Source organism: Flavobacterium sp. RHBU_3 (genome assembly GCF_046613565.1).
GTDB lineage: Bacteria > Bacteroidota > Bacteroidia > Flavobacteriales > Flavobacteriaceae > Flavobacterium.
In genome coordinates, this window is record NZ_JBKJHC010000019.1 from 1 (window position 1) to 41,171 (window position 41,171).

At 42.6% G+C, this 41,171-nt stretch carries 43 protein-coding genes and 1 riboswitch; of the genes, 23 read left to right on the forward strand and 20 right to left on the reverse strand.

Annotated elements, in window-relative coordinates:
• Nucleotides 1-424: 424 nt before the first annotated feature.
• Nucleotides 425-937: a DUF4833 domain-containing protein gene (locus ACLI1A_RS18775; RefSeq protein WP_411410235.1), complete on the reverse strand. Its 513-nt coding sequence runs from the start codon at nucleotides 935-937 to the stop codon at nucleotides 425-427.
• A gap of 143 nt (nucleotides 938-1,080) precedes the next feature.
• Here ACLI1A_RS18775 and ACLI1A_RS18780 point away from each other — a divergent pair, with 143 nt between their 5' ends.
• The 3 genes from ACLI1A_RS18780 to ACLI1A_RS18790 all read left to right on the forward strand — a co-directional run bounded on the left by ACLI1A_RS18780 (nucleotide 1,081) and on the right by ACLI1A_RS18790 (nucleotide 3,569).
• Nucleotides 1,081-2,586 carry a DUF2254 family protein gene (locus tag ACLI1A_RS18780; protein ID WP_411410236.1) on the forward strand — a complete coding sequence of 502 codons (1,506 nt, stop codon included), beginning with the start codon at nucleotides 1,081-1,083 and terminating at the stop codon, nucleotides 2,584-2,586.
• 62 nt (nucleotides 2,587-2,648) lie between these two features.
• Entirely contained in the window at nucleotides 2,649-2,972 is a 324-nt protein-coding gene (locus tag ACLI1A_RS18785) for a hypothetical protein (RefSeq protein WP_411410237.1), read from the forward strand.
• A 27-nt stretch (nucleotides 2,973-2,999) separates the two neighbouring features.
• On the forward strand, nucleotides 3,000-3,569 hold the full coding sequence (locus ACLI1A_RS18790) for a hypothetical protein (protein ID WP_411410238.1): 570 nt from the start codon (nucleotides 3,000-3,002) through the stop codon (nucleotides 3,567-3,569).
• Between the two features lie 100 nt (nucleotides 3,570-3,669).
• Here the strand turns inward: ACLI1A_RS18790 and ACLI1A_RS18795 are convergent, their stop codons facing one another.
• Complete coding sequence (locus tag ACLI1A_RS18795) at nucleotides 3,670-3,831, reverse strand: hypothetical protein (protein ID WP_411410239.1); 162 nt, start codon at nucleotides 3,829-3,831, stop codon at nucleotides 3,670-3,672.
• 186 nt (nucleotides 3,832-4,017) lie between these two features.
• Here ACLI1A_RS18795 and ACLI1A_RS18800 point away from each other — a divergent pair, with 186 nt between their 5' ends.
• Nucleotides 4,018-4,575, forward strand: a complete 558-nt coding sequence (locus ACLI1A_RS18800; protein WP_411410240.1) for an acetate uptake transporter — start codon at nucleotides 4,018-4,020, stop codon at nucleotides 4,573-4,575.
• 131 nt (nucleotides 4,576-4,706) lie between these two features.
• Here the strand turns inward: ACLI1A_RS18800 and ACLI1A_RS18805 are convergent, their stop codons facing one another.
• Nucleotides 4,707-4,952, reverse strand: coding sequence for a hypothetical protein (locus tag ACLI1A_RS18805; RefSeq protein ID WP_411410241.1), 246 nt, complete (start codon nucleotides 4,950-4,952; stop codon nucleotides 4,707-4,709).
• Nucleotides 4,953-5,382: 430 nt separating this feature from the next.
• Here ACLI1A_RS18805 and ACLI1A_RS18810 point away from each other — a divergent pair, with 430 nt between their 5' ends.
• From ACLI1A_RS18810 to ACLI1A_RS18840, 7 genes are all read left to right on the forward strand, one after another.
• On the forward strand, nucleotides 5,383-5,757 hold the full coding sequence (locus ACLI1A_RS18810; protein ID WP_411410242.1) for a hypothetical protein: 375 nt from the start codon (nucleotides 5,383-5,385) through the stop codon (nucleotides 5,755-5,757).
• A 175-nt stretch (nucleotides 5,758-5,932) separates the two neighbouring features.
• Nucleotides 5,933-8,764, forward strand: coding sequence for an excinuclease ABC subunit UvrA (gene uvrA / locus ACLI1A_RS18815; protein WP_411410243.1), 2,832 nt, complete (start codon nucleotides 5,933-5,935; stop codon nucleotides 8,762-8,764).
• Nucleotides 8,765-8,878: 114 nt separating this feature from the next.
• Nucleotides 8,879-9,604 (forward strand): TIGR00730 family Rossman fold protein, encoded by a 726-nt coding sequence (locus tag ACLI1A_RS18820; RefSeq protein ID WP_411410244.1) that lies wholly within the window; start codon nucleotides 8,879-8,881, stop codon nucleotides 9,602-9,604.
• Between the two features lie 195 nt (nucleotides 9,605-9,799).
• A complete protein-coding gene (locus ACLI1A_RS18825; RefSeq protein ID WP_411410245.1) occupies nucleotides 9,800-12,562 on the forward strand; it encodes an aminopeptidase in 2,763 nt (920 codons plus the stop codon).
• Between the two features lie 210 nt (nucleotides 12,563-12,772).
• On the forward strand, nucleotides 12,773-15,178 hold the full coding sequence (locus tag ACLI1A_RS18830; RefSeq protein WP_411410246.1) for a thiamine pyrophosphate-dependent enzyme: 2,406 nt from the start codon (nucleotides 12,773-12,775) through the stop codon (nucleotides 15,176-15,178).
• A gap of 48 nt (nucleotides 15,179-15,226) precedes the next feature.
• The gene (locus ACLI1A_RS18835) at nucleotides 15,227-15,625 is read left to right on the forward strand and encodes a glyoxalase (RefSeq protein ID WP_411410247.1); all 399 of its coding nucleotides are present in this window, start codon (nucleotides 15,227-15,229) and stop codon (nucleotides 15,623-15,625) included.
• Between the two features lie 144 nt (nucleotides 15,626-15,769).
• Nucleotides 15,770-16,015, forward strand: coding sequence for a hypothetical protein (locus ACLI1A_RS18840; protein ID WP_411410248.1), 246 nt, complete (start codon nucleotides 15,770-15,772; stop codon nucleotides 16,013-16,015).
• A 167-nt stretch (nucleotides 16,016-16,182) separates the two neighbouring features.
• Here ACLI1A_RS18840 and ACLI1A_RS18845 read toward each other — a convergent pair whose 3' ends face one another.
• The 5 genes from ACLI1A_RS18845 to fabG form a co-directional block, all read right to left on the reverse strand.
• Nucleotides 16,183-17,043 (reverse strand): hypothetical protein, encoded by an 861-nt coding sequence (locus tag ACLI1A_RS18845; RefSeq protein WP_411410249.1) that lies wholly within the window; start codon nucleotides 17,041-17,043, stop codon nucleotides 16,183-16,185.
• Nucleotides 17,040-17,525, reverse strand: a complete 486-nt coding sequence (locus ACLI1A_RS18850) for a hypothetical protein (protein ID WP_411410250.1) — start codon at nucleotides 17,523-17,525, stop codon at nucleotides 17,040-17,042. Before ACLI1A_RS18850 ends, ACLI1A_RS18845 begins: the two co-directional genes overlap by 4 nt.
• 129 nt (nucleotides 17,526-17,654) lie before the next feature.
• Nucleotides 17,655-18,083 (reverse strand): META domain-containing protein, encoded by a 429-nt coding sequence (locus tag ACLI1A_RS18855; RefSeq protein WP_411410251.1) that lies wholly within the window; start codon nucleotides 18,081-18,083, stop codon nucleotides 17,655-17,657.
• Between the two features lie 79 nt (nucleotides 18,084-18,162).
• Nucleotides 18,163-20,190 carry a hypothetical protein gene (locus ACLI1A_RS18860; protein ID WP_411410252.1) on the reverse strand — a complete coding sequence of 676 codons (2,028 nt, stop codon included), beginning with the start codon at nucleotides 20,188-20,190 and terminating at the stop codon, nucleotides 18,163-18,165.
• 33 nt (nucleotides 20,191-20,223) lie between these two features.
• Nucleotides 20,224-20,973, reverse strand: coding sequence for a 3-oxoacyl-[acyl-carrier-protein] reductase (gene fabG, locus ACLI1A_RS18865; RefSeq protein ID WP_411410253.1), 750 nt, complete (start codon nucleotides 20,971-20,973; stop codon nucleotides 20,224-20,226).
• A 251-nt stretch (nucleotides 20,974-21,224) separates the two neighbouring features.
• Between fabG and ACLI1A_RS18870 the strand changes: the two genes are divergently transcribed.
• Entirely contained in the window at nucleotides 21,225-21,587 is a 363-nt protein-coding gene (locus ACLI1A_RS18870; protein ID WP_411410254.1) for a VOC family protein, read from the forward strand.
• 4 nt (nucleotides 21,588-21,591) lie between these two features.
• On the opposite strand, the gene ACLI1A_RS18875 is transcribed toward ACLI1A_RS18870, so the two are convergent.
• Entirely contained in the window at nucleotides 21,592-22,284 is a 693-nt protein-coding gene (locus tag ACLI1A_RS18875) for a hypothetical protein (RefSeq protein ID WP_411410255.1), read from the reverse strand.
• A 282-nt stretch (nucleotides 22,285-22,566) separates the two neighbouring features.
• On the opposite strand from ACLI1A_RS18875, the gene ACLI1A_RS18880 reads away from it, so the two are divergent.
• The 4 genes from ACLI1A_RS18880 to ACLI1A_RS18895 all read left to right on the forward strand — a co-directional run bounded on the left by ACLI1A_RS18880 (nucleotide 22,567) and on the right by ACLI1A_RS18895 (nucleotide 24,421).
• Nucleotides 22,567-22,740 carry a hypothetical protein gene (locus ACLI1A_RS18880; RefSeq protein ID WP_411410256.1) on the forward strand — a complete coding sequence of 58 codons (174 nt, stop codon included), beginning with the start codon at nucleotides 22,567-22,569 and terminating at the stop codon, nucleotides 22,738-22,740.
• 349 nt (nucleotides 22,741-23,089) lie between these two features.
• Nucleotides 23,090-23,491 carry a hypothetical protein gene (locus tag ACLI1A_RS18885; RefSeq protein WP_411410257.1) on the forward strand — a complete coding sequence of 134 codons (402 nt, stop codon included), beginning with the start codon at nucleotides 23,090-23,092 and terminating at the stop codon, nucleotides 23,489-23,491.
• 100 nt (nucleotides 23,492-23,591) lie between these two features.
• Nucleotides 23,592-24,071 carry a DUF6146 family protein gene (locus ACLI1A_RS18890; protein WP_411410258.1) on the forward strand — a complete coding sequence of 160 codons (480 nt, stop codon included), beginning with the start codon at nucleotides 23,592-23,594 and terminating at the stop codon, nucleotides 24,069-24,071.
• A 32-nt stretch (nucleotides 24,072-24,103) separates the two neighbouring features.
• Nucleotides 24,104-24,421, forward strand: a complete 318-nt coding sequence (locus ACLI1A_RS18895; protein WP_411410259.1) for a DUF6787 family protein — start codon at nucleotides 24,104-24,106, stop codon at nucleotides 24,419-24,421.
• A gap of 65 nt (nucleotides 24,422-24,486) precedes the next feature.
• On the opposite strand, the gene ACLI1A_RS18900 is transcribed toward ACLI1A_RS18895, so the two are convergent.
• Nucleotides 24,487-24,849, reverse strand: coding sequence for a winged helix-turn-helix transcriptional regulator (locus tag ACLI1A_RS18900; protein WP_411410260.1), 363 nt, complete (start codon nucleotides 24,847-24,849; stop codon nucleotides 24,487-24,489).
• 135 nt (nucleotides 24,850-24,984) lie between these two features.
• On the opposite strand from ACLI1A_RS18900, the gene ACLI1A_RS18905 reads away from it, so the two are divergent.
• Nucleotides 24,985-25,848 carry an SDR family oxidoreductase gene (locus ACLI1A_RS18905; protein WP_411410261.1) on the forward strand — a complete coding sequence of 288 codons (864 nt, stop codon included), beginning with the start codon at nucleotides 24,985-24,987 and terminating at the stop codon, nucleotides 25,846-25,848.
• Between the two features lie 39 nt (nucleotides 25,849-25,887).
• On the opposite strand, the gene ACLI1A_RS18910 is transcribed toward ACLI1A_RS18905, so the two are convergent.
• Nucleotides 25,888-27,156, reverse strand: a complete 1,269-nt coding sequence (locus ACLI1A_RS18910; RefSeq protein WP_411410262.1) for a voltage-gated chloride channel family protein — start codon at nucleotides 27,154-27,156, stop codon at nucleotides 25,888-25,890.
• Nucleotides 27,157-27,197: 41 nt separating this feature from the next.
• Nucleotides 27,198-27,260: riboswitch (Fluoride riboswitch) on the reverse strand.
• 72 nt (nucleotides 27,261-27,332) lie between these two features.
• On the opposite strand from ACLI1A_RS18910, the gene ACLI1A_RS18915 reads away from it, so the two are divergent.
• On the forward strand, nucleotides 27,333-27,827 hold the full coding sequence (locus ACLI1A_RS18915) for a DUF6265 family protein (RefSeq protein ID WP_411410263.1): 495 nt from the start codon (nucleotides 27,333-27,335) through the stop codon (nucleotides 27,825-27,827).
• A 43-nt stretch (nucleotides 27,828-27,870) separates the two neighbouring features.
• Here the strand turns inward: ACLI1A_RS18915 and ACLI1A_RS18920 are convergent, their stop codons facing one another.
• The 3 genes from ACLI1A_RS18920 to ACLI1A_RS18930 are packed head-to-tail and all read right to left on the reverse strand — an operon-like array spanning nucleotide 27,871 to nucleotide 30,862.
• Nucleotides 27,871-28,899, reverse strand: a complete 1,029-nt coding sequence (locus tag ACLI1A_RS18920) for a cytochrome-c peroxidase (protein WP_411410264.1) — start codon at nucleotides 28,897-28,899, stop codon at nucleotides 27,871-27,873.
• The gene (locus ACLI1A_RS18925) at nucleotides 28,896-29,576 is read right to left on the reverse strand and encodes an MbnP family protein (RefSeq protein ID WP_411410265.1); all 681 of its coding nucleotides are present in this window, start codon (nucleotides 29,574-29,576) and stop codon (nucleotides 28,896-28,898) included. The genes ACLI1A_RS18920 and ACLI1A_RS18925 overlap by 4 nt, the downstream gene beginning before the upstream one ends.
• Complete coding sequence (locus ACLI1A_RS18930) at nucleotides 29,576-30,862, reverse strand: YHYH protein (RefSeq protein ID WP_411410266.1); 1,287 nt, start codon at nucleotides 30,860-30,862, stop codon at nucleotides 29,576-29,578. The genes ACLI1A_RS18925 and ACLI1A_RS18930 overlap by 1 nt, the downstream gene beginning before the upstream one ends.
• 100 nt (nucleotides 30,863-30,962) lie before the next feature.
• On the opposite strand from ACLI1A_RS18930, the gene ACLI1A_RS18935 reads away from it, so the two are divergent.
• Both ACLI1A_RS18935 and ACLI1A_RS18940 read left to right on the forward strand, forming a co-directional pair.
• On the forward strand, nucleotides 30,963-31,529 hold the full coding sequence (locus tag ACLI1A_RS18935; RefSeq protein WP_411410267.1) for a pentapeptide repeat-containing protein: 567 nt from the start codon (nucleotides 30,963-30,965) through the stop codon (nucleotides 31,527-31,529).
• Nucleotides 31,530-31,585: 56 nt separating this feature from the next.
• Nucleotides 31,586-32,470: an EamA family transporter gene (locus tag ACLI1A_RS18940; protein WP_411410268.1), complete on the forward strand. Its 885-nt coding sequence runs from the start codon at nucleotides 31,586-31,588 to the stop codon at nucleotides 32,468-32,470.
• Between the two features lie 195 nt (nucleotides 32,471-32,665).
• Here ACLI1A_RS18940 and ACLI1A_RS18945 read toward each other — a convergent pair whose 3' ends face one another.
• On the reverse strand, nucleotides 32,666-34,159 hold the full coding sequence (locus tag ACLI1A_RS18945) for a catalase (protein ID WP_411410269.1): 1,494 nt from the start codon (nucleotides 34,157-34,159) through the stop codon (nucleotides 32,666-32,668).
• 316 nt (nucleotides 34,160-34,475) lie between these two features.
• Between ACLI1A_RS18945 and ACLI1A_RS18950 the strand changes: the two genes are divergently transcribed.
• Nucleotides 34,476-35,213 carry a DUF4197 domain-containing protein gene (locus ACLI1A_RS18950; protein WP_411410270.1) on the forward strand — a complete coding sequence of 246 codons (738 nt, stop codon included), beginning with the start codon at nucleotides 34,476-34,478 and terminating at the stop codon, nucleotides 35,211-35,213.
• 55 nt (nucleotides 35,214-35,268) lie between these two features.
• On the opposite strand, the gene ACLI1A_RS18955 is transcribed toward ACLI1A_RS18950, so the two are convergent.
• On the reverse strand, nucleotides 35,269-36,183 hold the full coding sequence (locus ACLI1A_RS18955) for a phosphatase PAP2 family protein (RefSeq protein ID WP_411410271.1): 915 nt from the start codon (nucleotides 36,181-36,183) through the stop codon (nucleotides 35,269-35,271).
• Between the two features lie 157 nt (nucleotides 36,184-36,340).
• Between ACLI1A_RS18955 and ACLI1A_RS18960 the strand changes: the two genes are divergently transcribed.
• Both ACLI1A_RS18960 and ACLI1A_RS18965 read left to right on the forward strand, forming a co-directional pair.
• Nucleotides 36,341-37,057: a DUF4197 domain-containing protein gene (locus ACLI1A_RS18960; RefSeq protein ID WP_411410272.1), complete on the forward strand. Its 717-nt coding sequence runs from the start codon at nucleotides 36,341-36,343 to the stop codon at nucleotides 37,055-37,057.
• A 297-nt stretch (nucleotides 37,058-37,354) separates the two neighbouring features.
• Nucleotides 37,355-37,792 (forward strand): thioredoxin family protein, encoded by a 438-nt coding sequence (locus tag ACLI1A_RS18965; protein ID WP_411410273.1) that lies wholly within the window; start codon nucleotides 37,355-37,357, stop codon nucleotides 37,790-37,792.
• A gap of 51 nt (nucleotides 37,793-37,843) precedes the next feature.
• Here ACLI1A_RS18965 and ACLI1A_RS18970 read toward each other — a convergent pair whose 3' ends face one another.
• From ACLI1A_RS18970 to ACLI1A_RS18985, 4 genes are all read right to left on the reverse strand, one after another.
• Nucleotides 37,844-38,329 (reverse strand): hypothetical protein, encoded by a 486-nt coding sequence (locus ACLI1A_RS18970; RefSeq protein WP_411410274.1) that lies wholly within the window; start codon nucleotides 38,327-38,329, stop codon nucleotides 37,844-37,846.
• Nucleotides 38,330-38,367: 38 nt separating this feature from the next.
• Nucleotides 38,368-39,177 (reverse strand): ABC transporter substrate-binding protein, encoded by an 810-nt coding sequence (locus ACLI1A_RS18975; protein ID WP_411410275.1) that lies wholly within the window; start codon nucleotides 39,175-39,177, stop codon nucleotides 38,368-38,370.
• Nucleotides 39,178-39,204: 27 nt separating this feature from the next.
• Nucleotides 39,205-40,050, reverse strand: a complete 846-nt coding sequence (gene pyrF, locus ACLI1A_RS18980; RefSeq protein WP_411410276.1) for an orotidine-5'-phosphate decarboxylase — start codon at nucleotides 40,048-40,050, stop codon at nucleotides 39,205-39,207.
• A 124-nt stretch (nucleotides 40,051-40,174) separates the two neighbouring features.
• The coding region (locus tag ACLI1A_RS18985; protein WP_411410277.1) for a T9SS type A sorting domain-containing protein at nucleotides 40,175-41,171 on the reverse strand (997 nt) is incomplete at its 5' end.

Sequence of the window (41,171 nt, forward strand, 5' to 3'; positions counted from 1 at the left end):
TATGATACACTTGGATACAGTCAATGCTAATAGGCAATCTGTAGATTTGTTAAAGCATGAGTTACCGGCGCATAGGTAATGTTTCAGATTAGGTGTTTTTGTAAAATGGCACTTTAATTAGCTGAAATACATAGTAGAAGTTTAATATTGTAGATAATAATAAGGGCAACCTGAGGGTTGTCTTTGTTATTTTTAGTCCTTCAAATAGCTTTTAAAAAAGCATATCCTATCTTCGTGTATCAAAATTGGGATATAAGAATAGTACAAACTTTAAAAGATAGATTATTAAAACCATTTCTCCCATTTTTTAGTTACGACTAGCCGATGCACAGTTTTATTCAGGAGCAAAGCTATCTTCGTGTTTTTTTACGTTGGTAGTTATTAATTTAAACCCTCCTTTATAACAAAAACCCCCAGCCCCCTACTACTTCACATACAATCGCTCACTCACCTCCTTGCCATTAGCGTCTTTACCGTAAAAGTCAATATACAGCACATTAGTACCCAGCTTACCCATTTGCAGGTACAGGCGTTTCAGGGTAATGGTTTTTCCGTTTATATGGGTAGTAACGTACGGCTTACCTTCCTTTCCTAATTTAAGTACAAGCTTTTGTGCAGGGTAAGCTGAAAGCGTAAACTCGCATCCTGAGGCCGATACGCTGTTTACCGTAACGCCATACGCCATTTTACGCTGCACCTGTGTCAGTTCTTCCTTCGCTCCACCTTCTTCATATGTAATGCGGTATACCTCTACGGGGTCGGCAGTGTTCAGCTTGCCTGCTTTTGCCAGGTTGGCATCATACACAAAAGTGTTGTGGTTTTTACTGTGCTGAATATAAAACAACCTGCGTTGCGAATCGGCAGGTGTAGGATAACCCTGCTGTGCGTACTGGAGAAACGGTAAGAAAAAAAACACAAATACTACTAACTTACTCATGGCCATTTTGGTTTCATTTAAAATTACAATTTTTGCCCATTCAAAAAACAAATGCACAAAAAAATACTTTAGGGCTAACAAATATTTAGCAACTAAGGGAATTGTATTTTTGTATATTAGTTCTGAAATCCCTCAAAACAATTATGGGCCAAGACACCGTAAACCACAAAATAAGCCAGTGGCTGGAACACCGCGTTAAATATATAGGCACACTTATGGGCAATGCCTTTGCTATCATTATAAGCCTGGTATTACTTACTATAGACTATTTTACAGACATTTCGCGCCTGGCAGACGAAAACATTATCTACGATCGGCTTACCGGTATAGCATCGCTCATGGTGTCTATAGTAATAGGCATATCACTTACATCATTCTCAGTAATATTTGTGGTTATGCAGCTGGCTTCGTCGCAGTTTTCGCCACGTATTTTAAGGCACTTTTTAGCTAACGACGTGCGCATACAGCAGTACATCGGGTTGTTCATAGGCACCGTGGGGCTCTGTGTAATGCCCATGGCAGCATCGGCATTGTTTCATGGCAGGCCTTTTCCCATAACCATGGGCGTAGGTATATTGCTGGCGCTGTACTGCCTGGTATGGAGCTATCCGCGCCTTATAACCTACCTTAGCGTAAACATGAATGTGGCTGCCATAGCCGATAAAATAAAGGAAGATATTGTAAATGAAATTAACGCCCTGTACAGCAAAAACTGGCAACCGGGACAGCCTATGCTCTACGCTCCGCTGAAACCCCATGCACAATCGCACCTTGTAAATATTAAAAGCTGCCTTAAAAGCGGTTATCTGGAACACATAAACTATGAAAAGCTGAATAAGCTTGTTACCCGCTTTGTAGACAGCCACTCCTGGGCCGATGGGATTTTTGTGTACCAAAAACCGGTAGTGGGCGAATTTGTAATGCAGGGTGCCACTACCCTATTAACAATAGAAACAAAAACACCGCTTACGCTGCAACAGGAAACCATACTACAGGCTGCCTTTGAAGAAATAGCCGACAGTGTGTTTAGCGTAAATACCTTCAGGAGCTATACCCAGGACATTAACTTTGGGGTACGCAAGCTGGTAGACATAGCTATTAAGGCCATTTCGCCTGCCGTAAACGACCCCACTACCTGCCTGAACTGTATAGACCAGCTGGGTGATATCGCTTTTAACCTGCAAAAGAAACTCTTCCCGTCTGATGAAGCGCAAAAGCTGGAAGGCCGCAACATTATAGCAAACGAATTTAACTTTGACCTGCTAATCGACTTTTGTTTTGACCAGATATTTGAATGGGGAAAAGAAGACCCTACCGTGGTACGCCGCCTGCTGCATACCCTGGCACTGCTGGCTGAGAATGCCGAAAACCCGTACAACCTTATGGTACTGATACGGCAGGTGCGCGATATGGAGCTGCAAAAAATATACACCGAGCAAAACATAGCCGAACGCCATATTAAAATATCGGGCGAAAAACTGGTAGGCATATCCAATTCTCTCCATCATTTTGAAGACGTGGCAAAGAAACGCATCGATTACCTGGAAAAAGCAGGCAGGTTACAACATAGTTCAATAACAGGTCATCCTGAAATCGAGGCAAGGGAAAAAGAAGCAATCCACTACCTTACTGTTTTTGCAGGGCGGTAAGGCACTAATGCATTTACCCTTTTTTTTATACCTTTAGCATATAACCGCTAAATGTATACATCATGAAAACAGACCGCTACACAAAAATTGTACTGACTATTATAGCCGTATGCCTTGCCATAAATGTATTGCAAAATATAAATATTATTCCTTCGGCTTATGCAGCATCGGGCAACACAAAACCTCTATCAGTACCCGGAACACCCCAATACGGATTAGTGCCTCTTAACGCTGATGGCAGTATAACGGTAAAACTTGCCGAAAATAATCCTATGGAAGTAAAAATAGTAGGCATAAGCACTTATGACGAAATGCCCGTAAATCTAAAAGAAATTGACGGGCGTTCTTTGTTTAACGGTATAGTACCTGTTAAAATAAAAGAATAATCTGCGTTAATGGTTATCTTTACAGGCATGAAACAATTACTTTTTATTCTTGCGCTTACTTTTTCTATGGCAGTATCAGCACAGGACCGCAAAGCCCTGGAAACCGACGCCGCCCGTTTTTACAATAACACCACAACCGGTAAATACGAAGCCCTTATAGCCGATACCTACCCGGAGATATTTAAGATTATCCCGAAGGAAAAAATGATGGAAGGCCTGAAAGCAATGCTAAAAGGCGACGGTTATGTTATGGACATACTGGAGGAACCGGCCAACTTTAATTTTGGCGAAATAAAGCAGATAAACAGCGGTAGCTACTGTATTATAAAGCACGACCTGGTAATGAAAATGACTTTCCTGGAGCCACTAGGTGAAGCAGAAGCTAAAGAAATGGTAAAGAACCTTAAAGCTTCCATGAAAACAGAAGACGTTACCTTTAACCCGAAATACAATTCGTTTACCATAAAACAAAAAGCGGACATTATAGCTATATCTAACGCTAACACAACAGGTAAATGGAAATTTCTTAACCGTGCAGGGCATGGCCTTATGACTAAAGTATTAGGCGAAGAGGTATGCAAAGAATTAGCATTGTAATTTTACAAAACAAATAATTACATCTCAGTAATCTCATAAAAAAGCCGCCCGAACTGGGCGGCTTTGCTTTTTCCATGCGGAAATATATGATGAAAAAGGATTACCTTACTGCTGCCCGCCTGCTGTGTTGCTGACCGGTTTCCGCACAAGTGTGTACGCCGGCGTAGGTTATTGTACTGCACGAACGGGTGGAAAGCGCAGCACCCCTTACAGCCTCCCCGGCAGGCTGCCTACCCGTCATCTTCGTTTGTACAGGCAGCATTTACGCAGGTTATCCTTTGTTACTATTACAAAGTTAGCCGGCATTTTCTTAGCGTGGTATTAAAGCCTGCACAAGGTTGTGTTAATACTTTTTGTGTTTATACACATGAGTAAGCATCCTGAAACTTTAAACCTGAAGCAAATATGTTTATATTTGAGATGCTATAAACCAATAACTTATTTTATAATGGAAACAAAATTAGCCAACCCTGCCCCACTGGGGCTACTGGGTTTTGCCATGACCACAATTTTGCTCAACATCCACAACCTCGGATTTTTCCCCGTTACCTCGGTAATACTTGCAATGGGGATTTTCTACGGCGGAATGGCGCAAATTGTAGCCGGGCTGCTATGTTTTAAACAAGGCAAAACATTTGCCGCTACTGCCTTTACCTCTTACGGATTCTTTTGGCTTACCCTTGTAGCCACCTGGATGCTGCCATCTACCGGGGTAGAAAACGCAGCTGCCACTCCCCCTGCCTTTTTAGGTTGGTACCTGGCCCTGTGGGGTGCATTTACCGCCTTTATGTGGATAGGCACCTGGGGAAACAGCAAGGTACAGCAGTTTGTGTTCTTTTCACTTACCGTACTGTTCTTTATGCTGGCAGCATCGTTGTGGACGGGCAATGAGGCACTACATAAAGCATCGGGTGCAATAGGTATTATCTGTGGCAGCAGCGCCTTTTACCTGGGCGTAGCCGAACTGCTTGAAGAAGTAAAAGGCAAAAAGCTGTTACCTTACTAACTGCTTTTGTACATACCATGCATAAAACTATAAAGGCTGCCTGAATAGGCAGCCTTTATAGCAATAAATCGCATTTAACTTTGTCCTAAATTTAACCGATAGATGTTCGGCAACTGATAACCAGCAGCCGATTACGCCACAATCCTCGGGTAAAAAACAGTACACATCATTCCTTCGCTTGCTTTATCTGAGTGGGGGCAGTGCGATGTTTGGAATTTAGAGCATTTCAGGCAATCCGATTCCCTGCTGAGTACCGCACGAAACTCATACGATTCGCAGGCCTGGGTTTCGGCAGTTACTATTTCGTGTACGTTGCACAACTGGCCTTTTACATGGTGGTCGCAGTTGCCGCAGCAGCTTGCAAGTTTAATATCCATAACAATGTTTTTTATTTGGTTCTACTTCGGTTTACTTAATCTGTAAGACTAAAGTTACGCAGAATAAATGTTAGAGAAATTCTAAATAACTGAATTAAAGTAATTTGAAAATGGATTGGATATAAATAAGAAGATGGATTATTAGATTGTTAGAATTTTAGATTTTTGGATCGTTGGATAATTGGAACGCGGATTACACAGATGCTGCGCAGGCGCGGATTTTGGCAGATTTCCCCGTAGAGACGCATTGCATGCGTCTTGGATGCGTCTTGGATCCACAAAAGGTATTCTACTCGCTCCCTCCCTTCTTCACGCACCGTCTTTGCGAGGAGGAACAACGAAGCAATCTTGTATTAAGTTTTCAGTAACCCTCTAATAATTAAAGGATTTTATTTAATTTCGGTAAAAAAATTAAAACCTATCAATCAAAATGCTTAATAGATTTAATAAAATATTTGGTGTATTGACCATTTTTATTCTGTGTTCATGCGCTACTTCTATGTCCCCTCTTGAGGTTAACAATACGTTACCATTAATGACTAAGTCAAAATTTGTCTCCCAACTTCAGGCTGAAGAATTAACTCTGAACGGTAGTTGTAGATACTTGGTTCGAAACAGAAAATATGTTGCGACCATAGGTTTTACTGCTAAAGATGATCTAAGAAATGGTGCAAAAGGAATTGATGAATGGGTAACTTTAGACGGAGGTAATGCTTATGTATTAAGAAATTTTCAATGGATTTCTGTAGGAGATAAAGGTGCAACTGAATTACACTTAGAGTTTGACACATTACGTTGTGAATAAATTACAATCCTTACTAACACACTTTGGTTTTCTACTCTAAAATAAATCAAACACTAGTTACTTCTAAAAACTACGACTGAAAACTAAACCTCCCTTTTAACACTCCCTTACCACTCCCCTACGCCTAAAAATTGCCATAAAATCAGTACCTTTGCGTTTTGCACATACACCCAATATGCTGAATACTGAAGAAACGATTGAAGTGCTTGGCGCACGCGCCCACAACCTTAAAAATATAGACGTTACCATACCCCGAGAAAAGCTTGTGGTCATCACAGGGCTATCGGGTTCGGGTAAGTCGAGCCTGGCATTTGATACCATTTATGCCGAAGGGCAGCGCCGTTATATAGAAACTTTTTCGGCCTATGCACGCCAGTTCCTTGGCGGGCTGGAACGCCCCGATGTAGATAAGATAGACGGGCTTAGTCCCGTTATTGCCATAGAGCAGAAAACCACCAGCAAAAGTCCGCGTTCTACCGTGGGTACAATTACCGAAATTTACGACTTTCTTCGTCTTCTTTTTGCCCGTGGTGCCGATGCCTACAGCTATGTTACCGGCGAAAAGATGGTAAGCTACAGCGACGACCAAATAAAGCAATTGATTACCGAAAAATTTAACAGCAAGCGCATTAACATCCTTGCCCCGGTGGTACGTGCCCGTAAAGGCCACTACCGCGAACTGTTTGAGCAAATAAGCAAACAGGGGTTTCTTAAGGTGCGTGTAGATGGCGAAATTAAGGATATAGAAAGCGGCATGAAGCTGGACCGCTACAAGGTGCACGACATAGAAATTGTTATTGACCGTATGGCGGTAGACGAAACCGAAGATACCGACAAGCGCCTTACCGAAAGCATAAAAACAGCCATGCATCATGGTGATGATGTAATGATGGTGATAGAGCACGGCAACGATGATGTACGCTACTACAGCCGTAACCTTATGTGCCCTACCAGCGGCATCTCCTACCCTAACCCGGAACCGAATAATTTTTCGTTTAACTCACCTAAGGGTGCGTGTCCGCACTGTAACGGACTGGGTACAGTAAACGAAATCAACCTGAAAAAGATAGTACCTAACCCTAAGCTGAGCATAAAACAAGGTGGTTTTGCGCCGCTGGGTGAGTATAAAAACTCGTGGATTTTTAAACAGCTTGAGGCTATTGGCGAAAAGTTTGAGTTTAAACTAACCGATGCAATAGAAAAAATTCCGGCGGAAGCTATGGAAATGATCCTGAACGGCGGCAAGGAAAAATTCACAGTAAACAGCAAAACACTTGGCGTTAACCGCGAGTACAAAATAGAATTTGAAGGTATATCATCGTTTATAAAAAACCAGTTTAACGAGGAGGCTTCGGCATCTATAAAACGTTGGGCTAAAGAATTTATGGACGAAATACCGTGCCCTGAGTGTAACGGCACAAGGCTTAGAAAAGAGTCGCTTTACTTTAAAGTAAATGGCCTTAACATAGCCGAGCTGAGCAACATGGACATCAGCGACCTGTCTGCGTGGTTTGCCGACCTGAACAACAACCTATCGGACAAGCAAAAAGTTATTGCTGCCGAAATTGTAAAGGAAATCAGCGCCCGCCTGGGCTTCCTGGTAGATGTGGGGCTAAACTACCTGTCGCTAAACCGTAGCTCGGGTACACTGAGCGGTGGTGAGGCGCAGCGTATCAGGTTGGCTACACAAATAGGTTCGCAACTTGTGGGAGTACTTTATATATTAGACGAGCCAAGCATCGGGCTGCACCAGCGTGATAATGAAAAGCTGATTCACTCATTAGAGTCACTTCGCGATATAGGCAACTCGGTTATTGTAGTAGAGCACGACAAAGACATGATAGAGCGCGCCGACTATGTAATAGACATTGGGCCGGCTGCCGGTCGTTTTGGCGGACAAATTGTAAGCAAAGGCACACCAAACGAGCTACTAAAAGAACATACCCTTACCGCAGCGTACCTTAACGGTGAAAAAGAAATCGCAGTACCAAAAGTACGCAGAGAAGGTAATGGTAAAACCATAAAACTTACAGGTGCTACAGGTAACAACCTGAAGAATGTATCTGTAGAGTTTCCGCTGGGTAAACTGATTTGCGTTACGGGTGTATCGGGCAGTGGCAAGAGTACACTGATAAACGAAACCCTGTACCCTATTCTTAACGCACATTTTTTCAATGCGGTTAAAAAACCGGCTCCGTATAAAAAAATTGAAGGCCTTGAGCATATAGACAAGGTAATTGATATAGACCAAAGCCCGATTGGCCGCACACCACGCTCTAACCCGGCTACGTATACTGATGTGTTTAGCGAAATACGCACACTGTTTACCCAAACACCTGAATCTATGATTCGGGGTTACAAACCGGGTCGTTTTAGTTTTAACGTAAGTGGCGGCCGTTGCGAAACCTGCGAAGGTAGCGGAATGCGCGTTATAGAAATGGCGTTCCTGCCCGATGTATATGTAGAATGCGAAACCTGCCAGGGCAAACGCTTTAACCGCGAAACGCTGGAAATCCGCTACAAAGGCAAATCGATAAGCGATGTGCTGGATATGACGGTAGACGAAGCGGTACCGTTTTTTGAAAACATCCCAAAAATATACCGCAAAATAAAGACGATACAGGATGTGGGTCTTGGCTATATTACCCTAGGTCAGCAAAGTACTACCCTTAGTGGTGGCGAAGCGCAGCGTATAAAACTTGCTACAGAACTTAGTAAGAAAGACACCGGCAACACCTTCTACATTATGGATGAGCCTACTACAGGCCTGCATTTTGAAGACATCCGTGTGCTTATGGAGGTAATTAAATCACTGGTAGACAAGGGCAACACAGTGCTTATCATTGAACACAACATGGATGTGATTAAGCTGGCCGACTACATTATAGACATAGGATATGAAGGCGGTAAAGGCGGCGGACAGCTGGTAGCCAAAGGCACACCGGAAGAAGTGGCAAAAGATAAAAAGAGCCACACAGCGCGTTTCCTGAAAAAAGAGTTATATTAGCCGGCTTTTTTGCCACGAATTACACAAATTAAACGAATTTTAAAATTTTCGTGATATTAACACAATTCGGATACAGGCAAACTGTCAAATTAACCTTAAACTTGAAACTTTTAGATGTCAAAAGAAAAATACAGTAGCGAAGAAGAGTGGATTAAAGAAGGGCTTGCACAAAAACCCTGGAACGAGATAAGGAGTAACGACTCGTGGGCAATCTTTAAGATCATGTCCGAATTTGTAAATGGTTTTGAAACCATGGCCAAGATAGGCCCGTGCGTATCGATATTCGGTTCGGCACGTACAAAGCCCGATGACAAGTACTACCTGCTTGCCGAAGAAATAGCAGAAAAGATAGCCAATGCAGGCTACGGTGTTATTACCGGCGGCGGCCCGGGTATTATGGAAGCCGGTAACAAAGGTGCCAGCCGTGGCAAGGCACCATCGGTAGGGCTTAACATAGAACTTCCTTTTGAACAGCATTTTAACCCGTACATCAGCCATGATTTTAACCTGAACTTTGATTACTTCTTTGTTCGCAAGGTTATGTTTGTTAAGTACAGCCAGGGCTTTGTAGGTATGCCGGGCGGTTTTGGCACACTTGATGAATTGTTTGAGGCTGTAACCCTTATACAAACCAAAAAGATAGCCAAGTTTCCTATTATACTGGTAGGTACCGAGTTTTGGGGTGGGCTTATGGACTGGATAGGACAAACCATTATAGACAAATTCCATAACGCTAACCCGGACGACCTGAAGCTTATAAAGCTGGTAGATACCGCCGATGAAGTACTGGAAGTAATAGATGCATTCTACAAAAAATACAGCCTGAGCCCTAACTTCTAGGTTTTGGCTTTTAAAAATTGTGCAGCGCCCACAGGTGCTGCACAATTTTTTTGTATATTAGGAGTTATATAGGGATAGCACCACCGGCCCTTTTTAGCGATAGCAAAAAATAATTTAAAATTTAAAAAAGGGAATTTGAACCGCATCTTCAAAGCACTTTGCTCCGTCATACTTTTGACTTGCTGCCACATAGCTTTGGCACAACACAAAAACAACATTTCGGCACAGTTTAATCCAGGCGAACATACCATAGATGTAAGCCAGGAACTTACATATGTAAACACTACGACCGATACGCTGAACCACATTATCCTTAACGACTGGAACAATGCTTATTCAGACAAAACCACACCCATGGCGAAGCGTTTTACTGACGAATTTATTAAAGCATTTCATCTTGCAAAAGATGCCGATCGTGGTAACACCACCCTTTATAATTTTACCGACCAAAACGGGCTCAGCTTAAATTGGCACAGGCCCGAAGACCACCCGGATTTGGTATTCCTGCAACTAAAAAACCCTATATACCCGGGCAAGTCATTTAAAATTACCTTTAACTACAGGGTAAAACTACCCCGAAACCGTTTTACACGTTTTGGCTACGACGCAAAAACAGAGGCTTACCACCTGCGCGACTGGTACCTTACCCCTGCACGTTATGAAAATGGATTTGTATCTAACAGTAATGAAAACCTGGACGACATAGCCAATGCTGCTGCTGACTATAATTTTACAATAAGCGTACCTGATAATTACTCGCTGTATTGCGACCTTGACGGTAGTACTAAACAAGGCAACACCTATACTTTTACCGGAAAATCACGCATGGGCTTTACGCTGGATGCCGAAAAAGTAAAAACCACGCAAGTACACAAATTACCGGGTGCGATTATATACAATAGCATTGCCGATGACCGTGTGAGTGATATAGAACAGGCTATAATTATAGACCGCGTGGCTAATTTTACTGCCGAACGCCTGGGCAAATACCCTTACGAAAAAATACTGGTTTCTCAGGCCGACTATGAGCGTAGCCCCGTGTATGGGCTAAACCAGTTACCTGCTTTTATAAGGCCGTTTCCGGATAACTTTATTTTTGAGATAAAGTTTCTTAAAACCTACCTTAAAGCCTACCTGCGCAATACCCTGAAACTGGATCCGCGCGACGATAACTGGGTATACAACTTTATAGAAACATCTATAATTATTAATTACATAAGGGACTACCACCCTAACGAAAAAGTTACCGGAAACCTGGGCAACTGGGGCATACTACAGGGGCACCACCTGTTTAACATTAAGCAGGAAGACCAGTTTCAGTACCTGTACCTGTTTATGTCTCGGAAAAACCTGGATCAGCCCATAGGCAACCCGAAAAACTCGTTTATAAAATTCAATTTGCAAATAGCCAGCGCTTATAAAGCGGCACAAGGCTATAAGTACCTTGATGACTATGTAGGCAATGATGCCGTAAACAAAGCAATGAAAGAATTCTTTTTGCAAAACCAGAATGTTTCTGCTACAAACCGAAACGATTTTGAACTGGCTCTGCAACAGAATACAAATAAAGACATCAGTTGGTTTTTTAACTACATTATAGATTCCCGTAAGGTAATAGATTATAAAATAGGCCCTGTAAAAAAAGACAGGGACTCAGTAACCGTAACCCTGAAAAACGTAAGCGGCACGCCTGTACCGGTATCATTATATGGTGTTAAGAAAAAAGAAGTCGTATTTAAGCAATGGATAAATGCCTTTGAGAACGATACTACCCTTACCTTGCCACGGCAGTCTGCCGACAGGCTTGCCCTTAACTACAACAAGGAAATGCCCGAGTTTAACCCACGCAATAACCAGCGTTCGTTAAAAGGCTATTTCCTGAATCGCAGGCCGTACAAGTTTACCTTCTTCCTTGATCTGGAAGACCCGGATTATAACCAGATATACTATGTTCCGGCTTTTGCTTACAACCTGTATGATGGTCTATCGCCGGGATTAAGGCTTAATAACAAATCGTATATAGAAAAACCTTTTGTGTTTGACGTAAGCGGACTTTACTCGCCCAAGACCGGTCAGGCTACAGGTTCGGCGAGTTTTATGTACAACCAGTACATAAGGGAAGGATCATTATACAATGTGCGCTACAACCTACAGGGCAATACCTACCACTACGCGCCTGACGCGCGCTATTACCGTATAATGCCATCTATACAGCTACGCATACGCCCCGATGATTACAGGGTAAACCAAAAAGAATTTCTTACCCTGCGCCAGGTAATAGTACAACGCGATCCGTCTGCATACATAAATACTCAGGATCAAAACGAAAACTACTCGGTTTTTAACGTGCGCTATAATTTTACAAAAAGTGACATAGCCCACACCAACAGCTTTAGTACCGATGTACAGTTGGCAGGCATATTTGGAAAGCTGTCGGGCGAATATCAGTACCGTCATTTGTTTGACGACAACAGGCAGGTAAACCTTCGCTTTTTTGGAGGGTTATTTATGTACCGTGATACTTCATCTGAGTTTTTCAGTTTCGGCTTAGACAGGCCAAGTGATTACCTGTTTGACTATAACTTTTACGGACGAAGTGAAACCACCGGACTCTTTAGTCAGCAATATGTTATGGCCGACGGCGGGTTTAAATCCATGTTTGATACCCGATATGCCAACCAATGGATGACTACGGTAAACGGCAGCTTTAATATATGGAACTGGATAGAGCTCTATGGCGATGCCGGACTTATGAAAAACAAGTACAGCGGCACCAAATTTTTATACGATAGCGGCGTGCGCCTTAACCTTGTTACCGACTATTTTGAGCTCTATTTCCCTATACAATCCAGTAACGGTTTTGAGCCATCTATAGGTAATTATTCACAAAAAATACGTTTTGTGGTTACCCTTAGTCCCGGTACACTTATCAGCTTGTTTACCCGAAAATGGTTCTAAAATGAGGTTTTAAACCCCAGAGGAACACATTCGCACAAAAACACTATAATCATTGAATAAAATTCAATTTAAAACCAAAAAACAACCCTAAAATACGTAATTAAAAATTTTTAGTAGTTTTTGTTATAAAAAACCCATTTAAATTTAACGCATAATATTATGATATCTCGCAGTTTTGATTAAATTTGTGTTTTGCACAAACTTTGAGATATGACCAGTACAGAAACTAAAGAGGCCCTCTCTTTCACTGATTTTAGGGCAGAAGTGCTCCACGATTATAAAATTGCCGTAACCAGCCGCGAATGCAGCCTTTTGGGCCGCCGTGAAGTACTAACAGGTAAAGCCAAGTTTGGTATTTTTGGTGATGGTAAAGAGGTGCCGCAACTGGCCATGGCTAAGGCTTTTAAAAACGGGGATTTCCGTTCGGGTTACTACCGTGACCAAACCTTCATGATGGCACTGGGAGAGCTTAATACAGAACAGTTTTTTGCAGGTCTGTACGGGCATGCCTCTATAGAGCACGATCCTATGAGTGCCGGCCGACAAATGGGAGGCCACTTTGCTACCCACAGCCTTGACGAAAACGGCAACTGGCGCAATCTTACGCAACAAAAGAACTCAAGTTCAGACATATCCCCTACTGCCGGGCAAATGCCCAGGCTGTTAGGACTGGCGCACGCCAGTAAAATATACCGAAATGTAGGCAACTACGCCGGAAGCGAAAATTTCTCTGAAAACGGTAATGAAGTGGCCTGGGGCACCATAGGTAACGCCAGCACCAGCGAAGGACTGTTTTTTGAAACCATAAACGCGGCCGGTGTACTACAGGTGCCTATGGTTATAAGCGTTTGGGACGACGAGTACGGCATATCAGTACACGCGCGCTACCAAACCACTAAAGAGAACATATCGGAAGTACTGAAAGGTTTTCAGCGAGAAGGTAACAGCAACGGTTACGAAATTATAAAAGTAAAAGGCTGGGACTACCCCGAGCTTATTGCCGCTTACGAGCGTGCCGGCGAACTGGCACGCACACAGCACGTACCGGTGCTTATCCACGTACATGAGCTTACACAACCACAAGGACACTCTACATCGGGTTCGCACGAGCGCTATAAAACGCCTGAGCGCCTTAGCTGGGAAGCCGAGTATGACTGTAATATACAGCTGCGCAAATGGATTATAGAAAACGGCCTGGCTACAGATGAAGAGCTTGCCGTTATAGACAAAGAAGCTAAAGATACCGTGCTGGAAGGCCGTAAAAAAGCTTGGGCTGAATACCAAAATCCTATAAAGGATGAGCGCGATGGCCTTGTAAACCTGCTTAGAAATGTAGCCGCAAAAAGCGACAACAAAATATTTATTGAAAAATACGCTAACGAGCTGGCTGCTATAAAAGAAGTGCAACGTAAAGACCTTCTGGTAGCTGCCCGTAAGGTACTGCGTATGGTAATAAACGAGCCGGTTAAAAACGAATTATCTACATGGATAACCGCTTACCTGGCCGAAAACCAGCCAAAATACAGCAGCCACCTTCACTCACAATCGGATAAAAATGTCCTTGCAGCACAGGCAGTAGCACCGGAATACGGTGAAACTCCTGAAAATGCCGATGGACGTATGATAATGCGAAACAATTTTGATGCATTGTTTGCAAAATACCCCGAAGCCCTTGTGTTTGGTGAAGATTGTGGTAACATAGGCGACGTAAACCAGGGACTTGAAGGCATGCAGGAAAAATACGGAGACTTCCGTGTGTGTGATGCCGGTATACGTGAGGCAACGATCCTGGGTCAAGGCATAGGTATGGCCATGCGCGGCCTGCGCCCTATAGCCGAAATACAATACCTGGACTACCTGTTGTATGCGCTGCAAATAATGAGCGACGACCTGGCTACACTACACTATCGTACCTTTGGCAGGCAAAAAGCGCCACTGATTATTCGTACCCGTGGCCACAGGCTTGAGGGTATATGGCATTCAGGCTCTCCTATGGGTATGATTATTAATGCCCTTAGGGGTATAAACGTACTGGTGCCACGAAACATGACCAAGGCGGCAGGTTTTTATAATACCCTTATGGAGTGTGACGAGCCAGCCCTTATTGTAGAATGCCTTAACGGATATCGCCTTAAAGAAAAAATGCCGGTAAACCTGGGAGAATTTAAAACCCCGATAGGCGTAGTAGAAACCCTTAAAGAAGGTACAGATATTACGCTGGTATCTTATGGCTCTACGTTGCGCCTTGTAGAACAAGCCGCAAAAGAACTGCTTGAAGCCGGTATAGATGCCGAAGTTATAGACGTTCAATCGTTACTTCCGTTTGACATAAACCACGATATAGTAAAAAGCGTAGCCAAAACAAACAGGCTGCTGGTTATAGACGAAGACGTACCGGGTGGAGCCTCTGCTTACATACTACAGCAAATTGTAGAAATACAAGGCGGCTACAAACACCTGGACAGCAAGCCCGAAACCCTTGCTGCACAGCCACACAGGCCGGCTTATGCCACAGACGGCGATTATTTTAGTAAACCATCTGTAGAGGATATCTACGAAAAAGTATACGGCATTATGCATGAAGCTATGCCAAACAAGTATCCTAAGCTGTATTAAGCTTAGGATACTTTTGTTATTTTAATCCCCTCAAAAACACCGAAACCAATGAGCACAAGAACCGAAGGCCTTTTATCCCTAAGGCCGGAAATAGAAGGCGCAGCTATTCATCCGCAGGCCTCTGCTGAAGAAATTTTCCAGAACAAAACCCTTCGCCCGGTTTTAAAACTACAAAACGAAGTACTTGCCGAGGCATTTATAAACTATGCAGTAAAGCAAAAAGGGCAGTTCTTTAGCCTTAGTACCGAAAAGAAACTACAATACATAGAAAACGCCATACACCGCGATATAAAGTTTAGGAACGCACTTAAAGGAATGGTTATAGGCATGTTTACATTAGACGAGTACAAAGAGTACATTACTAACTCATCTAACCTGAATAAACGTATGATGAACCTGCTTATAGAACGTCTGAAAGACCAGGTTCAAATCCTTGTGCAGGCATAATAAACAGGCTGTTTTACCCGTAAATTGTAGGTTTTCCGAGAAGTGTAGATATTACATCGTTTTAGTGAATTAATGTTTTTTAATATAATTCATTGCCGAATTAATAAAATGTTTTACCTTTACTATACAAAACAACAATTTGTTATGGCAGCAACAACTACCTTCCGTACCGGTCTGAATGATTTGGGCGGTAATCAAGAAATGAGCCATACATCCGGTAAATTTGATTTACCCTATGATGACCCAGCAATTGTTAATCCCGCAGAACTTGCATCATTTCCAAAAGTGGTAATGACAAGTAACAACCGTCATCCTGATCACGAAAGCCACTTGGTGAACAAACGTGTAACACCGGCCAGAGACGGAAGCAACATTGTAAAGACTTGGTAAACCAAGGGCTTTATTCAAAATTATTCAGCTAAAAAATACAACTACACAGGGGGAGCCGTACGAAAAACGCCACCGGTCTCAGGATCTCGGACAAAAGGGAACATACACACTGATTTTACTATTCCCTGAAATCAGCCGGCTATTCGCCGGCTCCTTTATTTTATTTATTAGTGAATTTCCCGTTGGCGAAATTGCCTGATTTCTTTAAGAATATCTACTTGTGTAAACAAAAAGTAAGAAACAATCATAATTGCTCCAAAATCAGGCAGCGACAAAAACAGAGCTATGCCTAAGTGGAAAAGAATACCTATGATAAACAACCATTTTTTAAACGGCCTAAACCATATAAGCAGTGCAAAACCTATTTCAAAAAGCATAACTGCCCAACTCATAATTAATGCTACCCAATGATTTGAAAACCAAGTTGGAATAAGCCATTGCTGCGCGTAGTACGGAAACTCCCACACACGTGACATAAAAGAGCCGTCTTGCCAAAAAGGAAGTATCATTTTACCTTGACTATTAACAAAATACAAAAGGCAAAAAGACACCTGAAGAGCAATCAATAAAACATTATTAACCATTTGTCTTACAGTACCTTTGTCTCCCCCCTCTCTTATAAAGATGAGTACGAAAGTAAAATAACGTAAAAGGATATCGCAATCATTAGTCGTAACAGTTATGAATTTAAAATACATGTAACAGAACGCAAATATTAAAACCGAAAGCCATGTACGTCTTTTAACAACAATACCCGCGCAAACCACGGCACACATTAAAAGCCAAAACATACTATAATAGTTGCTTGTAGGCGATATGTATAATATTTTAAGAGAATACGGCACCCTGCCTTTAAGTACCGGTAAAAATCTGTAAAAAGTATCCAGTTCAGGCCACAGGAAGAGCATTTTTAAAGCCAATATTGTGTATACCGATTTTCTAAACAATGCCACGCTTCGGTCGGGAAAGCTATAATGTTCTATAAAGTACTGACACCCGTCTAAAAATGAATTAATCCACTTTTTCATGGTGTATCTTTTATTGTTAACAATAATTTCATTTCTTTATGTGAAATAGTATCAGGTGCATAAAATGAAAATTCAACAGAATCAACCACCTTATTATTACTATGTGATTGTATAAAATGCTTTTTAAGCAACATAAAAATCCTTTTCTCCTCAATATTTTCTATGCGACCGGCCTTAACCTCATGATAAAGATTCCTGCTGATAGCCCCATCTAACCTGCAATGCTTTAACGCTCCATAATACCCTGTCTTGCTGTATGTTTCAAAGAGGCTATCCATAAGTTTTTCGCGTGCCTGCCATTTACCATCAGTATAATACCTATAGTAAATCGGGCTTTGCGTAAGACCTTTTTCACTCATAAACAAAACCATTATTCCGGAATTCAATTTAGCCTGTTTTACAGCAGGCCCTACATAAGGAATTCGTGAAAACCCAGGCACAACAGAATACACTAATATCGCTATAGCTAGTATCGGTATCATTAACGCCAATATTGTTATAAATCGTTTCATACACCACCAAACATACAAAAAACGGCGAGACTGCAAAATGATATCAATAAAAAATACCGGGCAAAAACCCGGTACTAAGATATTTTTTTAAAACGCATATTATTTACTAATATGCTTAAATACCAAAACTTCTTCAGCATCTTTAAACAGCACCAGCTTATCTTTGTCTACCCTGGCTGCATTTACACTATTCAGGGCATCCATATAGAGCTTTTCCCCTCCACCAGGGCAAAACATCCTGGTACTTACCATCTGGCTGATGTTAATACCACCATCTTCATTAAGGTTATAAGAGCCCCTGTAACCGTTACAGCCGTTGTTACCCGATATTTTAAGGTCGATACTAAAGTTAGCTACAGGAAGCTTATTAGAAAAACCGGCCTCTGCTGCAGCTTTCCCTTTAAAGGTTTCCAGCTCCCAGTTACCCGCAGTAAGTACATCGAGGTTACTACCTGCTTTGGTACTGCCACATGAAAATATTATAAAAGTGAATAGTGTAATACTCAGAAAAGTGAATAGCTTTTTCATAAGATAGTTGCTTAAATTGTTTCTTCAAAATTAAGTAAATATGAAAAGGCTTTCCTGTTAATTAGGAATATTTTAGCACTTACAACAACCCGTTATACTTCCTTGTAAACCATTCTACAGCCAGTGAAAGCGCCACAATAACCAGCAGCCACACCCAGTCTATAAGCGGTGATTTTTTAATCACTTCTTTCTGGGTAGCCTTATAAATATCATTATCCAATAATGATTTTATAAGCGCATCTGCGGTGGCAGGATAGTATACTGCACCATTAGTATTTTGCGCCAGCTGTTTCATGCGTGCCAGGTCGGGGTTTACAAATTGCTTTTCAATTTCGAAATCCAGCACTTCAAATTTGCCGGCATAAGTAGTATTAGAGGAAACTTCCTTAACCGTAAAAGTGTACTCCCCTGCTCCAAGGCCGTCAAGGTTTACTTTGTACTCATTACTACCTTTAAGGAAATCGTAGCTCTTGCTTGCACCGGTCTTTTTGTTTTTCAGCGAAAGCGTAAGACGGGCGTTCTCGTCAAACTCGTAGTTTTTATTAAAGTATTCGGCAGTAATGGTAATGGCCTCACCGCTGTTGTAAAAACTTTCGTGGTTTACTACAAGCGACTTGCGCTTAGAATTTGTGGTAAGGAACTGCACGGTTTTGTCTATAAAAATATCAAAACCGTCAAACGATTTGTTGGTAACATGGTATTCCATGCGCCATTTCCAGATGTTTTCGCCAAACAGCATAGCCGAACGCTTAGCCCCATTTTCGCTAAACACCATAATCGGGCTGCCCGTAGCCACATTGCGTATGCGCGATGTTAGTAATACCGAAGCATCTTCCTTTACCGTAATGGTACCAAACGGGTGCTGTAGCGGCGGAAAATCGGCGAAGCCAATATTATCTTGCGAGAACAGACCAAACTGGCTGTTATAATCGGCAAGGTAATCTTCGCGCTGGCCACTCATCCTGAAGTTAACCAAACTCTGGTTTTGGTTCAGCAGGTTAAAATCGGTACTGTTTCCGGTAATAATAAACGTATTGAGTCCGGCACTTTTATTTTGTTCGAAAAGCTGTCGGAATGAGGCATCGGGTTGGTATAGTATCAGCAGGTTATAATCGCCCAGTGATTTCACTTCCGATGGTTTCAGTATGGTTACCTTACGCTGCTGATTGGTTTCTATAGCGCGTTTTATGGCACCAAGGTCCGGGTGATTCACCGCAGCTACAAGGGCTATTTCGCTACGCTGGTCTATCACCTCAACAGCAAAGTTTTTTACATTGTTGTATTTATTCTTTTCCGCTTCGGGAGAAGAAATTACCGCTTTAAACGTCTGCACTCCCACCTTTTCGGCATTCAGCAATACATTGACCACCTGTGCCTTTTTATCGGGCGAAAAACTCACCGTTTGCTTGTGCAGCGTGCTGTTGCCCTGCATAATGCTGAAGGTGGCATTTACGGCCTTATTACCATTGTATTGCAGGAACACCTCAGCCGGGAATTTATTCTTCAGGAAAGCGTATTTGTTTACGTTTACCTGTCCTACCCTAAGATCGGTAAATGTGGTGGTATCGCCCAGTACTAAGGGATATACGGTGGTATTATCCTTAAAGCTGTAAATGTAGTCGTTGCCCAGGGTTTGGTTACCGTCGCTCAGCAGCACTACCGGATAGGTAGCATTACGGTACAGCTGTTGCAGATTTTGGGCAGCCTGGTCTATATGCGTTTGCTTCCCTTTAAAATCGGGTGTTTTTCCGGTTTCAAAGGCATCGTCAAAGGTGTACAGTTGCACATCGTATTTGTCCTTTAGCTGTTTATTGCCCGAAATCTTTTCTGCCAAAAGCCTTGCAATACTGTCTTGCCCCAGCTCTTTTATGGATTGCGAATTATCCAGCAGTACCGGCAGCGGGGTTTTGGCAATTTGCAGGTCTTTATGGCTTACCACAGGGTTTATAATCAGCACAAATATGGCAAACAACGTAACAAAACGCAAAAAGGCCAAAAAGAAGAGCGTTTTGTCCTTCTTTTTAGCCTTAAAAAGGTATTGATAAAACGATAAGCCAAATGCTGCCAGCGCAGCTACAATGAGTAGTAATACCGTTGTTGCAGTCATTTAGTAATATCGCTTATTTTAAAAATTTATTGTTTATGCAGTAATCATACCGCCATCCACGTTAAGTGTTTGTCCGGTGATGTAAGCAGACATGTCGCTGGCAAGGAAAATACAGGCATTGGCCACATCTTCAGGCGTACCACCGCGCTTAAGCGGAATGGCATCGGCCCAGCCTTTAACAATATTCTCATCCAGCTTAGCAGTCATTTCAGTTTGAATGAAACCAGGAGCTATGGCATTGCAACGGATGTTGCGCGAACCAAGCTCAAGTGCTATAGACTTGGTAAAGCCCAACATACCTGCCTTAGAAGCCGCGTAGTTACTCTGGCCTGCGTTACCCTGTACGCCTACCACCGAACTCATGTTGATGATAGAACCTTTGCGCTGTTTTAGCATAGGGCGTTGTACCGCTTTGGTCATATTGAAAACCGATTTAAGGTTTACCTCAATCACTTTATCAAAATCTGCTTCAGATATACGCATCAGCAGGTTGTCTTTAGTAATGCCCGCATTGTTTATAAGGATGTCTACGGTACCAAATTCTGCCACTACATCGTCTACAAGCTGTTGTGCCTGGTTAAAATCGGCTGCATCGCTCTGGTAGCCTTTGGCCTTAATACCGTACGCAGCAAGCTCTGCCTCAAGTGCCTGTGCAGCCTCTACAGACGCGCTGTAGGTAAAAGCCACGTTAGCGCCCTGCTGTGCAAATGACAGCGCTATACCACGGCCTATGCCACGGCTGGCGCCGGTAATGATAGCCGTTTTTCCTTCAAGTAATTTCATAAAATAATGTTTGTTTTATTTTTACAAAGCCACAAATATAATAAATGTTTTGGGCTAAGCCTGCAAAGACAAACGCATGATATGCGTTTTTAAAAAAATCAGCCACGAATTACACTAATTTCCACCAATTTTAAAAGACATTTTTTAGAAAGATATCCAAAAAAGCAAATCAACATCCGTTTAATTGGTGAAATTCGTGGCTGAAACTTTAGCTATATTTGTAACATAACGCAAACATCAATCCTTAAAACATGAGCACAAAAATCCTTGGCTTACGCACCGTGGGCTATAAAGTAACTGACATTGAAGCTGCAAAAGCTTGGTACACCAAAGCCTTTGAAACCGAACCATATTTTGACGAACCCTTTTACGTAGGCTTTAACATTGCAGGGTATGAACTTGGCCTGATGCCCGACGAAGCCGTAACGGGCGACAATGTTGTTACCTACTGGGGTGTGGAAGATATTGAAGCGGCATACAAACGCTTTATAGACCTTGGTGCGATAGCACACGAAGCCCCTCAAAACGTAGGCGGCGATATTGTAGTAGCTTCGGTTAAAGATGCCTGGGGAAATGTGATTGGGCTGATATACAACCCGCATTTTAAGTTGTAATAAACTACCTGAACCCGCCCTTAGGGCTTATTTCAAAATAATATTCCTTTTTGTCCTTACTGTCTATTGCTTTAAGGCAAATGGCCAGTTGCCCGTTTGGCAGCCACCCTCCCCTGTCTATATAATAGTTGCTGAGCTTAGCATCAAAATCCGGCTCGGGTTTTCCACTTTTCAGAAAATACACGGTAAAACCCGGTGGGCAATCGTCAAACATACGGAAGCAATCGTTTTGCTTTACAAAAAGCCATTTGCCATTAGTACTGATTACGGGTTCGTTTGCTATTTCATATTTTAAACCGTCGGATTTTTGTACCAGGAAATACTTTTGGTCTTCCCAAAGGTTTTGCTCCACACAGTAAAAACCGGTTTTTGGCTCCAGCCCAAGTAAAGAATAGCCGTAACTTTCGGTTTCGAACTTTGCGTCTGTGTATGCTTTAAACTGTACTATGTTTTCATTGTCGGCTTTTATTACAACCGAGCCGCTACTGTCAGCAGCAATTTTATGGAAAGATAACCCAGATAAGTTATCAGTACTATTTATTGCCTTAATAAACACTGATTCCCTTAGTGCGGTTCTAAGCTCTTTTTCAGCGGCATTAACCTCGGGTGTATTTATTTCCACCTTAACGGGTGATTCCTTTTTATCAGTACACGCACTGAATATCAGTACAGCGGCAAGCAAAATCAGTTTCTTCATGGTTATGGGTTTGTATTGCTAAAATACATATTTTAAAAACGCTGCCACCCTATACTACACTACAAAAAAGGGCAGCTTTACAGGCCGAAATGTATACAAAACGTTAAAAAAATATGCACGCATTGTAACGCGAAGGGATTTTATTACATCGAAAACGGATTTCATTACAATTTTACGTTTTGATTACTAAAATTTTATTAAAGGATAGTGTTTTTTATGAATGTGAACAGTAATTTTACGTCAAGAAAATAATCAATCATCAATTATAAAAGCAACTGAATCATGAAAATTAATAGCAACCCAATAAAAAGTAACGACATGAAACTGCTGAAATTTTTGCTCGCTGCCGTTGCCGGATTTGGGCTGGTAAAATTCTTTGGTTTTTTTACCGAAGATGAATTGGACGAAGAAAGGGAAGATATCTATGACGAAGAAGAATACCCTCTGTTTGTATAATGCCATCAGCTTAAACACCGAATATATGTAACGCACAAAGCACCCTTTTCCGGGTGCTTTTTTTTGTTTTGTACATTCTTGTCGCGTGTTCCATTTCGAGCGAAATGCAATGAAGCCGAGAAATCTCTACCATGTCATTGAGATGTCTCCTATCGTCGACATGAGATCACGCATAATTATCACCATTTTTAACATTATCTTTTTAAAAACCAAACACTTAACCCAATAAAAAGTTAAACTTTCCCCTCCTCTATCCTTTTTAAGACTTCATTAATACAGTGCCTTGTTTTCATTGGGTAACTTTATGGTATAGAAGTAACAAAATCATCACCATTAAAAGCTAATAATCATGGAAACGCAAAAAAATTATCCGAAAAATACCCCACGGGATTTTAACCATCATGCCGACCATGCCGGTACAAACCCAAACAGGTATAGCGACAAATCAATGAAACAATTTAAAAAAGAAGTAAAAAATAAAAAGTCAATAATCATGAATAACAAAAAAGTAATCATAGGAGTTGCAGCCGGAGTTGCAGCCCTTGCCGTAGCAGCCATTATCCTGAAACGTAAAGGTTACCTGGACGGGTTAACCGAAAAAGCAGAAGAACTTGGCGGAAAAATAAAAGATAAGTATGCCAGCTTTAAAGAAACAGCCGGCAAAAAACTGGACGAAGCAGTACAAAAAGGTACTGAAATAGCCGATAAAATGCACTCTAAAGCTGAGGCTGCTGCTAATACCTCGGCTTAAGCATAAAAATATTTGGGGTATGCCCCAACCATTTATATAAAAAGGTAATCCTTATACTAAAAGGGTTGCCTTTTTTATTTGTAAATTTAAAACAAAAACTATGAAAGCTTTTATAATCACCATTGCTGCCTTTGCTCTGCTTGTATTACCGGGCTGCGGTTCTAAGAATGCCACAGCAGTAAGGAGCATACCCGCTGCCGATATTAAAGGAAATGAAACCGCACAGGTAGCCAGTAATGCCGCCCCGCAAAAAAATGATACCGTGCGTATAGCAAACGACTCACTGGAGTATGAAGTAATAATTATAGATCCAGGGTTTAACAACTGGCTGTACAGCCGCGCCAAGCCACGTGGTTTTTATGGAGAACCGTACCTGCGCAACCATAACCTGCAATGGGTTAACGAATGGAACATGCGGGTAATGCAACCGCAGCGCTACGGAGACATGTACCAGATGCGTATAGACTATGATGGCCACACAAAATACGGATATGAAGTGAATTACCTTTTGTATAATTATTTAGTCTATTTCCAAATAAATAACAATCAAAGGCTCGGAGGGCTTGTGCCGAGAGACTAAATGCGGTATATTTGCGGTGTTAGCCGCCACAAATGGAAAAATTTAAACAACGATGGGGATTAAAACATAACTACCAGCTGGTAGTTATTTTTATTGTATTTGCCGTTACCGGTTCTACTTCTGCTTATGTGTCTAAACCCATACTGGCAGCAATGGGCATTACCAAAGATACCTGGCCGTTATGGGCATATTATCCTTTATACATAATTATTATTTTCCCGGCATACCAGGTAATACTCATGTTTTTTGGGTTTATATCCGGGCAGTTTAAGTTTTTCTGGATGTTTGAAAAGAAAATGCTCCGCAGCCTTGGCCTGGGTTTTATCCTGCCAAAGGAAAACGAGAAATAATGTTTCAGGATAGTAGTCTTCAGAGTGAAACTAAATCTGAAATCTAAATTCTGAAATCTTAAATACTACCTCCCTATAACCGTTTCTCTGTGCAACCTGCCCCACTCTTCCAGGGCACACATTACATTACCCAGTGTATAGCTATGCGCTGTCCAGCGGTACTCTACCGTAGGCGGAAAAGTGTCTAAAACCGTACGCTTAACCAGCTTATTCATCTCAAGATCTTTCAGTTCCTTGCTCAGCATTTTATCGGTAATACCACCTACCTCAGCCGAAAGCTCCTTAAAGCGCTTAGGGCCGCTGCTTAGCGCTACCATTATAGGCATTTTCCATTTACCGCTCAGGGCTTCCAGTGCGTCTTTTATAGGGCGCATAGATTCTTTGTGGCAGCGCACAAAAGGTTCCAGGATTATATCGGGTGATTCCATAGTGTAATTTTTAACGACACTATACAAAAGGGTAGCGCTACCCTAAAGCATAGTACTATATTTTGTATAGCAAATGTAGATAAGTTTGCAATGTAATAAAAACAATAGATAATAATTTTTTTAAAACATTGTAATATGATACTTGTAACAGCATCAACAGGGCAGCTTGGTACTGCCGTTGTAAACTACCTCCTTGAAAAAGTACCCGCAACTCAAATAGCCGTTTTGGCACGCGATGCACAAAAGGCACAGGCTTTTGCCGATAAAGGCATTAGCGTACGCATAGGCGACTATAAAAATTACGATTCGCTTGTGGCGGCTTTTCAGGGAGTGGAAAAAGTACTGCTTATATCATCTAATGATTTTGACGACCGTTTCGGACAGCATAAAAATGCCATAGACGTTGCTAAGGAAGCCGGGGTAAAACAAGTGGCTTATACCAGCATTGAGGCTAAAGACGCACACAATTCGGCAACCGAAATCATTGCCAAAGACCACGCCCTTACTGCAGATTACCTTAAAGCATCAGGACTTAGCTATGTATTGCTTAACGACAGCCTGTATGCCGATGTAGTGCCTATGTTTGTAGGCGAAAAAGTATTGGAAACCGGAATCTTCTTCCCTGCCGGAAACGGTAAAGTACCTTTTGCTACCCGTGAGGATATGGCGCTTGCTGCCGCTACGGTACTTGCTACCGAAGGCCACGACAATAAAGAATACGCTATAGCAAACAATGAAGAATACTCGTTAGCTGATGTAGCTGCTTATCTTACTGAAATTTCGGGCAAGGAAATAGCTTACGTTAGCCCGGATGAGGAAACATATAAAGCAGTACTTACCGAAGCCGGTGTACCCGAAATTTACATTTGGATGTTCTGCGTATTTGCAAAATCGATTAAAGAGCATGAATACGAAACCGGTAAGGCCGACCTTGAAGCGCTTATCGGCAGGAAGCCTACAACATTGAAAGACTATTTAACCGGGGTTTACGGCAAGTAAATCCATACCAGCCCCGAAGCAGTGCTTCGGGGTATTTTTTTATACCTGCTTCTTGTTTTTTATTCGGTCCAGAATAAGTTGCTTGGGACCTCCAATAACTTGGCTGCTATAAATACCCGTATGCCCGGAAAACAGATATGCCACAGCACAGGCCACCGCAAGGTATCCTGCGGCTTCGAGACCAAAAAGTTCTATCCCCATAAGCGTACAGGCTACAGGCGTATTTGTAGCTCCCGAAAATACGGCTACAAAACCCATCCCTGCCAGTAAAGCCAATGGCAATGGCACTACCATAAAAAGTGCACTGCCCAGTGTAGCTCCTATAAAAAATAACGGGGTAACCTCGCCTCCTTTAAAGCTGGCACCAAGAGTAAATGTGGTAAGCAACAGCTTAAGCAAAAAAGCATACGGCGGTTCGCTAACGCTGAATGATTCTACTATGGTAGGCACACCAAGCCCTATATATTTTGTAGTACTCAGCGCCCACACGGCAAGGGCTATTACTACCCCACCAATAACCGGACGCAGCGGAGGGTAACTAATGTGTTTTTTAAACTGTGCTCCAAAAAAATGTATTGCCTTACTGAATAGCAGTGCTGCAATGCCAAACAATATTCCGCACAGCAAGGTATACAACAATCCTTCGGTTGTAACATCTGGCACAAAAGGAATGCTGTAATGTGTGTGTCCTATGTTCCACAGTTCGCAGGCCCAGTCGGCTATATACGCCACGGCAAAACTCGGTAATAACGCTTTGTATCGTACCTTGCCTATCATCATTACCTCAACAGCAAATACGGCACCCGCCAGCGGTGTACCAAATACCGAGGCAAATCCGGCACTGATACCCATAATCAGCACCACCTTTCGGTCAGTATCCTCCAGGCGGAACCATTTGGTAAAACGGTCGGCAATAGCGCCGCCCATTTGCACTGCGGTACCTTCTCGTCCTGCTGAACCTCCAAAAAAGTGTGTAGCCAGTGTGCCGAACAGCACCAACGGCGCCATACGGAACGGGATGATTTTTTTAGGCGAATGCATTTCCTCAAGCAGCAGGTTGTTTCCTTTTACTACGCTTTCGCCAAAATAATGATAGGTAAGCCCTATGATAAATCCACCCAACGGCAGCAGGGCAATGAGCCACAGGTGGCTTTCCCTGTAATCAGTGGCCCAGTTAAGCGACCACAGGAAAAATGCAGAAGCGCACCCCACAAGTACACCAATGGGTACCGACAGCAACAGCCATTTCCAAAAGGAAATCAGGTGATGTTTTACGGGAGTGTCGGCAATGTTTTGTTGTTCTTTCATTATGTCTGGTTTACTAAAATACATCTACAACGGCATAAGCCGGTTAAGTAGACGCCATCAGCCTTTAAAGGCGGTTCGGGGCAGACATCATTGCCACATTTGTAGTACAAATATAGGGATTTTTTGATTTATCGTTACGTGATATTTTTTACTTAAATTGCAATAAAAGCGACACTATGAAACATACTTTACTCACCTCCTTAATTGCTTTAGGCTTATTTACAGCATCCTGCAAAAAAGAAAAAGAAGAAACTCCCGCACCCGATAGGCAAATCTCTAAAGCTGAATGGCTGTTAGGACGCTGGGAAAATCCATCCAAGGACGGGCTGTATGAGGAAACCTGGGTAAAAGCTAACGACTCTGTATTAAATGGAGCAAGCTATTACATATCTGGCAAGGACACTTTGTTCTCAGAAACTGTTGTGTTGGATGAGGTAGCCGGGAAAATGGCCTATACCGTTACTGTACCCGGACAAAACAACGAACAACCTGTGCGTTTTGACCTTACTAAAATTACCGATACCGAAATAGTGTTTGAAAACCCAAAACACGATTATCCCAACAAAATTGTATACACACAGGTAAAACCCGATTCGCTGGTAGCGGTTATTTACGGTACGCAAAAGGGTAAACCTGCCAGTGAAAACTTCCCGATGAAGAAGGTGAAGTAATACGTAATTGTTATAGATGAATTTGCTTCAAAGCTAATAAAAATCACCTTTCCGTAAAGAAATCCTTAGGATAGGCATTGTCTTTATTGTGCAGGAAGCTCTCATCGGTAAGTGTCTTTAAAAAGCTGATGAGGTTACGTTTATCATTCTCAGACAATACTATAGGCTTTTTTAGTCTGGGCGAAAGCGTTGTGCTTTTGTAAATCCCGTTAGTGTAATGAAACAGTACCATTTGCAGGTTGGCAAAACGTCCGTCATGCATATACGGATACGTCACTGCTACATTTCGTAGTGAAGGTACTTTAAACAATAACGAATCCTTTTCGCGGTGCGTTACCTTAATACGCCCGCCGTCTTTATAGATGCTGTCGGGTTGCAGACCATTGTTTTCAAAACCATTGTTTGTAAACAACGGTTCCTTGTGGCAGGAAGCACAATGTTGCTTAAACAATTCGTAGCCTTTGGTTTCGCTTTCAGTAAAAACCTGTTCGCTACGCATCACCTTATCGTACTTTGCATTTTGCGAAACCAGTGTCAGCATAAACTGCGACATCACTTTCAGTACCTGGGTACCTGTAACAATACTATCACCATATGCACGGTAAAAAGCCCCGCGGTACAGTTGCGATGCATTCAGTTTTTGCACCACATGTGTAATGGTTTCATCCATTTCGTCCTTGTTGTGTATGGGTGCCAGTGCCTGCGCATCTAGGTGGTGTACAGCGCCATCCCACATAAAGGTGGTACTCCATGCCAGGTTTTGCAGCGCAGGGGCGTTGCGGGTGCCTATACGGTCGTAAATGCCGTGGCTCACTTTATGGTCGGTATGCGTAAAGGCATTATAAGGCGAATGGCAACTGGCGCATGACACACTCCCATCTGCACTTAGCAGCGGGTCGTAGAACAGAGCGCGCCCAAGCAGTATCTTTTCTTTAGTGATGGGATTCCCCGAAAAATCGTAAGCAGGCTTAGGCCAATTCTTCGGTACCGGTACATAAACCTCATCATCAGGCAGTGTACCAAAGGCAACTGCCAGCAAACAAATCACGGCTATGTACAAAAGCTTCTTCATGGGATACGGAACATTTTTGCAGCTACATCAGATAGTTGTACACTTGCAGCTCCGGGCGACATTACCCTGCTTTTGGCACTGATATTAACCGCCTGAAAAAATGGTGCAACATCAACCGCTATAACCACGGCAGCGGTATTGGTAATAGCTACCTCAACAGATCTGCACGATACATTTGGCTTTAAAAACCCACCCAAATGATACTGGAAAGACTCGTGTTTAGCACCATATACTCCTTCCAGTTTCAGGTTGATGTAACCGCTTTGCCACGCCCAGTACATATCGTTAGCAGGGTCGAGGTCACCCTCTCCCACACCTTTATTATTAGTTGCTTCGTCTATGCCAAAATTAAAATGCACTGCATCAAACGCCAGCCCTTTTGGGATGTTTACCCGCCGTAATAACGACTCAGGTTTGGAAGCATCCAGAAGATAATAGCTATGGGCATCCGTATACACTTCTTTTCCTTTGCTCCAAAATGAAAGTTGCGACACATACAGCCGTAAGGTTTCTACCGATACCTCACCGTTAAGGGAAGTAACATAGCTTTTGCCCAGCTCTAATGGCTGTCCGTCAAAATAAAAACCGAAGTTAACAGACACACTACCCCGTTCCTGCCCGAGTAACGGACACGAAGCCAGTAAAAACAGGAATATGTGTAGCAATGATTTTGACACTATTTCATCATCATTTTTGTACTGTATACTTTATTGTTGTTTGTTACTTTAAGGATGAGCATTTCAATAGCAATACCTTGCAGCTCCACATATACCTGGTTACCGGTAATGGTTTTATTAAAAACACGCTTGCCATCGGGTGTATACAGTTCGATGAGCGTACTTCCCGAAACATCCGGCAGGCTAATGGTAAATCCACCCTGAAACGGGTTAGGATATGCCATAGTATTATTGATAGCCACTTGCCCTACACCCAATGCATCTGCGCAAACTGCATCAGACGGCACCGATATTACTGTCCCCATGGTAATATCTGCGGTATAGGGTTCCCCAAAATAGTGGATGCCTATGTAATATGGAAATTCGGGCGTACCCGCCTCATCTATGGTTACAAAGTAGGCATAGGTGCCTTCAGGATATTCAGGTGTTACGCAAAAGCGTCCGTTGTGCACATCCAGTGTACCGCCGTTTTCTGCCAGCCACTCATAGTCTTCTATATAGGTTCCTATGGGATAGGTAGCGTTTACCGCAGGGCCGTAATTGGCACTCGTGAGCGCAACGCCTCCCGGTAGTGTGGTACGTGTGGTGATATTGCGTAATGAGAATCCTGTTTTCATTCGAGTTACAGCGCTTGTGGCGTCCATCGGGTCGGTATAGCCGTAAGGCCCGTACACAGGGAAACCATCAAACGCATAGCCTACTATAGGCGAATGCACATCGGTTCCCGAAGCCTCATACAGGCGGTACGGCTTGGCATGGCTGTGATATGCGCCCTGTTGCTGCGGGTGTGCCCCAAGCGTGGCATCGAGCACAAAACCTTCTGATTTATAAACCTCTACATTCCAGGTACCCTGCCCCATACCGTTGTTATTAGTACCGTTATAATAGTGGGCATTGCTAAGCCCGTAAATAGGTACCCCGTTTGTAAGCATGCCTATAGCGCCTAATTTGGGTGAAACCACAGGCGTTGTAGCCTCAACAGGGCTTTTCGGGAAGGCAAAAGTATACCCCTGCGCGGCAGGTGCTCCCGGATTAAGGAACTGCCCCATTTCGGTGGTCATACCCTCCGATTGTACGTATACATACGCATCGTTTTGGCACACCGCCGTAACGTTTGCCGGGGTTGTAGTGGTATAGAATACAAACGATGGGTTTGTGGGATTACCATTGGTATTTTGCCAGTAGCTCGCATATTCGCCCTGGTTCATAATCCAGCTATCGGTAAGTGGCTGTGCCAATGCTACTGTGCCACACAATAACATAAGAAGGGTAACGGTTAGTTTCATGCCTATAATTTGTTTTATACAGGTTTAGACGAGCAGTTTAACAAATTCCTTCGCAGCATTGCATCATTTTTTTGAATACATTAGCACTTTATTTGTACCCATGCAACTGATAACCGACCTTGATTATAAAAAGAAAGATTATACCGATAATCCGCTTACAAAAGCGGAGTACGATAACTGCACCTTTACCGGATGTAATTTTGAAAATGCCAACCTTAGCGGTATTGTATTCAGCCAGTGTACTTTTATAAGTTGTAACATGGGTAATGCACAAATAGGCGGCAGCGCTTTTAAGGAATGTGAATTTAAGGAATGTAAGCTGCTGGGACTTAACTTCAGTGGGTGCGACCCTTTCCTGTTTAGCGTGAGTTTTGACCACTGCCCTATGGATTTGGCATCGTTTTATAAAATGAAACTGAAGGGCACCAAGTTTATTCATTGCGACCTTTCGGAAGCTGATTTTACCGAAGCCGACCTTACGGGGGCTTGTTTTGACCACTGCAATCTGGAAAACGCTGTATTTGACCGTACCGTACTGGAAAAAGCCGACCTGCGCAGTGCCTATAACTTTGCCATTTGCCCGGAGAGCAATCGTATTAAGAAAGCCCGCTTTAGCCGCGATAATATTGAAGGCTTACTGCACAAGTATAAGATAGATATAGAGTAAACCTCTTTTATAAGGCGAAATGCAATACCTTTGCCGCGTAATTTATCCAACAGAAAATGCGCTCTAAATATTATGCCGCAGCCATAACCGCCTTCGCTATCTGGGGCATGTTTAGTTTTGTGCTGCGCCCACTGCACGACTATCCATCTCAAGACATATTGTTTTACCGCATATTTACATGTGTAGCACTTATGCTGCCGCTTAACCTGCTGTTTCGCAGGAGGCAACTTAAAGATACGCTGCAGTATTTTAAGGCCATGGAAAAAGCGGAGCAAAAGAACATTTTATGGCTTACACTCATCAGTTCGCTAATGCTCGTGGCTAACTGGTTTACCTTTATATTTGTAATGAACCATATTAGCGTAAAGGCTGCATCGCTGGCCTATATGCTGTGCCCCATACTTACCACCGTACTGGCATTTTTTATACTGCGCGAAAAGCTGGTTAAAATGCAATGGGGCGCCGTGCTTATTAGTGTAGCCGGATGTGCTCTGCTGTCTATAGGCAGTTATTCCGACCTGTTTTACAGCTTGCTTGTAGCGGGCTCGTATGCGCTGTACCTGGTATTACAAAAGAAATTTACAGGGTTTGACAGGTTTGTGCTGCTCAGTACACAAATTACACTTACAGGGATTATGCTACTGCCCTTCTATTTTGTGTATAGCGGCACTGTGCCACAGGAACCTAAGTTTTACGGCTACATAAGCCTTATTGCCGTGGGCTTTACCATTTTCCCGATGTTCCTGAACCTGTTTGCGCTAAAGGGCATTAAGTCCTCTACGCTGGGCATACTTATGTACCTAAACCCACTTATAGGTTTCGGGCTTTCAGCATTTTATTATAATGAAGCCATTACTCCCATACAATTGGTTTCGTATGCGCTTATAGTGGTTTCTATAATTGTTTTTAATGTGGGGAATTATTCCGGCAACAAGAATTAGTATTTCCCCGTAGAGACGCATTGAATGCGTCTCACATTACAATATTGATTTTTACCAACTTGTATCCTTTGTGGTAAAAAAATATCTCACAAAGATTCACCTATATATAAATGAATAAAAAGAGAAAACCCCACCCGGAGAGGGCAGGGTTTTCAAAAACCAACCAACCAATTATTAACCTTTCGAAGGCCAATATTATTTTTGATGTCCGCCACTCATCATGGCAGGATCTATTTGTATCTGTAATCCCTGTGCAATTCCCATGCCAAGACTTATATCTGCCCTGAACCAATGGCATAATTGACGGTTTATAATTTCATTTCGTTTAGGGCCTGCAATACCGCTCATGGCACCTACTATATTGTGTATTGTATTGCGCTTGGCTTCATCATCCATTAACCTGAACAGGTTACCCGGCTGGGTGTAATGGTCGTTTTCGCCCTCGGCATTGCGGTCGTACCAGTCGGCCACCAGGCTGTCCAGTTCCCATGCCGGCTCTTTATAGCTTTGGTCTACAACCACATTGTCAAAGCTGTTCGGGAAATAGTTTGGCGTGCTTCCACCATTTCCGTCTACCCTCATTTGTCCGTCGCGCTGGTAGTTGCGTACTGCAAACGGACAACGGTTTACCGGTATCTGTTCGTAGTTAGCCCCCAGGCGGTAACGATGCGCATCGGGGTAGCTTAGCAATCTGCCTTGCAGCATCTTATCGGGGCTGTAGCCAATACCGTCTATAACGTGAGCCGGAGCAAAAGCCGATTGTTCTACATCGGCAAAGTAATTGTCCGGGTTACGGTTCAGCTCTATCTCACCCACATCAATCAGCGGATAATCAGCGTGTGGCCATACCTTGGTAAGGTCAAACGGATTAATGTTGTATGTTTTAGATTCTGCCTCAGGCATCACCTGTATTTTCATACTCCACTTAGGGAAATTGCCGTTCTGTATATTCTCAAACAAATCGCGTTGTGCAAAATCCATATCTTTCGACTTCATTTCGGCAGCTTCGGCATCGGTAAAATTCTTAATACCCTGTGCTGTTAAAAAATGGAACTTTACATAAAACCTTTCATTGTCTTTATTGATAAAGCTAAACGTATGGCTGCCAAAACCGTGCATGTGGCGGTAGCCGTACGGTGTACCCCTGTCGCTCATCAGGATAATTACCTGGTGCAGGCTCTCAGGGTTAAGTGACCAAAAGTCCCACATCATGGTGGGCGACTTCAGGTTCGTCTGTGGGTCGCGTTTTTGGGTATGGATAAAGTCGCTAAACTTCTTGGGATCTTTTATAAAGAATACAGGAGTGTTATTCCCTACAAGGTCCCAGTTGCCATCTTCGGTATAAAACTTCAGTGCAAATCCACGCGGGTCACGCTCACTGTCTGCCGAACCCTTTTCGCCACCAACCGTACTAAAGCGAAGGAACATAGGTGTCTGCTTACCAACTTCGCCAAAAATCTTAGCACGCGTATACTTTGTAATATCATGTGTTACCGTAAATGTTCCGTAGGCTCCCGAACCTTTAGCATGCACTACCCTTTCCGGTATGCGTTCGCGGTTAAAGTGCGCCATTTTTTCGTGCAGTATATAATCCTGCAGTAATATAGGGCCACGCGGGCCTACGGTTTGAGAGTCCTCATGTTCTGTGTAAGGCCTGCCCGATGCAGTAGTAAGTTTTTCCTGTGCCATAATTTATACGATTGATTATTGTTTAAAACCTATACAAATGTACCAACCAATAGATTTTGATTATTAAACCTCCTATTGATTATACTTATAACACCATTGCCAAACCTCTAACCAATTTAGTAAAATATTGACAAACAAACAACTAAACTACTATACAAAATTTCAAAAGAACGATATGTCGTGAATTCACATGTCAAAGTAACGGTATACTCCACTAATATGGTGGGTTAAATGCGGAGTATGGTAAATTTTATGAGGTAAAGCCCCTCTTTAGGGTACGGTTTTTGGTTTACCTTTGAAAATACAAATTATAATTATGAAGAAAATACTGTTGCCGGCTCTTTTTGTAATAGCCATTTCGGGTGTAACGCATGCACAGGTAAAGAATTTATTGACCAAAGCCAAAGAAAAAGTAAGCGCCGCCACCGGTACCTCATCGCTTAGTAATACTGATATCGCCTCGGCACTGAAAGAAGCACTGAACAAAGGTGTAAGCGAGCAGGTAACCAAACTTACCGCTGTAGATGGCTTTTATAAAAACCAGGCAGTAAAGATATTAATGCCCGAAGAACTGCAGATGGTAGATAAAAAACTGCGCCAGATAGGTATGGGCAGCCTGGCCGACGAAGGTATTAAGCTACTGAACCGCGCTGCCGAAGATGCCGTAAAGGAATCGACACCTATATTTGTAAATGCCATTACAAACATGTCGTTTACCGATGCAAAAAATATACTTATGGGTGCCGACAATTCGGCCACAACCTACCTGCAAAATACCACCACTACCCCACTATACGGAAAATTTAGCCCGGTGGTAAAAAACTCGCTGGATGAGGTGGGCGCAACTGAGGTATGGAAAAAGATTATTACAAAATACAACAGCCTGCCACTGGTAACAAAGGTAAACCCCGACCTTACAGACTACACTACCAATAAAGCCCTGGAAGGTGTTTTTAAAATGATAGCCGTAGAAGAAAAAGACATAAGAAACGACATAAATTCTCGTACGAGCGATTTGCTTAAAAAGGTTTTTGCCCTTCAGGACAGCAAGTAATTAAGGATATATTAAAACACAAAGCCCTTCGATTTTATTTGAAGGGCTTTGTGTTTTAAAAAGTTCCGGTAATGCCTATGGTATTATACCCCGCCTGGAAATTCCAGGATATTTTTTTATGGTGCGGATCGGCCAGCCTGTCCTGCTCATAACGCTTGTTCAGTTTAAGGTAATGATCTGCCGACTCTACACAGATGATGCTTAGCCCTGCCCCTACAACCACATCGGTAAGCCAGTGAGCATTATCCCACATGCGCGACATAGGTGTTATAAGACCAATACTTAATATACCCGCCTTAGCCCAAGGATTAGAAAACTCCTTAGAAATGGCATATACTACAGTAGTAGAAAGTATGGTATGCCCCGACGGAAAAGAGTGGTAGCCCTGTTGCTTACTAAACGGATCAAACGATAGGTTACCTTCATCCATTCCCGGGCGGGCACGCCCTACTGCTTTTTTTAAAACCGTTTGCATTACACCCGCTGTTGTAGCCGCAGAAAGTATTAATACACTGGTGCGCCTTATCTTTTCGTTCTTGGTAATAAGCCCCGCCGCAAACACGCCAAGGCTAAAAGTATAGTTATACTGGGGTTTACCCATGTACCACCCCGCTTTGTGCCAGCCTTCAGGTACGCGTTCGCCCTGCTCACGGAAATAACGCGCCACATCTTCATCGGCCATTAATAAAAGCGCCGAACCGCCTATAAATGCCCCGGCAGTAATAAAATCTTTTTTTTCCCAACGTGCAGGCCCGGTAGCAGTAAACAATATACTATGGTAAATACTCCCCATGTCATACGCAAAACGATGCCCGAAACTTCCGTTTTCAGGAGCTTCAGCCACGGTATCGGCAACTATCTCGGCAACAGCTACCTCTGTGCTATCTGTAGTAACCTGAGCATATAGGGGAGACAGCAAAGCACTGACTAAAAGTACTGTATACGTTATAAAATTTTTGTCTATCTTCATGGGGAGAAGCCGTTAATGGTTTTGTTTACGCAAAGATAACATAATGGTTACAGCACCTGCATTGAACAAGGACAATATTTTGGCAGAAATTTATCACAATGTTTGCTTTTTGTTTTCGTAAAAAGCCTTTCTTTTATGGTTTAAAATTCACACTTAAATGAAAAAACTGATTATACCTGTAGCTGCATTGTGCTTAACATTATCAGGCTGTGCCGAATTACAGCAGGTAGCCCAGCAACTACCACAAAGTGTAGGCGTTACTAATGCCGATATTGCATCGGGATTACGTGAGGCCCTGGACAAAGGCATAGAAAAACAGGTGAGCAAGCTTACTGCTACAGACGGATTCTACAAAAACCAGATGGTAAAAATATTACTGCCCGAAGAACTACAAAAGGTAGACAGCGGCCTGAGGAAGGTGGGACTGGGCAGCCTTGCCGACGAAGGACTGAAAGTACTGAACCGCGCCGCCGAAGATGCTGTAAAGGAAGCTACCCCCATATTTGTGTCGGCGGTAAAAAACATGACGTTTAACGATGCCCGAAACATTTTGCTGGGCAACGAAAGTGCCGCTACTTCTTATTTACAAACCACCACTACTACACAACTGTACGCTAAGTTTAACCCGGTTATAAAATCGTCTTTCAGTAAAGTGGGAGCCGATACAGTTTGGGCAAACATCATTACAAAATACAATGCCCTGCCCCTGGTAAAGAAGGTAAACCCTGACTTAACCGATTACACGACCAATAAAGCACTGGAGGGCGTGTTTAAAATGATAGCTGTAGAAGAGAAGGAAATACGTACAAATATTTCTGAGCGTAGTTCTACCTTATTGCAGCGTGTATTTGCTCTTCAGGACAACAAAAGCTAAACCATTGCACAGCAACAACATATAACATAACCTTAACATTTTTTCGGCAGTTTTTTAAGTAATTTGCTGTATAATAAAATGGTTTTCTCACATTTGGTTAGGGTTAGTTAGAAAAATGCCGCTCCGGAAAGTTGCGGCATTTTTTATGTTTGCAGCGCACATTTACAATCTGCTTCACGTTCATAGCGTGCATATTACAGAATTCTCACCACAATACTTGTTTTATCACGATTTTATTATCAAAAAATATTTTGATAATTGCTATACTTTGTTACATTTGTTAAAAAATTGTGCAGGATGAAAAAGTCGCTTATTGCCTTGTGCTTGTTGACTTATGCGGTAGGATTTAGCCAGGAATGGCACACCACCCTCGACGCTGCAAAGAAAGAAGCAGCAGCCACCAACAAAAAGATTTTACTCGTTTTCTCAGGCCCCGGATGGTGCGCTAACTGTATGCGCCTTGATGAACTGTTGTGGGCCAGTGACACCTTTAAGGCCGAAGCCGAAAAGAAGTGGGTATTGCTGCGTGCCGACTTCCCTCAGAAGAAAGGCATGCCCGAACCCTTTAACGTAAATGCTGAAAATGTAATCCTTGCGGAAAAGTACAACCGCGATGGCTTTTTCCCGTTTGTAGTGCTGCTGGATAAAAACGGAGCTAAGCTAGACAAGCAGGGCTATGAAGACCTGGACACTGCCGAGGAGTATGTATCGATGCTGGAGAAAATGGGGAGGTAAGACTGTTGAGAAAGATTGATTCTGAAATGACTTTTGGTTTATCCTAAGAACTCAATTGACGGTATTTGAAACAGTTTTTTCTTTACCTGGTACAAACCAAAATATTGCAACACCTAATAATAATAGCACAAAACTGTTTATTAACAGTTTAACAAACAGAATACTTGATATATTTCCAGGCAGTAAGAAGATAAATTTCACATAATTCCACCCAAGGAAATCGTAGAAAAGAAAAAAATACCCAATAATAAGTATTGGGATTATATTTAACCAATGGATTTTCTTTTTGCGAGCAATGATAAATGAAATGCAAACAGCCACTATAAAGCCAAAGAATCTACTAAGGCCTGTTATCATAAGAAAGTAGCTTAAATGCATATCGTCTATATCAGCTATACTAAAATACGATTCTCCCTCAGTAATATAACCTTTAACCAGACTTACGTCATAAAGTAAAGACGCAGTAGCAAAAGCGTGGATAAAAAACCAAGCCGCCACCAAGTGAAATATGATAAATTTAAAGTTAACAGTTTTCAAGTAGCCTTTATATTTGTTATTCCAAATATAAACAATAGTTACACCGGCTCAGTAGTCCTTTCCTGTAATTCTTTAAAATACCCAAAAGCCTTTACTATGCGGCTGCCGTACCAACTGAACATTTCGCCATCGGCAAAAACAGTCTTGGCGTGGTGCGTAAAACGGCCCAGTTCAAAGGCATCTTCGTCCTTAAACGGATAGGGTTCGCTTGGCAGGAAAATCACCTGAGGGTCGCCCTGTATGCGCATTTTCTGTGCTATAACTTCGGGGTAACGCTCTTCGCGTGCTTCGTAAATATTGCTAAAGTGGTTCAGTTGCAGCATTTCATCTATAAACGTACCTTTTCCCGCCACCATATACGGCTCCTTCCAGATAAAATATGCCGAACGCTGCCACGGCCTGCCCTCCATAAATTTGGCAAAATCGGCACGGGCGTGCTCTATTTTGTCTACAAGGTGCTGCGACTGGGTTCGTACTGCAAACAGCTTACCAAACTCGGCTATTACGTGCAGGGCATCATTTATGGTATTAATATCGGTAACATACACCGGGGCTATGCCTTGCAGGCTCTCTACAATCTCCTGGGTATTCTCCTCTTTGTTGGCAATGATAATATCCGGTTGCAGCAGGCGAATCTTTTCGATATGCACTTTTTTTGTACCCCCTATCTTCTCTTTAGTAGATTTAAGGTGGTACGGGTGTACACAAAACTTGGTTATCCCCACTATGCGGTCTTCCAGCCCCAGGTCGAACAATAATTCAGTTAACGACGGCACCAGCGACACAATGCGCACAGGTGGTTTTTCTACTGAGATAGTATTACCAAGTTGATCTGTATATATTTTCACTTCAGGTTACTTAAGGGTAAACAAAAATTAAGAGTTGTATTTAAGCGCTTTCAGTCTTGAGCCTACCAATATTTCTGCCATTTCCTGTTGCATTGCAAGGGCTTCGGCGCGGGCTTTTTCTACAAAATCCTCACCATTTGAAGCATAAATGATACCACGCGAAGAGTTAACCAACAGACCTACTTTTTCGGTCATACCGTACTTACACACATCTTGCAGGCTGCCTCCCTGTGCGCCTACTCCAGGCACCAGGATAAAACTATCCGGAATAATCTGGCGTATTTCGGTAAAGTACTCGGCTTTGGTTGCGCCCACTACGTACATAAGGTTGTGGCTGTTTTTATACGTTTTACTGGTTTCCAGTACGGTTTTGTACAGTTCTTTACCACCTGCGTCTTTGGTCTGGAAATCAAAGGCACCTTCGTTACTGGTCAGCGCCAGCAGTATGGTAAACTTATCCTCTACTGCAAGGAATGGTTCTACGCTGTCCTTACCCATGTACGGAGCTACGGTAATACTGTCAAAATCCATATCCTGAAGGAATGCCTTGGCATACATGGCGCTGGTATTGCCTATATCGCCACGCTTTGCATCGGCTATGGTAAAAATTTCAGGGTGGTTTTCATTGATGTAAGCAATGGTTTTTTCAAGCGCCTGCCAGCCTTTAAGTCCGTATGCTTCAAAGAAAGCAGTGTTCGGCTTATACGCCACACAAAGATCGTGCGTAGCATCGATGATTGCTTTACAAAACTCAAAAATCGGGTCTTCGGTTTGTAGCAGGTGTTGGGGTATCTTGGTAAGATCCACATCCAGCCCTACACTCAGGAACGATTTCTTCTCAATAATCTGGTTATAAAGTTGTTCAGTAGTCATAATGTTGTGTTGTTGCGTTAGCGGTGCAAAAGTACGTTTTTTTGTCCCCCAAACAATTAAAAAAAAATCCGGCCCTGTTACAGGCCGGAAGTTTCAAAAAAATACACATCAATTTAAAGTGCCATTATTTACCTCTTTTAATAACTTTTATGATTCTGTGATCATTATTCTCAGAAGTATACTGAAGCAGGTATACACCTTCTTCACATTTGGTTAGGTCTATATTATTTACACCCGGTGTTATCCTGATGGTAGCTACTGTTTTCCCTACAAGGTCAAACGCTGTAATACTACCGTAATTATTAGCTTTTATGCTAAAAATACCTGTTGAAGGGTTTGGATAAACCTCCAGTTTGTTATCCCTTACAATTGTTTCTGTAGATAGTGATGCTACCTCAAAGCAATCACTTTGCACCTCACAACCATTATACGTAACTACTACCGAATAGCTTCCTACAGCTGTTACTGTATATTGCTGAGAAGTAGCTCCTTCAATAAGGGTATAAGTACCGCCTGTTTCACAGGTATACCATTGATAACCCGCTTCGGCCTGACCTACCGTAAGTACATCAGATTCGCTGGTAATTGAAGTATCAATGGCATCCGGCTCTGTTATGGTAACCATAGCTGTACCCATACAGTTGTTTGCATCCGTTACCGTTACTGTATAGGTACCTGCAGCTACGTTATTTATATTATCTTCTGTAGCACCGTTGCTCCAGCTGTAAGTATAAGGCTCAACACCACCGCTAACACCAGCATAAGAAGCTCCTGAAGCTGTACCATTACAAGGAACGTTAGTTACTGATGCAATCCAAACGTTTAGTGCAGTAGGCTCTGTAATAGTTACCTCAGCTGTACCGCTACAGTTGTTAGCATCGGTTACCGTTACTGTGTAAGTTCCGGCAGCTACGTTGTCAATATGATCTTCTGTAGCACCGTTGCTCCAGCTGTAAGTATAAGGTTCAACACCACCGCTAACACCAGCATAAGAAGCTCCGGTTGATGAACCGTTACAAGGAACGTTAGTTACTGATGCAATCCAAACGTTTAGTGCTGTAGGCTCTGTTATGATTACTTCGACCATAGCTGTACAGCCGTTGGCATCGGTTACTGTTACT

What these genes read in the sequence shown, in the direction of transcription:
- ACLI1A_RS18775 (WP_411410235.1), bottom strand. Translation starts at nt 937, where the DNA reads ATGAGTAAGTTAGTAGTATTTGTGTTTTTTTTCTTACCGTTTCTCCAG.
- ACLI1A_RS18780 (WP_411410236.1), top strand. Translation starts at nt 1,081, where the DNA reads ATGGGCCAAGACACCGTAAACCACAAAATAAGCCAGTGGCTGGAACAC.
- ACLI1A_RS18785 (WP_411410237.1), top strand. Translation starts at nt 2,649, where the DNA reads ATGAAAACAGACCGCTACACAAAAATTGTACTGACTATTATAGCCGTA.
- ACLI1A_RS18790 (WP_411410238.1), top strand. Translation starts at nt 3,000, where the DNA reads ATGAAACAATTACTTTTTATTCTTGCGCTTACTTTTTCTATGGCAGTA.
- ACLI1A_RS18795 (WP_411410239.1), bottom strand. Translation starts at nt 3,831, where the DNA reads ATGCTGCCTGTACAAACGAAGATGACGGGTAGGCAGCCTGCCGGGGAG.
- ACLI1A_RS18800 (WP_411410240.1), top strand. Translation starts at nt 4,018, where the DNA reads ATGGAAACAAAATTAGCCAACCCTGCCCCACTGGGGCTACTGGGTTTT.
- ACLI1A_RS18805 (WP_411410241.1), bottom strand. Translation starts at nt 4,952, where the DNA reads ATGGATATTAAACTTGCAAGCTGCTGCGGCAACTGCGACCACCATGTA.
- ACLI1A_RS18810 (WP_411410242.1), top strand. Translation starts at nt 5,383, where the DNA reads ATGCTTAATAGATTTAATAAAATATTTGGTGTATTGACCATTTTTATT.
- uvrA (WP_411410243.1), top strand. Translation starts at nt 5,933, where the DNA reads ATGCTGAATACTGAAGAAACGATTGAAGTGCTTGGCGCACGCGCCCAC.
- ACLI1A_RS18820 (WP_411410244.1), top strand. Translation starts at nt 8,879, where the DNA reads ATGTCAAAAGAAAAATACAGTAGCGAAGAAGAGTGGATTAAAGAAGGG.
- ACLI1A_RS18830 (WP_411410246.1), top strand. Translation starts at nt 12,773, where the DNA reads ATGACCAGTACAGAAACTAAAGAGGCCCTCTCTTTCACTGATTTTAGG.
- ACLI1A_RS18835 (WP_411410247.1), top strand. Translation starts at nt 15,227, where the DNA reads ATGAGCACAAGAACCGAAGGCCTTTTATCCCTAAGGCCGGAAATAGAA.
- ACLI1A_RS18840 (WP_411410248.1), top strand. Translation starts at nt 15,770, where the DNA reads ATGGCAGCAACAACTACCTTCCGTACCGGTCTGAATGATTTGGGCGGT.
- ACLI1A_RS18845 (WP_411410249.1), bottom strand. Translation starts at nt 17,043, where the DNA reads ATGAAAAAGTGGATTAATTCATTTTTAGACGGGTGTCAGTACTTTATA.
- ACLI1A_RS18850 (WP_411410250.1), bottom strand. Translation starts at nt 17,525, where the DNA reads ATGATACCGATACTAGCTATAGCGATATTAGTGTATTCTGTTGTGCCT.
- ACLI1A_RS18855 (WP_411410251.1), bottom strand. Translation starts at nt 18,083, where the DNA reads ATGAAAAAGCTATTCACTTTTCTGAGTATTACACTATTCACTTTTATA.
- ACLI1A_RS18860 (WP_411410252.1), bottom strand. Translation starts at nt 20,190, where the DNA reads ATGACTGCAACAACGGTATTACTACTCATTGTAGCTGCGCTGGCAGCA.
- fabG (WP_411410253.1), bottom strand. Translation starts at nt 20,973, where the DNA reads ATGAAATTACTTGAAGGAAAAACGGCTATCATTACCGGCGCCAGCCGT.
- ACLI1A_RS18870 (WP_411410254.1), top strand. Translation starts at nt 21,225, where the DNA reads ATGAGCACAAAAATCCTTGGCTTACGCACCGTGGGCTATAAAGTAACT.
- ACLI1A_RS18875 (WP_411410255.1), bottom strand. Translation starts at nt 22,284, where the DNA reads ATGAAGAAACTGATTTTGCTTGCCGCTGTACTGATATTCAGTGCGTGT.
- ACLI1A_RS18880 (WP_411410256.1), top strand. Translation starts at nt 22,567, where the DNA reads ATGAAAATTAATAGCAACCCAATAAAAAGTAACGACATGAAACTGCTG.
- ACLI1A_RS18885 (WP_411410257.1), top strand. Translation starts at nt 23,090, where the DNA reads ATGGAAACGCAAAAAAATTATCCGAAAAATACCCCACGGGATTTTAAC.
- ACLI1A_RS18890 (WP_411410258.1), top strand. Translation starts at nt 23,592, where the DNA reads ATGAAAGCTTTTATAATCACCATTGCTGCCTTTGCTCTGCTTGTATTA.
- ACLI1A_RS18895 (WP_411410259.1), top strand. Translation starts at nt 24,104, where the DNA reads ATGGAAAAATTTAAACAACGATGGGGATTAAAACATAACTACCAGCTG.
- ACLI1A_RS18900 (WP_411410260.1), bottom strand. Translation starts at nt 24,849, where the DNA reads ATGGAATCACCCGATATAATCCTGGAACCTTTTGTGCGCTGCCACAAA.
- ACLI1A_RS18905 (WP_411410261.1), top strand. Translation starts at nt 24,985, where the DNA reads ATGATACTTGTAACAGCATCAACAGGGCAGCTTGGTACTGCCGTTGTA.
- ACLI1A_RS18910 (WP_411410262.1), bottom strand. Translation starts at nt 27,156, where the DNA reads ATGAAAGAACAACAAAACATTGCCGACACTCCCGTAAAACATCACCTG.
- ACLI1A_RS18915 (WP_411410263.1), top strand. Translation starts at nt 27,333, where the DNA reads ATGAAACATACTTTACTCACCTCCTTAATTGCTTTAGGCTTATTTACA.
- ACLI1A_RS18920 (WP_411410264.1), bottom strand. Translation starts at nt 28,899, where the DNA reads ATGAAGAAGCTTTTGTACATAGCCGTGATTTGTTTGCTGGCAGTTGCC.
- ACLI1A_RS18930 (WP_411410266.1), bottom strand. Translation starts at nt 30,862, where the DNA reads ATGAAACTAACCGTTACCCTTCTTATGTTATTGTGTGGCACAGTAGCA.
- ACLI1A_RS18935 (WP_411410267.1), top strand. Translation starts at nt 30,963, where the DNA reads ATGCAACTGATAACCGACCTTGATTATAAAAAGAAAGATTATACCGAT.
- ACLI1A_RS18940 (WP_411410268.1), top strand. Translation starts at nt 31,586, where the DNA reads ATGCGCTCTAAATATTATGCCGCAGCCATAACCGCCTTCGCTATCTGG.
- ACLI1A_RS18945 (WP_411410269.1), bottom strand. Translation starts at nt 34,159, where the DNA reads ATGGCACAGGAAAAACTTACTACTGCATCGGGCAGGCCTTACACAGAA.
- ACLI1A_RS18950 (WP_411410270.1), top strand. Translation starts at nt 34,476, where the DNA reads ATGAAGAAAATACTGTTGCCGGCTCTTTTTGTAATAGCCATTTCGGGT.
- ACLI1A_RS18955 (WP_411410271.1), bottom strand. Translation starts at nt 36,183, where the DNA reads ATGAAGATAGACAAAAATTTTATAACGTATACAGTACTTTTAGTCAGT.
- ACLI1A_RS18960 (WP_411410272.1), top strand. Translation starts at nt 36,341, where the DNA reads ATGAAAAAACTGATTATACCTGTAGCTGCATTGTGCTTAACATTATCA.
- ACLI1A_RS18965 (WP_411410273.1), top strand. Translation starts at nt 37,355, where the DNA reads ATGAAAAAGTCGCTTATTGCCTTGTGCTTGTTGACTTATGCGGTAGGA.
- pyrF (WP_411410276.1), bottom strand. Translation starts at nt 40,050, where the DNA reads ATGACTACTGAACAACTTTATAACCAGATTATTGAGAAGAAATCGTTC.